This window comes from Gilliamella sp. B2889 (genome assembly GCF_026536885.1).
Taxonomy (GTDB): domain Bacteria; phylum Pseudomonadota; class Gammaproteobacteria; order Enterobacterales; family Orbaceae; genus Gilliamella; species Gilliamella apicola_E.
The window spans coordinates 230,687-288,357 of sequence record NZ_JAFNNF010000002.1 but is presented as its reverse complement, the minus strand read 5'-3'; the positions used below and the strand labels follow the sequence as shown (position 1 = coordinate 288,357).

Here is a 57,671-nt window from a genome sequence, read left to right as displayed (position 1 = left end):
ATAACGATCAACTTTTAATAACTCTTTGGTATATCGCGTCCCTGGCTGACAAATTCGAGCTAAATCATTTCGTGCTAAATCGACCAACATTAAATGTTCAGCTAACTCTTTTTTATCGGTGCGCATTTCCAACTCTAATCGACTATCCAAATCGTAATCAATCTCGCCATTAGTGTTTAAACCACGTGGGCGAGTACCAGCAATTGGATAAATTTCAACTTGATTATTGGCTTTATTATATTTGAGTGCACTTTCAGGTGAGGCACCAAATAAAACAAAATCCTCGTCTTGCATATAAAACATATAAGGGCTTGGATTATTATTTTTTAAGACTTGATATGCAGATAATGGTTGAGGACAAGGTAATGAAAAACGTCTAGATGGAACAGCTTGGAAGATTTCACCTTGTTGAATCGCATCTTGCATTTTCTTAACAATGGTATTGAAATCATCATCACTCTTATTACAAGCAACATCCATTTCAGCCAACGATTGCCTTTTAATTGTGCTCATTGGTTGATTGAGTTTATTTTGTAATTCATCTAATCGTTGATTTAAGCGTGTAACTTCATCAGGACAAGAAGTAAAGGCCGTTGCTTTTAATAATGAAACGCGATCTTTGTGATTAATTTCCAATAAAGTTTCAGCTAAATAAAAACGAAAATCTTGGCAACGTTGTTCAGTTGGTAATATTGGTAAATGTTCAAAATTTGTCACTAAATCATACGCAAATAATCCACCAACAAAAACGGCATCTGAACTCGCTTTTTCGGGAATATTAACGATATTTAATAATGTTCTTAATGCATCAAAAATCGATAATGACTTTAAGCGAGAATCTTCATCTTGCAAACCATCAATGGGTGGAAACTCTAACTTAAGATTATGTTCATCTATTTTTGTTTTAGTGACGTTATCAGGAAATGCTTGCTCTAACAAAGGTAATAATTTTTGCCCGTTGCTGGTTAAAGCTTGAAAAGTCACTTCGTTGTTTAGGGCCGAAATAGTTAAAGCGCTATCAATGATCATTACGCTTTTAATCCCCTGTTTATTATCAATTTCGGCAGATTCAAGCAACAATGTTGCCGGTTTATTATCACAAAGTTGATAAAATACCTGAGTCGGATCCTGATAATAACCAATGGTTTTGATTATTTGTGTTAATGTAGGCTTATTCATTGTTGACTCTCTTTATATAAAATTATTTTTTATCTTTTTTTTAAACTAAAAAACCCGCATTTAGCGGGTCTTGTGAAAAAAGGACATCATCACATCACCCGCAGAAAGTGATGCACCACCAACTCAAAACAGTAGTTTTTTTATAGTGAGTTATAGGATTTTGATGATTTATCATTATTATATCTGCTTAAAAAAGATGTTGTACTATTAAACTAGTTCATTAGTGTGTTGTCAAGCGAATATTTTATATTCAATAAATAAAATTAGCCTTTATAAAAAATAGGTTTATTTAGACTCATTTTTTAAATTAATGACATTGATGATTGAACGATTTTAACCTATATGATTTCAGACCAGCGAATAAAGCAGTGCTCAATAACTTATGATGAAATTAAAATCGAGGAGCTAGGTTGATCTTTTCAAGATAATTTTCCACGTTGCCGTATTTAACAAATGATCTATTAGGCTGTTTTGATTTCACATGGTTAAAAACTAATAGTTTGTCAAATATCCCAATACCAATTAGAATAATCAATACATTAATAAAATTTAGAGATTTTGATATATGCCAATATTTTATATTCTTATTGCGATAATAGTTTTATTAGCTATCGTAACCGTTTTTAAAGCTATTACCATTGTTCCACAAGGATACCAATATACCATCGAGCGTTTTGGTAAATACACTCATACGCTTGAGCCTGGCTTAAACATCATTATCCCATTTATGGATGGTGTGGGTCGCAAAATTAATATGATGGAACAAGTTCTTGATATCCCATCTCAAGAAGTTATTTCTAAAGATAATGCGAATGTACAAATTGATGCGGTTTGCTTTATTCAAGTACAAGAAGCTGCAAGAGCTGCTTACCAAGTTAATCAACTTGAGCGTGCGGTTATTAATCTGATGATGACAAACATTCGTACCGTACTTGGTAGTATGGAACTTGATGAAATGTTATCACAACGTGATCACATCAACTCAAAACTTCTTAGCATTGTTGATGATGCAACTAGCCCTTGGGGAATTAAAATTACCCGTATCGAAATTCGTGACGTTCGCCCACCAGCAGAACTTATTGCAGCCATGAACGCGCAAATGAAAGCTGAACGTAACAAACGTGCTGAGATCCTTGAAGCAGAAGGTATCCGCCAAGCGGCTATTTTACGCTCTGAAGGTGAAAAACAGTCAGAAATATTAAAAGCAGAAGGTGAAAAACAAGCTGCATTTTTACAAGCAGAAGCGCGTGAACGTGCTGCCGAAGCCGAAGCAAAAGCTACACAAATGGTTTCAGAAGCGATTGCTGCTGGTAACATTAATGCGATCAACTACTTCGTTGCTCAAAAATATACTGAAGCTTTACAACAAATTGGTGCTTCAGATAACAGTAAAGTAGTGATGATGCCACTAGATGCTTCTAGCTTGATGGGTAGCATTGGCGGTATTGCAGAATTAATTAAAAACTCTAAATAATTTGCTTTAGTGAAACAATTCTTCCTAATCTAATTAGGAAGATATTATATTTTAATAAATTAGGTAACAATCAATGACTGATTTTTTAACGGTTATTTATGATTATCCTCACTGGGTATTTATTGCTTTAGGTGGTATTTTACTGATCCTTGAGCTATTGGGAACTTCCGGATATGGGCTTTGGAGTGGAATTGCAGCCATTGTTGTTGGTTTAATAGCTTGGGTTGTCCCTTTATCTTGGCCGATTCTATGGATTTTATTTGCTATTTTTACTTTGGTATCGGCTTATCTTTGGTGGGTGTGGTTAAAAAAACATGGTAAAGATAAATCTGGTAAAAGTGAAATCAATCAACCCCAACAAGAATTAATCGGAATCAAAACCATCGTTACCGAGGCTATAATTAATGGTTCGGGTCGGGTAAAAATAAAAGATGGCACATGGTCAGCAAAATGTAACCAAGATCTAGAGATTGGACAACCTGTTGAAGTGATTGCTGTTGATGGATTAGTTCTGAAAGTAAAAGCACTCAATAGATAATTGTAATAATAAATGGATTAAATACGAGTCATTGACTCGTATTTTTTTACCTTAAAAACGTAAACAATATCAGTAAATAATCTTATATATTAGTCTTAAAGATTGAAAGATTGAAAGATTGAAAGATTGAATAAAAGAACTAAACCGTCGATTAAAACCGACGGTTTTTGTGTTTATTTATCAAGTAAAGTGAATGTTTGCTTTTGTTTGGTTGTCGAATCTGAGCCTACAAACACATTAAATTTACCTGGTTCTGCAACATATTGCATTTTGTCATTCCAGAATTTTAACATGTCATATTTGATAACAAATTTTACTTGACCTTTTTCGTGAGGTTTAAGTGCTATTTTCTCAAATCCAACTAACTCTTTGACAGGACGGCTAACTGAGGCAGTCACATCTTGCAAGTATAATTGGACAACTTGCGTCCCCTCTCTATCACCAGTATTTTCTACATTGGCTATCACTTCGATTTCACCATTTGGCGACATTTCAGTTTTTGATAGTGAAAAATCAATCGTAAAATTGGTATAACTCAAACCATAACCAAATGGAAATAACGGTTCGTTTGGACTATCAAAATAAGAAGTGGTGTATTTACCCATATTGACCGTGCCATGAGGTCGACCAGTATTTAATTGACCATAATAAACAGGAATTTGACCAACATTATCTGGGAAAGACATCGGTAATTTACCTGATGGGTTATAATCACCAAAGAGAACATCAGCTACAGCATTACCACCTTCAGTACCTAAAAACCAAGTTTCAAGCATCGCATCGGCTTGTTCATATTCTTCTTTCACGGTAAGTGGGCGCCCATTCATCAATGCAATAATTAGTGGTTTACCTGTTGCTTTTAATGCTGTAATTAAACGTTTTTGGCTTGCTTGTAAATTGAGGTCAGTTCGGCTTGATGATTCATGCGCCATCCCTTCGGCTTCGCCAACAAATAAAACAACAGCATCTGATCTTTTAGCTTGAGCAACCGCTTCGGCAATCATTTTATCAGCAGGTCTTTTATCAAATTTAGTGATCTCTTCATATAAATTTAAGAATTTATAAAGATTTGGATCATCTGAAATATTGGCACCCCATGCATAGCTAACTAATTTTGGATTAACCACAGCATTCTTAATCCCTTCCAAAGGGGTTACGGCTAAATTAGCTCGCCCAGCACCAGACCAACTACCCAAAATATCCCGTTTTGAATCTGCTAACGGTCCAATCACCGCAATTTTTTTATTTTTGCTCAACGGTAAAACATTGTTTTCATTTTTTAACAATACAATACTACGACGCGCAACATCCCTTGCTTCTGCACGATGTAAACGATCGTTGGCGAACATGGTTTCAATATCAAAATTAGGATCTAAATTTCGATGAGGATTTTTAAATAATCCCATATCATATTTCAGTTCTAATACATGACGACACGCTTGGTTAATCTGCTCTTGAGAGATTGCACCTTCATTAACTAGTTCTGGTATAAACTGTAAAAAATACTCATCATTCATACTGATATCAATACCAGCTAGGATCGCAATTCTAACTGCATCTTTAGCGTCTTTTGCCACACCGTGATTAATTAATTCACGAATAGCACCATGATCACTAACCACTACACCATCAAAATGCCATTGATCACGCAGTACCTCGGTTAATAACCAATGATTAGAGGTAGCAGGAATACCGTTTACACTAACAAGTGCAACCATAACCGCTCGGCTGCCTGCATCTACAGCCGCTTTATATGGTACAAGATATTCTTGGAACATTTTTCGTTCACTCATATCCGTACTATTATATTCACGACCAGCTTCAACCGCACCATATAGCGCAAAATGCTTAACGGTTGTCACTAATGATTTTTTATCCTCAAGAGACTGTTTTTGCATTTTTTCGACAAAAATACGTCCTGCTTCCGACGCTAAATAAGGATCTTCACCAAATCCTTCTGACACTCGGCCCCACCTTGGATCTCGCGTAATATCGACCATTGGCGCCCAAGTTACATTAAGCCCATCAGAAGTTGCTTCATCAGACGATACTTCAGCAACTTTACCTATCGCATCACGATCCCAAGTTGCAGCAATCCCTAAATTAATAGGAAATACCGTACGATGACCGTGAATAATGTCAAAACCAAAATAAACAGGGATTTTATTCGGCGATTTTAATGCTCTTTCTTGCATTTGTGATAGATCGGGCTCAACTACAGTATTAAAAATACCACCAATTTCACCCGCTTCAATTTGGTCAAGGACTTTGTCTAGTGTAAGATCGCCACCCACACTGATTAATCGCAGTTGCCCTACTTTTTCTTTAATCGTCATCTTTGACATCAAGTCATCAATAAACGCTTTCTTTTCTTCACTATTGGGATTTTGAGCAAATAAAGGGGATGAAAAAATAAAAAAAACGAAAAATAACACGAATTTTTTCATAATAATAAGTATTTTTAAATTTAAGAGGATAGACAAGCGGATAGCATAACGTATTTAACTAAAAAAATCTCGTTATTTAGAAATAACATCCCTAAAAATAAAGATAAAAGCATTTATTCTTAAAAATATAAGCTTCAAAAAGTGCGTTCCTCAACTTTTTTTAAGATTTATTAAGAAAATAGATAAAAAAATATTGCCGAAAAATGCTTTAAAAAGGAGTCATCAAGTCGGCAATAATCATGAATGAAGATCTATTAATCGCGGAAATTAGTAAATTGGAAAGGTTGCCCTAATTCACCATTTTTGACTAGTGCCATGGTTGCTTGTAAATCATCACGAGACTTACCTGTAACGCGAACCTGCTCACCTTGTACTTGAGCTTGCACTTTAAGTTTACTGTCTTTAATCAGCTTAACTATTTTTTTAGCTAACTCTTTATCGATACCTTGTTTTAGTTTGACAGTAATACTATAAAATTTTCCGCTATGTTCCAGCTCTTCCGGAATTTCTAGCGCTCCGCCATCAATACCACGTTTAGCCAACTTATCACGTAAAATATCCAATAGCTGTTGAACTTGGAAATCGGATTGGCTAGTTGCTTTGATGGTTTCATTTTTTTCATTGAGCTCAAAAGATGCTTCGACATTTTTGAAGTCCCAACGAGTGGTCAGTTCACGAGTCGCATTATCGACACCGTTTTTAACTTCTGGCATTTGAATTTCTGACACAATATCAAAAGAAGGCATAAATTTTCCTCTTCTAATCGTTATAAATATTACTTATTTTAAACAACTCTTTTAATTGCCGCCACAATATTTACGGCGGCATTATTATTAAGATTAATCGATAGTACGAAGTAATTCGTTGATACCAACTTTACCTAAAGTTTTAGCATCGACTTTTTTCACAATAACTGCACAATAAAGGCTATATTTGCCATCTTTAGTTGGTAAGTTACCTGATACCACAACCGAACCAGCTGGTACACGTCCGTAATGAACTTCACCAGTTGCTCGATCATAAATTTTAGTACTTTGACCAATAAATACGCCCATTGAGATCACACTGCCTTCTTCAACAATCACACCTTCAACGATTTCACTACGAGCACCAATGAAACAGTTATCTTCGATAATAGTTGGGTTTGCTTGTAATGGTTCTAACACACCACCAATACCAACACCACCAGATAAGTGAACATTTTTACCAATTTGTGCACATGAACCAACAGTTACCCAAGTATCAACCATAGTGCCTTCATCAACATAAGCACCGATATTTACGTAAGATGGCATTAATACGGTATTACGAGCAACATAAGCACCTTTACGCGCAATTGCTGATGGAACTACACGGAAGCCTTCTTGTTGGAAGCGAGCTTCATCATAATCAGCAAATTTTAATGGCACTTTGTCATAATAATTTGTTGCGCCACCATCAATAAGTTGATTTTCATTAATACGGAAAGAGAGCAATACCGCTTTTTTTAACCATTGATGAGTCACCCAATCGCCATTAATCTTTTCCGCGACACGCATTTTACCGCTGTCTAATAGAGCGATACATTGATTAATTGCATCACGTGTTACAGTATCAACATTTGAAGGTGTAATTTCAGCACGACGTTCAAATGCTGCCTCAATAATAGTTTGTAATTGTTGCATTTCTCGTTTCCTTTAACTTTAAGTCCGTTAGCAAATTTAATTGGGCAAACAGTATAATATAATATGCAGTTATTTTTAAGTGGTTTATCGTATCATTGAGATTTCTCAAAAAGGATAAATTATTTGGAATACCTTTCACAAAATCTGAACAATATTTAATACAGTTGTTTTCTTTGAATATAAAGTTGAATCCTCATTAAATCTTGTAACAAAAAATAATGCAAAACGATGGATTTTCTTTAGTAGAACTTTTATTTGTTATCTGTATTGGTGCTATTTTGGCTTCAATAGGTGTGCAACATTGGAAGGAATTACAGCTCCGTAACGAACTTACTAGTACCACAAAACAGCTAGCCTATTTTCTGGAGGAAGTCCAAGCCAAAGCTTATAACGCTAACGAAAATGTCCACATCTATTATTTTTTGACGCCTTGGTGTTTAAGCATCAGCAAAGGCGAAAAACCAGCGACTTGCCAAGAAGGCTCTAGCTATTTTATTAAACCCAACAATTCTGTTGAATTAAATGATTTAGCCGATAAAAAAACCATCTCTTTTTGGGGGCGAAAAAATATGGCTCAAACCGGTACATTCGAATTGCATAATGCCATTGGCACCACACAAATTATTATTTCATATCGAGGGCGGATTCGGTTTTGTAAGAAAAATAGTTATTTACCAGGGCTGCCGCGATGTTAAAGCAAAATGGATTTTCGTTATTTGAAATGATGTTAAGCATCACCTTTTCTAGCTTAATTTTCATTGGCATCACAGCTTTTTATAGTAAATTACAATCGATTATACTTCAGCAAAATCTTAATACCCATCTACAAAGGAATATTCATCAAGGTATTGTTAGTATTTCCAAAGATTTGAAACGTGCTGGGTTTATCGCCAATAAACCAGAAAAGATGAGTCAGCAACCAATTGAAATCAACCCAGCAAAAAATTGCTATATCTTCCGTTACGATAGCGAGATCCGCAATGATTGGGTTCATAATACGACTATTCCAACCAAATCAGATATCTTTGCGTATCGGCTTTATAATAATAATTTGGAATATAAAGTTGGAACAATCAATTGCGAAGGTGTCAATTGGGAGAAAATTTTCGATCCTCACGACATTAAAATCACTCAATTTTCAATCAAAAAACAAAATAATCATTTTGAGATAGATATTAGTGCTCAATTGAAGAAAAACAAAAAAATTAAATATCAAACAACAACCATTATCAAAAATGAAAATCCCTTTTAATCGTTCAGTAACTCATTATGATGGCTTTAGCACGCTTTTGATGGTGATCATATTAACCATTGTTGGACTTCTTTTGCTAACGGGGTTTCAAATTACCATTGATTCGATAAAAAGGAGCTATTTGATTGAAACCAAATATTATCGTCAGTTTAATCAAGCTAGTTCCAGTTTAAATTGGGCAACCAAACAAATTTGGCAACCGCCAACTGAAGAGTGGCAATGCTTATCTGATACTCAATATCAATTAAAAGCATGTATAAAAAAATCGCGATTAAAAGTGGATAACTACACCCTAGTACGTGGACAAGCTAATGATGATTATTTCCTTTATATGTTAATGCATTTTGAAGATAACCAACTTATTGTTGAAAAAGGTCATTGGTTAGATTATTGCCCTGAAAAGAAGATGATTGATTGTGAATAGTAAAAATATAAGTAATAAAAAAACAGCTGGCTTTAGTTTAATTGAAGTTATGTTGTCATGTTTAATGTTTGCCATCATCATGCTGGGTTTTATTCGTTATTTAACCTCAATTATTAATCAACACCACTATTTTCATCAACATTTCAAAGCACAGCAAATGGCGTTTGCTTTACTTGATAGTTACCCTCATACGGTAGATAAAATCATACCAAAAGAGTGGCAATATCAAGTTTACAGCCAACCTTATAGTGCACCTTGTAAAATGGTTTTTATTGATATCACCCCACCGAATCATAAAACGATTAAACAACAACGTTTGTTATGTGATTGATGTTCATTTCTAAAAATAAATTACGCTGTTTATTTTCAATTTTTTCATTCCATGCAACCGCAATATCCCATCCCGTTTGAGCTAATTCAAGCGTGACAAGTTTTACACCTTTAGGTAGAAAATGACAAACACTAGCAGGCACAAAAGCAATGCCATTTTTGGCAGCAATTAAAGCCAAAAGAGAGGGAAGATCATTTGTCGCCCCACCCTGTTTTGGTATAGCGTTTATAGCCTCAAGTAATAATTTTGTTTGCTCGGTCAAACAAGGCGCCAAGCAGGGGTTTATATGTAATAAGGGATGAGTTTCTAGTACATCTTTAAGATTGTTCCTACTGACTTTTAGATTATTTGGAACTGCTAGCACGATATACTCTTTAAATAACATAATTGAACTCAATGACTCTGGCACAGGCATACGGACAAAACCAATATCTAATTCCCCCTGCATTAGCAGAGTAATTTGCTCGTTTGAAGGAAGTTGTTTTGCTGAAACATGGCATTGCGGATTTCTTTCAGAAAAAGTTCGAATCCATTTAGGAACATATTGAAAACAAGATATGCCAAAACCGATTGAAAGAACTCCATTCATGTTTTTTTTAATATTATTAGCAAAGAGTAAAAATTTCTTATTCTGTTGTAATAGCTTTTTTACTTCAGGATATAGCGCCTTTCCAACTTCAGTTAATTTTGCGCCATTTCGACCACGAATAAACAGTCTTCGATCAATTGCTCGTTCAAATGCTTGAATTTGTTTAGTTAACGCGGGTTGTGTTATAAATAATTGCTCAGAAGCGACACGGTAATTCCCTACCTCAACAAGTGCGACGAAAGCTCGTAGCAACTTCATTTCAATGTCCATATCCATTCCTAATTGTTATCAAATCAGTCATTTTTTTCATTATACATAATTACTTTTACTATTTATATTAATTTCAATAAGTACAATTAGTTATGAATAAAATTAAGATATTTATTGTTAAATGGACGCTCTTCTATAAGTCCAAAGATTCAATGTAAATAGTTAAATTCTTGGCTAAGGTTAACGCACGGGGTAAAAAACTTATGAGTAAGGCAATAAAAAAAATTTCTGCGGTTTTATTTGATATGGATGGAGTTCTAATTGATTCAAATACCGTTATTGAAAAAGCGTGGATTGAGGCTGGCAAGTTATATGGAATAACCGTCAAGGATGACGATATTGTTAAACATATTCATGGCCAACCCGGGCCACATACGATTAAAGCACTGTTTGGGCATCTATCAACTGAAGCGCAAAAAAGTGTTCAAGACTATATCATGCACGCTGAAAATACTGCTGATTATGATCCAATACCAGGTGTTGCACAATTAATACATGCCTTGACGAAAGCTAAAATTATGTGGGGATTGTAACCAGTGGTTGGCGCGAAAAAATTGATCGAATAATGGCAATGCTGAATATTCAGGAATGTATTTCTGTGATAGTGGAACGAAACGATGTGGCTCGTGGAAAACCCTACCCCGATCCTTATCTTCTTGGCGCTAAACGCCTTATGCTACCACCCGCTGAAACGTTAGTATTTGAAGACTCAATAAGTGGCGTGACTTCAGCAGTTGAAGCTGGCGCCTATTGTGTTGGAATAGGCGATGCTGAGCTTATCAAACACAGAGCACAAACTGCGATCCCGGACTTTTCAAAAGTTAAAGTGATAAATGATAGCATTATTGTGTTGGATAACGACCATAAGCTCATTTTAAACAATGCACCAACCACAATCGATTAGATGAAGCTTTTTGTATGTAAAAGTTGTAAAACTTGCTGAGTTTTTTCTGCATGAACATTATGACCAGCACCTTCTACTATTTCAATTTGAGCATTTGGAAATTGGCTAAATATTGCTGGATAATCCTTATCAGTAATATAGTTTGAATTTCCACCTCGGATGAATAATGTAGGTACGTTACAAGGTGAAATTGTGTGCCAATCGCATATATTGTCATATTGATCAATAATGACTTGAGCATTAAACAACCAATGCTGATGTTTAAAAGATTTAAGTAAAAATGAAATGGTCGGGGCACTTAAATCATGCATAAGTTCAATAATCTGCTTTTTATCAGTTAATTGTTGATTAATACATTTTTCTAAAGCGTTAAGAACAGGTGCATTTGCCGTTTGAGTATATTTAACTGGCGCAATATCAATGACACAGATTTTAGAAACAGGAATAAGTTGGCTTAATTGCATGGCAACTTTTCCTCCCATTGAATGGCCAATTAATATAATATTTTGTAACTGCAAATCATGACATAACTCAGCAACATCTTCAGCCATCACTTCATAATTCATGACATTTGACCATGGTGATTGACCATGATTGCGCAAATCAACCTGAATAGTTTGGTAATGACTAGACAGATCTTTAGCTAACATATTTAAATTATCTAAGCTTCCAAATAAACCATGCATCAATAAAATTGGTTGATTATCACCCTGTATTTTATAGTTTAATTTCATTATGCCACTCTACAATTTATTGTAATTAAGACTGTTTCGTCATCACTAATAAACAATTCAATAACCCCAAAAGCATAACTATGATAGAATTTAGTTCAAATTTTTCAATTAATATTAAAAACTATGTTTCAAAATAACCCTTTACTAGCCCAACTAAAAAAAGAATTATATGAACAAAAACCTCGTGTTGAAGGTATCGTCCGAGCGCATGAAAAAGGTTTTGGCTTTCTAAATGTTGACAACAAAACTGACTACTTTATTGCTGTTTCGAAAATGAAAATGGTTTGTCATGGTGATAAAGTTTCTGGCACTATTTCCACCATTAACGATAAAACATCATTTGAACCTGAAGTATTAATTGAAAGTAGTTTACAAAAATTTATTGGCAAAATTGGTTTTTTAGATAATGCGATGGTCATTTATCCCGAAAATATACCTGTCAATTTTGCCATTCGCTGTAAAGTTAATCCTGAAGTAAAGCAAAAATTAAAAGAAGGTGATTGGGTTGTTGCCACCTTACAATCTCATCCATTAGAAAAAAATAAAAATCATTTTCTTGCTGAAATAACAAAATTTATTGCCAGTGCTGATTCAATTTATCAACTATGGCTTAAAACTTTAGCTCGTTATAATTTAGAAGACAAAGCTCCGCAAGCTGAATCTTTAACAATTTCAGAGACTGAAAAAGAAAATCGTCAAGATTTAACGGATATTCAATTTTTTACAATTGACAGTGAAAATACCGAAGATATGGACGATGCGATTACCATTTCACAAGATGATATGGGTAATTATAACCTGATGATCGCCATCGCTGATCCAACCGCATATATTGAGCAAGATAGTGAAATCGACAATATCGCAAAAAACCGAAACTTTACCACCTATCTGCCCGACTTTAATATTCCAATGTTACCAAAACAGTTAGCGGACGATCTTTGTTCATTAAAAGCTAATCAAAAACGTCCAGCTATGGTTTGTAAAATTAAAATTGATAAAAATGGCGAATTTACGAATGATGATATCAGTTTTTTACCCGCATGGATTGAATCGAAAGCTAAGCTTTCTTACCACAATGTGTCTGAATTTTTAGAAAATCGTGGTGATTTAAATATCGATGACGCGGCAATAAAAAACCAACTAAAATTATTATCAGAATTGGCAAAAACACGGATAAATTGGCGCCAACAAAATGCGTTAGTTTTCAAAGTGAACAATGATTATCGATTTATTCTTGATAAGAATCGTCAAGTAAAAACAATCATTAACGAATCACGTGGCATCGGCAATAATATTGTTGAAGAAGTGATGATTATCGCTAATTTAGCGCTCACCATGTATTTGAAAGAAAACGTAGGTACTGGCGTATTTAACACTCATTCAGGCTTTGATACCAAATACATTGAACAAATATTAAAAATATTAGCAGACAATGGCATTACAGATTTTGATAAAGAATCTCTTACTTCATTTGAAGGCTATGTTAAATTCCGCCGATTAAGTGATGATAATGACTTCTTATCAACACGATTAAGAAAGTTCCAAACACCTGCTGATTTCTCTATAAAACCAGAACCTCACTTTGGTTTAGGATTTGATGCTTATGCAACATGGACTTCACCAATTCGAAAATATGGTGATATGATAAACCATCGTATACTTAAAGCCTCGCTTAAAGCAGAAGCCTTAACAGCTCCATCCAACGAACAATTAGAGAGCATGGCTGATAGACGTAAAAAATTACGTTTAGCTGAGCGTGATATTGCCGAAAACCTTTATTGCCAATATTTATCTAACAAAATAGGACAAGAGTTCGCAGCGGAAATATTAGATATCAACCGTGGCGGTGCAAGAGTTCGTTTAAATGATATTGGCGCATTAGCATTTTTACCACTGTCAATGATTCATGCCGTGCGCGATGAAATATCAACTAGTCCGGATGAAGGGCTAATTAAAATTAAAGGCGAAACTGCATACAAAATTGCTGATTTGATCACTGTTAAAATTCATGAAATTAAAATGGAAAATCTATCGGTTATTGTAAAACTCAATGAATCTAACTCTTAAATTCCCTAGTCAATTTAATCAGTTACAAACTATGATTAATAACCCTGATAATTATCAGGGTTAAGCTAAAAAATATTAATAATATTTTTAACATTTATCCTCTTTTTTTTAATAATAATATCTGCTATCTTTCACCGCTCAAAAAAATAAAAAATAAAGCTAGTTTAAACTGCTATATGGAGAGGAAAAAAGATGTCAATTCACGGCCACGAAGTGTTACAAATGATGGATGGGAATGATTATACTGAATCATCTTTACTTGAAGCCATACACAAAAAATTCGGTACCGAGGCTAAATTTCATACCTGTTCCAACTCCGATATGAATGCAGAGCAACTTATTGCCTTTTTAAAAGCAAAAGGAAAATTTAAGCCGGCTTCAATTGATGATTCACAATTTACCGTCGATGTTCGAAAAATATGTCGACATTAATAAAAACTTACAAAAGAATAATAAATGCGTTTTTATAAATTTAATGTAATCATCTAGTGTTTTTAAAAGAATAAGAGTATATAATTTCGCGCTACGGCTCCACTAAAAAGTGTAAGTTGCTCATCCTGAAATTACAACTCAAGAATATATTCGTGGAATTTGATATATGAAAATAAGTAATATCCTTACATGCGCCATTGTCTCTATTCTTGCCGCAGGCTGTGTAAAAAACAATACGTCTTCAACCGATGGTAAAACTAAAGTTGATCAGTTAGCGATTTTAAAGCAACAATCTGAACAAAATAATTCGTTTGTTGTGGACGCAAAAAAACAATTACTTCAACTCGTTGGAGACAAACACTTTGACAGCTATATAACCAAACACGGTATTTTAAACTGTAAAGGTGACAGCAACCAATCTTCCTGTGTGCTAAATTTTTATCTCAAAGAATTCTACAAGCTAAAATATGACATTCAACTTAAAAGAGTCGTCGAGGAAAACCAAGCTGAACATAATCTTGAGTTGAAAAAAATCACACCAACTGATGTTAATGTTAAAAATTACTGTCAATGGTCAGCAGATTTTATTGAAGCAGTTTATACCAATGATATCAATAATATAACCCAAAGTTATCAAACTTTATTTAAGATGTCAGTGCAAGATTTGGCCGCTTTAAAAGCTAAAATTCTCAAAGATAACTACTCTCACTTTTTGATTGATGAAAACCCAAGTATTCTTCAAGAGATGAGAAGCGACTTTATGGAAAAATGCTTAAGTAGCCCTAAAGACAATATTATCAATTACAACAATATTTTTAGATAATACTCAAGTGAGTCTTTTTATGTACAATTTATTACCTATTAGTCGATTTAGTAAAACATTAACTTGCAAGATAGTTTGTATCGCATCCTTATCTTGTTTAAGTTTTTCTTCATGGGCTTTTACATTTAACGATGTTGTGACACAAGCAGAAAAACTATCAAAAAAAGCTTATGTCCAACCATCTAAAAATATTCCTAGTGAATTATCGTCACTACAATTTGCCGATTATCAAAAGATTTATTTTAAGCATGATAAAGCATATTGGAGCGATCGCAAAAGTCGTTTCAAACTCGAATTTTATCATGAAGGTATGTATTTTGATGTACCTGTCAAAATTAATGAGATTGTAAACAATCAAGTTAATGAAATTAAATTTAGCCCAGATTACTTCGATTTAAGTCCTATTAATTTAGATAAGTTAGATACTAAAAAACTAGGCTTTGCTGGATTTAAAGTGCACTATCCAATCAATAACCCAGCAAAAACCGACGATGAAATATTTACCGCACTAGGTGGTAGCTATTTCCGTGCTGTTGGTAAAAATCAGCATTATGGTCTTTCAGCTCGTGGACTTGCGATTGATACAGGCGAAATGTCTGGCGAAGAGTTTCCACGTTTTAAAGAGTATTGGATTGAACGCCCAGAACCAAATCAAAAACACTTAGTCATTTATGCCCTACTTGATTCTAAAAGTGTAACAGGGGCTTACAAAATTACCTTAATCCCAAGTGTTGATACTACTATTACTGTAGAAGCCAAAGTATTTTTCCGTGATTCAGTTAAAAAACTTGGTGTGGCACCATTGACTAGTATGTTCTTATTTGGCCCTAACCAACCATCACCACTATTAAACTATCGTCCAGCAATGCACGATTCTAATGGACTTTCAATCCAGGCCAAAAATGAGTGGATTTGGCGTCCATTAAATAATCCTAAACGCTTATCTTTTTCATCATATAGTTTAGAAAGCCCTAAAGCATTTGGTTTAATTCAACGTGACAAAGGTTTTGATGACTATCAAGATCTCGACGACCATTACGAACTTCGTCCAAGTGTATGGGTTGAAATATTGAATGATTGGCATAAAGGTCGAGTTGAATTGGTTGAAATCCCTACCGCAGATGAAACCAACGACAACATCGTTACTTACTGGGTACCCGAAAAACAATATAAAGCTGGTGATGTGTTAGATGTTAAATATCGATTACATTATTCACTCAACGAACAACAACGTTATCCAAAAAATGAAGCTAGAGCAGAAAGTACGCGCTTATCATTAGGTGATATAAAACAAGCAAACTTAATACGTAAACTTGATGGTTCTAATGCTTATGTTGTGGATTTTGTTGGTCCAAACTTATCAGAGCAAGACCCAGTTGACGTTATTTCAAGTATTAATAATGGTTCAATAGTTAGCTGTGATACACAATACAACTCTGTAACAAAAGGTTGGCGAGTACTAGTGCGATTCAACGTTGAAGATAACAAAAAACCAACTGACATTCGCCTTCAATTATCGTCGAAAAAATCACATACGATCGTGTCCGAAACTTGGAGCGGACAATTTCCGGCTCAATGATCTTAATAATAAGCACATAACATGAAAAAAGATTATTTCGAAAACCTATCTGACGCCGAATATTGGCGTCAGAAATCGGAAGACTTGCCAAACGATAAACTCGAATTTCTAAAATATCGACTCAATCAAGTTGGCAATACTGATCATTTTAATGATGAAAGAAAACAACAACCAACTTATCCAAAAGTTGAGCGTGTTTCGGTTCAACCACAAATTTGGAATGAACGTTATAGTCCTCAATCCAAACCTGGTCTGAATATCATCGCACTTATTCGTCGTTTAATTATGTTTGTGCTTATTGCCATACAAACTTATTACGGCACAACTTACTTATCAACTTTATTACCTTATCAAAGCTGGCAACAAATCAATTTTATGGCAAATTGGGATATCAACCCAGAACTTGCCATTTACAGCATCATTCCTTATATCATACAAGGTTTTATCATTGCCCTATTTGCTATCCTATTTTGTTGGATTTCAATAGGATTTTGGACTAGCATCATGGGGCTTATTTTGGCGGTGATCAAAAAAGATCGCTACACTATTGCCATCCCCAATGATCCTGCTAACCACATTGACGCCAAACATCGTACTGCATTAGTCATGCCAATTTGTAATGAAGATGTTTCACGGGTATTTGCAGGGCTAGAAGCAACTTATGAATCGCTAGTTGAGACAGGACATGCGCAGTGTTGTGATTTTTATATTCTAAGCGACACCAATGATCCCGATCTCTATGTCAATGAATTAAAAGCATGGGCTGAATTTAACGCTAAAAAAGCTGACAATGGTTGTAATATCTTTTATCGCCACCGTAAGCGTCGCGTAAAACGTAAAAGTGGTAACATCGATGACTTCTGCCGTCGTTGGGGGCACCAATATGAATACATGATGATTCTTGATGCCGACAGTATTATGACCGGTGATTGTATCTTAAAAATGATCGCAATGATGGAAATGAATCCAAAAGCAGGTATTTTACAGTCTCCGCCTAAATCGGTCAGAATGACAACCTTATATGGTCGTATTCAACAATTTGCCAATCAAATATACAGTGATATTTTTTGCTCAGGTACTCACTTCTGGCAATTAAGTGAAGCCCAATATTGGGGTCACAATGCTATGATTCGCCTAAAACCATTTATTGAGCACTGTATTTTATCGCCATTACAAAAACGTAAAGGCCCTATTCATATCTTATCGCACGATTTAGTTGAAGCGACGTTAATGCGTCGTGCAGGTTATGGCGTATGGATTGCGTATGATATGAATGGTAGTTATGAAGAGCTACCAGGAAACATGATAGAAGATCTCAAACGCGATAATCGTTGGTGTATGGGTAATTTGATTAATTTGCGATTAATCTTTAAAAGTGGAATTACTTTAACTCACCGTGTGATGTTTTTAACCAGTGGTATGGCTTACATCTCGTCACTATTGTGGTTAATCTTCTTGATCTTCTCTACACTCTTATTATTAGTGTTCAATATATCTGAACCACAATACTTCTTCCAACCTAACCAATTTTATCCAACGTGGCCAAAGTGGGATGAACAATTAGCTATTCAATTACTTTCAACCACAATGGTATTGCTATTTGCACCTAAACTGTTTAGTTATGGCATTATTATTGCTCGAACAGGTGCAAAAGATGTGGGTGGAATATTCAAATTATCATTATCGATTTTAATTGAAATGGTATGGTCGATGATCCTTGCACCAATCCGCATGATCTTCCACAGCAAGTTTGTGGTTAAAGCATGGCTGGGTAGCAAAATTCAATGGAAATCACCAGCAAGAAACGATGATGCCTTAACTTGGGGCGAATCATTCTACTTCTGTTGGCCATTATCGCTACTAGGCATAGTTTGGTTATGTGTGATTATTTGGTTAAATCCTCAATTTACTTATTGGTATATAGCGATATTAATTCCATTAACCATTTCACCATTAGTTGTTCGTATTTCTGGCTTATCAAGTATTGGTATGAAAGCCAAAAAAGCAGGGTTATTCTTAACACCGGAAGAAACCCATCCGTCCCGAGCAGTAAAACTAACTGGTGACTATTTAGTCCAAACCGAAGCTGCTTTTATTGAACATGGCTTTATTATGGCGCTTGTCGATCCAATTTATAATGCGTTAGCCTGTGCATTATCGACTTCTCGTCATTTACCTAACTCAAAAAATCAGCAGTTGCGAAAACAACTTATTGAGTATTATCAACAAGTGGATTTAGAAAAAATTAGTAAAGAACAACAATTAGCGATCTTAGAAGATCCAATTATTCTTTCTGCACTTCATCGCCATATCTGGCATCAACAAGAAAAATACGACAATTTGTTCACATTGTGGCAAAATGAATGCCAGCAATAAGAAATAGGGCTTAATGCCCTATTTCGTCTTTTAGAAATTAATCAATATGCATGGATATTTTTTATGACTTGGCAACCTACTGCATCTATTAATAATTTACTTAAGCGCGCTAAAATTGTATCTAAGGTAAGACAATTTTTTGCTGACCGCTGTATTTTGGAAGTGGAAACCCCGACCCTAAGTCAATATGCGGTAACCGATGTACATCTTAGTTCATTTCATACCTTATTTTTAAAACCTGGTGAAAACGATGAACAACAAGGGCGAAAAATGTCATTAATCACCAGCCCTGAATATCATATGAAACGGTTATTAGCTGCTGGCAGTGGACCGATTTATCAAATCTGTAAATGTTTTCGCAATCATGAAGAAGTAAGCCGTTATCATAACCCTGAATTTACAATGCTCGAATGGTATCGTATTCAATTTGATATGATGCAAATGATCAACGAAGTCGATGATCTACTGCAAAGCATCCTAGATTGTGAACCTGCGGAACGAATCTCTTACCAAAAGGCATTCCAACGTCATCTTAATATTGACCCACTAGAAGCTGATCACGCAACCTTAGTTGAAGCTATCAAACAACTAAATATTGAACTCAATACTGATGATTATGATCGCGACACCTTATTACAATGCTTATTTAGTTTTGGCGTTGAACCGCATATTGGACAAGAAAAACCTATCGCTGTTTATAACTTCCCTGCCTCACAGGCAGCTTTAGCAGCGATCAGTTCAGAAGATCATCGTGTAGCAAACCGTTTTGAATTTTATTACAAAGGGGTTGAACTAGCTAATGGATTTAAAGAACTCACCAATCCGCAAGAACAAAAGATGCGTTTTGAACAAAATAATATTGATCGAGCAAATCAAAACTTACCACCACAAAACATCGATATTGAATTAATCGCGGCTATGGAAGCGGGTTTACCCGATTGTGCTGGTGTTGCCGTTGGGCTTGACCGCTTAATTATGTTAGCACTTGATGCAATGAATTTAGATGATGTGATTTCATTCACGTTTGAAAGGGCTTAATCATGTTAGGAAGTTTAGGCTTAAGTGAATGGGCAGTTATAATTATTGCCATTATCGCCTTACTAATTGCCATGCTAAAAGCGCAATTTAAAGCGAATAACCTACATGCCATATATGATTTACAACTTAATCAAAGAAATAAAGAAAATCAGTCATTAATGGCAAATATCACTCAATTAGAACAAGAGTTGAGCCAATACCAACAACAAAATGTTGCTCAAAATATCAAAATTAGTGAATTAAAAACGCGCTTAGAAGAGATTATCAATGCCGCACATGAAAAACAGACAGTTTTAGAACAAAGCGAGCAACGATTAACCACGCAATTTGAAAACTTAGCCAATCGAATTTTTGAGCACAGTGGCAAAAAAATTGAGCAACAAAATAAACAAAGCTTAGAGTTTTTACTCTCACCTCTTAAACAACAATTAGAAGGCTTTAAAAAGCAAGTTCAAGATAGCTTTGGTCAAGAAGCCAAAGAACGCCATACCCTAACTCACGAAATTCGCAACTTGCAACAGCTCAACGAACTCATGACGAAAGAAGCCATTAATTTAACCAATGCGTTAAAAGGCAATAACAAAACCCAAGGTAATTGGGGTGAATTTATTCTTAGTCAAATATTGGATAATTCCGGATTGCGTCAAGGTTACGAATATCACACTCAAGTTAATCTAACTAATGAAGATAACCGACGTCTACAACCAGATGTAATTGTTCACTTACCCCAAGGCGGTGATGTGGTCATCGATTCCAAAGTCACCTTAGTTGCCTATGAACGTTATTTTAATAGTGATGACGAAGAGACAAAAACTAGAGCCATTGCTGATCATTTAATTGCTGTGCGTAATCACTTAAAACAACTTAGTCAAAAAGATTACCATAAACTAAATGGCATTCAATCATTAGACTACATTCTAATGTTCATTCCTGTCGAACCGGCATTTTTATCCGCCATCGATCAAGATCCGTCATTAATCAATGATGCATTAAAAAGTAACATCATGATTGTTAGCCCAACTACCCTATTGGTTGCCTTGCGAACTATTCATAATTTATGGCGTTTTGAATACCAAAATCGCAATGCCGAGCTTATTGCTGATAGAGCCAGCAAACTATATGACAAAGTACGTGGATTTATCGAAGATATGGAAAATCTAGGCAACTGTTTGGATAAAGCCCAACAAACCTATCAAAACTCAATGAACAAACTCTCGAAAGGGCGTGGTAACGTGATTGGTCAAATAGAACGATTTAGGGAATTAGGGATTGAAGTAAAAAAACCAATTAATCCGGATATAGCTCAACTATCAGTTGATGAACTTGAAAATGAAAAAGAACAGCTTAGTTAAATTGTTAACTAAAACATCTTAATTCACCATCATAAAAAATACGTGTATACTCATTTGGTATAAGAAGGAGTACGATATGTCAAACAATAATGAAGTCAGTTTCGAAGAAACCATCAAGCAACTTGAAGCAATTGTCACTCAACTTGAAAATGGCGATTTACCATTAGATGAAGCACTAAATGAATTCGAAAAAGGCATCAAACTAGCTCGTTCTGGTCAAAAACAACTTAATGAAGCTGAGCAACGCATCCAAATTTTATTATCTGAAAATAGTGATGCACAATTATCTGAATTTTCCATTGATAATAATGAATAGCCTAAAACCATTACAAGAACGTATTGATAACTATCTAACAACATATATTTCGCAGTTTGCACCATCTAATTTGCAACAAGCGATGAGTTATAGCCTGCTTGCTGGTGGCAAGCGAATACGCCCTATTCTGGTCTATTTAACCGGACAAATGTTTAATTGTCCGCTAACCAAACTCGATTCAGTTGCTGCTGCCATTGAATCGATGCATACCTACTCATTAATTCATGATGACTTACCCGCAATGGATGATGATAATCTAAGGCGAGGAAAACCAACCTGCCACATAAAATTTGGCCAAGCACAAGCCATCCTCGCTGGTGATGCACTACAATCACTAGCATTCAGCCTATTATCCGAAAACCAACAAATCAGCAACCAAAGTAAAATAAAAATGATTACTGAACTAGCAAGTGCAAGTGGCCTTGCTGGAATGTGTTTAGGTCAATCACTGGATTTACAAGCAGAACACCAAACAGTCACATTGGAACATTTACAAACTATCCATAACTATAAAACTGGCGCCTTAATTCAAGCGGCAGTAAGGCTCGGTGCTTATTCATGCGATGAGGTAGCTCAACCCTATTACCCAATGTTAGACAACTATGCTAAAGCAATTGGACTAGCATTCCAGATACAAGATGACATATTAGACGTCATTGGTGAACAAGAGCTGATGGGTAAACCACAAGGCTCTGATCTTAAGCTGGAAAAAAGCACTTATCCAGCATTGATGGGTTTACAAAATGCCATCGAAATGACACACAAGTTATATCAACAAGCTATCGATAGTCTGACGCAAATACCTTATAATAGCCAACCATTACAAGACCTTGCTGGTTTTATTATTAATCGAAATAGTTAACTAAATAACTAGATGATAAAAATGAATTTAGACAAATATCCTCTATTAAAGCAAATCAATTCACCTGCGGATCTTAGGCGATATCCGCTCGCACAATTGCCAGCAATTAGTCAGGAACTGCGACAATTTTTATTAGACAGTGTCAGCCAATCTAGTGGTCATTTAGCTTCAGGTCTTGGTGTGGTCGAATTAACAGTCGCGTTGCATTACGTCTATCAGACACCATTTGACAAAATTATATGGGACGTAGGTCATCAAGCTTATCCACATAAAATTCTAACGGGTCGACGCGATCAGATGCTAACTATTCGCCAAAAAGGGGGATTACACCCGTTTCCTCACCGAAATGAAAGTGAATATGATGTATTAACAACAGGACATTCATCAACCTCAATAAGTGCAGCGCTGGGTATTTCGATCGCAGAGCAAAAAAAACAGTCAGGTAAAAAAGTCGCCGCTATTATTGGTGATGGGGCCTTAACCGCTGGTATGGCATTTGAAGCGATGAACCATGCTGGGCACATAAAACCAGATATGCTAGTTATCGTTAATGACAATGATATGTCCATTTCAGAAAACACAGGTGCACTTAATCAACATTTGGCACAAATATTATCAAGCAAAGCCTACACCTCACTTCGTGAAAGTGGCAAAAAAGTGCTTTCCAATATTCCACCATTAAAAGAACTATTCAAAAAAACGGAGGAGCACCTAAAAGGCTTAGTCACTCCGGCTATTTTATTTGAGGAATTAGGTTTTAACTATATTGGTCCTGTTGATGGACATGATATTGAAACATTAGTTGCCACCTTACAAAAAGTCAGACAACTAAAAGGCCCACAATTACTGCATATTATCACCCAGAAAGGAAAAGGTTATGCTCCAGCCGAGCAAAACCCAACCTTATGGCACGGCGTTCCTAAATTTAATCCAAATGAAGGAATATTACCAAGCACAAATAAAATTACCCCAACTTATTCCAAAATCTTTGGTGACTGGCTATGTGAAATAGCAGAGCAAGACAAACGCCTAATGGCAATCACACCAGCCATGAGCGAAGGTTCTGGCATGACTGAATTTGCTAAACGATTTCCAGATCAGTTCTTTGATGTCGCCATTGCTGAACAACATGCAGTTACATTAGCTGCCGGCTTTGCTATTAGCGAATTAAAACCAGTGGTTGCTATCTACTCAACCTTTTTGCAACGAGCTTACGATCAAGTCATTCATGATATTGCCATCCAAAACTTACCGGTTTTATTTGCGATAGACCGAGCAGGCATTGTGGGGGCTGATGGTGAAACTCACCAAGGTGCGTTCGATCTAAGCTTTTTACGCTGTATTCCAAACTTAGTCATCATGACCCCAAGTGACGAAAACGAATGCCGACAAATGCTCTACACAGGCTATTTACATGATGGACCAGCATTAGTACGCTACCCTCGAGGCGAAGGCACTGGCGCACATTTAGAGCCACTAAAAACAATACCACTAGGGCAATCAAAATGCTGCCGGCAGGGCGAAGAGATCGCTTTACTCAATTTTGGCACACTATTACCTGAAGTTTTACAAGTAGCCGACCAAATAAATGCTACAGTGATAGATATGCGTTTTGTAAAACCACTTGATGAAAAAGTCCTTTTGCACATTAGCCAAAGCCATAATATACTGGTCACCATCGAAGAAAATAGCATCAAAGGTGGAGCAGGAAGCGCTGTTAATGAATTTTTGTTATCGAAAAAAATAAAATGTGATATTTTAAATATCGGATTGCCTGATATTTTTATCCCGCAAGGCTCACAGCAAGAAATGCGCGATGAAGTCGGATTAAACGCTAAACATATAATCGACAAAATTAATAAATTTATCAAACTATAGGTTAAATATGGAAAATCAAGCTGTCACCGTTCAGATTTTTGGGCGAACGTTAAAATTTAATTGTCCAGTCGATGAAGTTGACGCACTTACAAATGCCGCTAAAGATTTAGATGCGCGATTAACAAATTTACGAGAAAAATCCCCCCAAGTTGGAAGCGATCAACTTATCATGACTGCTGCATTAAATATCTCTTACGAACTAACGAAAGAAAAAGAAAAAAGCGATGAATTTGCAAATCGACTAAAAATGCTACAGCAATTACTTGATTCCGCATTAAATACTAGCAATTAGTTAGATGAAATGTAAATAAACCACAAAGACTATTGTATGATTTTCTAAATTTTGTATCATAGTAAACATCTCTGAGATGTTCGCGATATGGGTTAGTCCCCTGAGCCGATAATCTTTAATTTAGAATGGTGTGATTTTTAATTGGTGTGTATGCCTAATTAACTTAGGAAACCTAAAAATTAAAACATGCTATTCACCTTGAACCTCGGGTTCAAGGGTTACGCCCCTAACGGCATCTTGGAGTCTTTATTCCTTCTCTCTTTCAAATAAAAACTTATGGACATTCGGCAAACTATACGTCAAAAAAGACGTGAATTATCTCAGGCACAACGCGACAGCGCACAAGCCATAATCTACCAAAAAATAAAAGACCATCCAGCCGTCAGCCAAGCACAACATATTGCAATATTCTTATCATTTGATGGAGAAGTCGATACTAAACCGATTATTGAATATCTATGGCAACAAAATAAATCGGTCTATTTACCTGTCCCAATTGCTGAACATAAACTAATCTTCTTAAATTACACCCCAAATACACCACTAGTAAAAAATAGCTTTGGTATCTTAGAACCAGTGATCGATAAAACTAAAATCATAGATATTGAACAACTTGATATCATCTTTACGCCACTTGTGGCTTTTGATGACCGAGGATTTCGTATTGGTATGGGCGGTGGCTATTATGATCGCTTTCTTGAAAACTACCAACAACAGCAAATTTATCCTATTGGGCTAGCATTTGCCTGCCAAAAAGTTGATCATGTTGATAATCAGCATTGGGATGTTAAATTACCGGAAATCATTTATGCTTAATCTGGTTAAGGACCCATTTTTATATTCACTATCGCTCATTACTAGATTAAAAAATAATAAATTTGTTTTTCTACAATTAATAGCCAATTTAGTTATATAATAAATCGAGCAATATCTTTTTTTACACGCATCACCGTCTTTATCTTATTCCTTAGTAAATTAGTTTTTCAATAAAATCAATCACAACTCTTTAACTATAAAGTTACAATCTAATAAGGAGTATTGCAATGTCAGAAAAAAAAGAACTCACCACCAATAATGGTGCCCCTATTGCCGACAATCAAAACTCTCGCACTGCTGGCCCTCGTGGACCGGTATTGATTGACGACTATCAATTAATCGAAAAACTCGCTCAGTTTAACCGTGAAAATATCCCAGAAAGACGAGTCCATGCCAAAGGCTCTGGCGCACACGGAACATTTACCGTCACCAATGACATTACTCAATATAGCTATGCCAGCATTTTTGCCGAAGTTGGCAAACAAACTCCTGTTTTTGCTAGATTTTCAACTGTTGGCGGTGAACGTGGTTCATCTGACACGGCACGTGATCCACGTGGATTTTCAGTAAAATTTTACACAGATCAAGGTAACTGGGATATTGTCGGTAATAACACGCCAGTATTTTTTATTCGTGATGCAATCAAATTCCCGGACTTTATCCACACCCAAAAACGCGATCCTAAGACCAACTTAAAAGATCCGCAAATGATGTGGGACTTTTTCTCTTTATCGCCAGAATCACTTCATCAAGTAACAATTCTCTTTTCTGACCGAGGCATTCCAGACGGATTTCGACATATGCATGGTTTTGGTAGCCATACTTATAGTTTAATCAACAAAGATAATGTACGAACTTGGGTAAAATGGCATTTTAGAACGGAACAAGGCATTAAAAATATTCATCCTAAAAAAGCCGCAGAACTCGACGGAAGCAACCCTGATTCAGCGCAAGAAGATCTCTTTAATGCCATTGAACAAGGTAACTACCCTAAATGGCGACTTTATATACAAGTGATGAGTGAAGAACAAGCCAATAACCATCCAGAAAACCCATTTGATGTCACTAAAGTTTGGTCGCAAAAACAGTTTCCGCTTATTGAAGTCGGTGTTATGGAGCTTAACCGTAATCCGGAAAACTATTTTGCTGAAGTAGAACAATCCGCATTTGAACCAAGTAATATTGTACCTGGTATTGGCTTATCACCGGATAAAATGTTACAAGGGCGAATTTTTGCATATGCTGATGCGCACCGTTATCGTATCGGTACAAACTACCAACAATTACCAATCAATGCACCTAAATGTCCGGTACACAATTATCAACGTGATGGAGCTATGCGCTTTTATACGCCGGATAATGCACCAAACTATGAGCCAAATAGTGTTGATAGTGCACCTAAACAACAACCCCAGTATGCTGAGCCACCGATGCATGTCCCTGCCGGCACAATGGATAGACACGATCATCGTGTTGATGGTGATTACTATTCGCACCCACGTGCATTATTTAATTTAATGCGTCCAGATCAAAAACAACTGCTGATTGATAATATTGTCACTTCGATGAAAAACGTCGATCGTGATATTCAAATTAGACAGCTTAAACACTTCTATAAAGTCCATCCCGATTATGGTTCAGGTGTAGCAAAAGGGTTAGGTGTTGAAGTTGATCTAATCAAAAGCTAAAAAGCAAAATAATCGTGTCGACACCATTGTGTCGGCATTGACCTTTGACTTGATATAGATAAATGTTAATAGCTTTACTGTCTCTCATCACATGTTTCAAAGACCTTGTCAAACTTATCGGGCTGATTAGTCATTACTAAAGAAATTGAATTGTATAAATGCCAAATTAAGGTATTTTCATCCTTAACTTCATAACTTATGCTATCAGAGTAGCTACATTTTGATTCTAAATCGATAAATTATTTGCCGCCTTTAAAGTAGCTCGATTTTATCTCACATGAAATCATTTCTTGCCCGGTATAATCATCCAGTTTACCTTTTTGATAATTTATAAAACGATTACCGCAATAACAAGACTCATAAATCACATTTTTATTATTTAACTCGGTCAACATCTCCCACTTGCCATAATTTTCATGATCCAAATGAGGCTTAGCATTTACTACAAACATAAAAACAATAAAAATAAATAGCAGTCTTTTCATTGTTTAGCTCATTCAACTTGACTGATTAGAAATGGCTTATCATAATCTTTGATTGCTAAATTGAAAGAATTTTTTGTATTTAAAATGTTATTGAGAAGATAAACGAAGATATAAAACTAACCTATTTCACTATTGATCCATAACTGCATATTCCTACAATCAAATCTGATTTATTTGCTTATCACCCTAAATATAATGCCGATTAACGTTAATCGGCATTTATGATCTAATAAAATTACTATTTAACGATTTGTTTCAATTTTTCCAATAAACCCGAATAATCAACTTGATTAAAATGGGTAACATCCACTTCGAGCAATTGCCCCAAAGCAAACTCGTCGTACTTTCTAGTTTGACAGATTTGATAAAATTGTGATTTAGTGACTAAATCGTCGGCCAAACTACGATCTTCAAGTTTATCTCCATAGTGATAGTGCTGCATAATATGACTCAAATGCCGTTCCGGTGAGCGGTCTCGTTGATAACGACGTTGCCATAACACCTCAAAATCAGCAATTAAGCGAATTGTGATCACTTGATAATGATACTTTTGCGCCAACTCACTCAACCGGTGTTTCTGCTTATCACTAAAGGGATACTCAGAAATAATAACGTGTTTACCAGCATCCATATACAGTTGTAAAACACCATAATAAAAATGCCAAACTTTGTGCTCAAGCGCCTGCTTTTCAGCTTTCGAATTGAAACCGACAGAGTCAGCATATAAAACTTTAGCCTCATCGGGTGTTATCACAAAACTGTCTGTAAATTGTTGTTGCAGTTTATTAACCAGATAAGTCTTTCCTGTACAGGGGCAGCCAGCGAGTAAAATTAGATATTTACGCATATCAACTCGCCTCCTTTTAGTTTAGACATTTATTACTGTTAAGAAATAAACGCATTTTATGCTTCACTATTTCTTTCACTGCCTCATTAGCTGGAATAATATTATGACGTAATGATCGATTAATTTCAGTTTGGGCAAATTTATCTTTTGCAACTTGTGTCCAGTTAACTAATAACTCCGTGCCAACATTAAATTTACGAATACCGTTATTAATCAGTTCCGGATAGTCCTCCTCTTTGACCCCTGTTCCACCGTGAATGACCAAAGGAATATCAACCGTAGCATGAATTTCTTTCAATAACGGTATATTTACCTCTGTTTTTGACTTAAATTGTCCATGATTAGTACCTATAGCAATGGCTAAAGCATCAATTCCCGTTGCTTTTACAAATGCCAGTGCATCTTCCGGTTTGGTATAAACTTTATCGTTAACATCAACATGAATTCCCTCTTCGGTCCCCCCGATTGTTCCTAATTCTCCTTCAACTGATACACCATGAGCATGAGCATATTCAACCACTGCACGGGTTTTTAATATATTTTCTTTAAATGGTAGTGAAGAGCCATCAAACATAACCGAAGTGAATCCACTATCAATTGCTTGTTTTATATCATCAAAATTTTTAGCATGATCGAGGTGTAATACCGCATCCACTATCTCTTCATCTACAATAGCTTTTACTGCATTAACTAAAACTTTAAAGCCAATATACCTTGCAGTATCAACGCTTGTTTGGATGATAATTGGTGCGCCAACCTCTTTTGCAGCCTGTAACATCGCAGGTAACATTTCTAAATTATGCGTATTAAACGCACCAACAGTGAAATTTAATTTTTGGGCTAATAAAGTTACATCTTTAAGTGTGGTGTACATAATTATTTCCTTTAATCTCGTTGAATAGTCATCTGTTTAGCAATATTACGCATAGCATCCATTTTGTTCATCCAAATATCGATATCAGCCAATGAGCCATGCTGAGCAGCTTGAGCTCGCTTAGAGTTATACAAATTCATTAATGTTTTATAACCGTCGCCAATTGATTTCTTATGCTGTTGGCTCTTTTCTAAATACTCAATAGCCAAATCAATATGATTTAATTGATGATAAAGCAGGCCGATTTGTTCACATGATGAGGCTAACATCAGTAAGTCTTCAGTCTTTTCGATCTGCTGTAATAATTGGTTAATTTTTTGCTCAATCTGTTCCATTTGCTGTGCTGTCAGACTGCTTTTAACCTCTGAGTCGGGGGCTAAATTTGTTTTAGGCGCCTTTTTTTTAAAAAAGTTAAACATGTCAAACTCCTCAACTAAAAGTGCTTCAATATTGGGCTTAATATCCACGCATAAAGCAGTGCCACTGTGACAGTATCAACATCAGTTGCTGTTGCATTGATAAACCCCATTTGATTAAAAATGGTAACAAGTAAAGCTGGCAACAGCGTAATGAATATCCCATGAGCAATACCGCCGATAAGCGCCCCACGGCGACCACCAACTGCATTACCAAAGATACCTGCCGTTCCACCAGCAAAAAAGTTGGTTAACATTCCCGGTAAAATCATCGCCAATCCAAATGCCGGTAAAGTCAACATTGCAATCACTGTACCTATAGATGTGGTAATAAAACCTAAGATAACTGCATTAGGGCTATATGGGAAAAATACTGGACAATCAAGCGCCGGAATTGCATTCGGAACAACTTTCATTGCAATTCCTCTAAATGCCGGCACAATTTCACCGAGTAATAACCTCACACCGGCAAGTAATACATAGATTCCGACGACAAAAATTATCGCTTGGGTAAAGGCGTAAATGACGTAATTTTGACTGCCGGATAAGGTTGAAGCATACGCTTCACCGGCGAAAAGAGCGGTAATAATATAAAGTGGGATCATAACCACCATGACGGATAAATAAGTATCTTGCAAAAATTCAAATGACTTAGGCAACTTCATATCTTCAATTGAGCGCTTGTTTTCACCTCGCTCCCCTATCAGATAAGCTACACCAGCCTCGAATAAATAACCGATTGTACAAAAGTGTCCTAATGCAATGTCATTTGATCCTGTCACTTTACGAATAATGGGTTGGGCAATGGCCGGCATAAATACAGCAAAAAGTGCACCAATAAAACCGCCAACCAAAATTAGTGTTACCCCAGACAATCCGGCAAAACTACCAAATACCGTTGTCATTGTTGCCATCCATAAAATGGCCTGCCCTGTTAGAAAAATATATTTCCAACGGGTAAAACGAGCAATAAGGATGTTAAAAATAAAGATCATCAAAAATGTTAGTGCAATATCACGGCCTAATCCTAACTGATTCATTGCTTGCCCGTTAATCGCTTCAATAGAAGGAATAATGCCTTGCATATCAAATCCAGCGGTAAAAATATGACCGAAATAGGTTAAACTTCCCACAATAATACTTGACCCGGCATTGAGCACTTGAAAACCCAATAAGGTTTTCAGTGAGCCTGAAATAATTTGTCCAACAGATTTACGTTGTAAAATCAACCCAAACATAGCAATTAAGCTAATGGTTATCGAAGCTTGAGTTAAAATATTGTCGATAATAAAGTTAATCACATTCATGGTATTCTCCTTCTAATGGATTTAAAGCAATCCCTTTTGTTGCAATATTGGACTTAACTTCTCATCAATTTCCGCTTTAGATACTATATTTTTAAGATAGACCACTGCGGTTTGTTCACTGATATTGAATTTAGCAAACTGAGGGCGGAAATTTTCGGCTGTAATGATGATATCGGCTTTAGTTGAGGCTGCTGATGAAATATCGGTATGATCTAGTTTAGCGTCAATACCTTTAGCTTTTAAAACATCTTCGGTTGCCATTTGTGCAGCAAAACTACTGCCTAACCCTGCACCACAAACAAATATAATGGTTAAATTACTCATGTTCTATTCTCCTTCAGATTTAGGTATTTAATCCGATTTTGCTTAATTAAATAAAATTGACTTAAATTGCGCTACACTATGACAGTTGGTTAAACGCTCCAGTTTTTGTTCATCATTAATTAATTCAATCAAACTGCGCATAATGTTGAGATGAGAAAACGAATCGATAGCGGCTAAACAAAATATAATTTTCACTGGCCCCATTTCATCATTACCAAAATCTACTGGGCGACTCATCGTCACTACGCTCAAACCTAATTGATTTACTCCGTCTTCAGGTCGAGCATGCGCTAAAGCTAAATTTTTACCAATCACAATATAAGGACCATATTGTTCAACCGATGTGATCATGGCATCGACGTAAGAAGGTAAAATAAACTGTTTTTTTAATAATGGTTCAGCAGCAATTTGGATAGCCTTTCGCCAATCATGGCAGTCTTGATGTAATAAAATGTCATCATCAGTAAGAATATCTTTCAACATAGGCTGGATTTTCCTTTTATTGATTTTAAGATTATTGAGAGCTAAACACTTTTCAAGTTGGTTATAGATAGGCTCGGACACAATACCGCCACTTTCTTTAATTAAATTAACAAGTGAATAGAACAGATCCGTTGCATCCGTTAGGTAATTGATACGTTGATTAGCACGATGTTTAGTTAAAAAATCTTTAATGATAGGATGATTTTTTTCTTTTAATATGGGTTCTAAAACTAATACTGGATGAGAAAAATGTTGCAAAGGAAAGGTAGAAAATATTAAATCAAAATCAAGTTGCTCCAACAAATTCAAATCGTTACGCCCTAAGATTGCTAATACATCTATACTAAAAAACTCTTTAAGTGTCTGTGCCAGCAGATTAGAAGTTGCTATACCATGACAACACAACACCACTGCTTTAAAATAATAACTACGATCTTGGTTAATGGCACTGGCAAAGGTTGAAAAATGAATAGTCAAAAAAGCAATTTCATCATCGGAAATCTTATGGCTAAGTTTTGTTTCAAGTTCATGCATAAAAGTGGTAATCGCAGCATGAATTTCACCGTAATTTTGTTTAATACTATCGAGCAATGGATTAATAATATGAATATTATTACTCACTCTGGCAATCAGCCCGGCTAAGTGCTTACAAAGGTTTTCATATAACTGTTCTTGTTTAGTTGAAAACGGGATTAGCGTTTTTTCTTCTACATAATTAACTAATTTAATGGCTAATAACTGCGCATTAAGCCATTCGACATAATTATTGATATCCTTAGTGTTAAATGCCTCTAGCATGTAAATGATATATTGGCGTTCTTGCCAATTTACCTGCAACGCAAAGTACTGGCACACCAACTGAATAAAGTTCGCTATTTGTCCTTGTTCATTATTATTAAAGTCAGTCCTGACCATTGTCAGATGATGTTGATGCTGATTACGAACAAGCCAAATAGCGGTAAAAATCACAATTTGTTGGACATAAATTTCATCATGTATCTGACTGATAGTTTGATGCGCTAACTGCAATAAGTTATCAATCAGTGATTGAGGAATATAATTAAACAAATGTTGCTGTATTGAGCTTAATTCAGGTAAAGGCTTATCTAGTTCTAAATTGCCGGCAAATTGGTTAATAGCTTCATACATCATTAAGCGAATCGAGCGCTCTAATCCAACAAATTGCATCCCTTGCTTCGGTTGGCTAATTAATTCAATATCATATTTTTTTAATCGTACTTTGATTTTACGAATATCTTCATCTAATACACTTTTTGAAACGAAATAGACCGCTTCTTTATGGCTTAAAATAACAGGCGTTTTAGCAAAAGCAATCGACAATAACAAATCAAACTGTCGCTCATCTTTGCTTAAAACGGTAGAGGATGGCACACCCAATAACGCATCGTGAATCAGCTGTTTCTGCTCTTGATCAGCATTGATGATAAACCCTTTATTACGCACAGTAGTAATTAAAGTGAAATGTCTTTTAGATAAAAACTCATTAATTTCTTGTATTTCATTACGAATAGTTCGAGCACTAATTTGAAACTCTTCTGTAAGCATTTCAATGGTTAATGGATAGTCGATTGAAATGAATTTTTTACATAATTCAATGGTTCTACTTCGCATAAACTTCTCACCTATTTACTTCTTAATTTAAGTATAAGTGAGATGAATTTGCTTACCTAGTGGGTATTTTTGCAAAGATAAATTGCAAAATTGTTGGTAATAAATAGTGCTATTTAAGGAAGGAAGTAAATTAAGTTAACAAAATTGATTGAGTGAATCGATATTACAGCTTCAACTCAATCAATCGTTAAAGTTAGCGCTTTTTGCGACGGTCAATTGCAACCATTAAAGGACGATGACACTTATAAATCATATCCGGTGGCAGCATAATTAATTCCGCTAATGGCGCTGTCCAATCAGGAATTTGCGTATTTTCTGGGTGTTTAGGATCGATGGGATTATCAACATTATAAAGCTCAGTGTTAGCAAATAACGCTTCTTTTTTAGCGACATCAACATCATCACTATCGCCTAGCATTTTGCAATTATCTAATAACTCATTCGCAAATTGTTCCGGCCAATCTTCGGCAAAATGCTTAAATTTAGCTAAACCTGAAATATGTCTTAACATATCACGAAACAGCAATAAATAAACCATCTGAACGTTCCGTCCGGACAAATTAGCCAACTGCTCATCTGATAAAGTATTATTGATAACTGCAGGACCCCATTTAAAAAACAGCGTGTCTCTATACACCTTAATTACACGTTTAAGAGGACGGTATTTCAATTTAACTAAATTATCAATCTCACGCGATAATTGCATTGTCGGATATCCGACACGATTACGACCATTCAAATCTCGCTCAGACAGCGCCGGAGCATTTTTTTCTTTATTCCCTGATAAAAGCTTTTTCAAAAATCCTAACATACTATAACTCTAACTATTTATTTTTTGTCTAACAATCTCAAATAAGCAAACGCCTGTTGCAACAGACACATTAAGCGAAGAAACAATACCTGCCATCGGTATACTGACTAACTCATCACAATGCTCTTTGGTTAATCGACGCATCCCCTCACCTTCTGCCCCCATCACTAAGGCCAATGCTGTTGAATTTTTATAAAAGTCAGTTTGGTAAAGTGTGCTGGTTGCTTCACCGGCGGTACCAACAATCCAAACTTGATATTCATCTTGTAACATACGCATAGTGCGCGCCAGATTGGTGACTCTAACCACTGGCACGCTTTCAGCCGCGCCACATGCAACTTTCTGAGCGGTTGAATTAAGTGGTGCAGAACGATCTTTAGGTACAACAATAAAGCTCACACCAGCGGCATCAGCAGTACGAATACAAGCACCTAAATTATGTGGATCAGTCACACCATCTAAAATTAAAATAATTGGATTAGAATTTTGCTCCATTAATAATGGAATATCATTTTCCTGATAACCACGGCTTGGTTTAACCATCGCCAAAATACCTTGATGAACGCCACTTTTCGTTTTTTCATCTAAATACTGCCTATTGGTCACTTTTACTGCTAAACCCAACTGCTCCAACTCACGAACAAGGGCATTAAGGCGCTTATCTTCTCGGCCTTTAACGATAAAAACTTCAATAATTCTTTCTGGTGCACGCGCTAACAAAGCTTCAATCGCGTGGATACCGTAAACTGTTTCACTCATCTATTTTTTACTCTTTTTTCTCTGATTGCTTGAGGTCGATGCTGATTTAGACGTTTTTTTAGCAGCTGTTTTTGGCTTACTGCGTTTTTTACTCTTTGCGACAACCTTTGCGCTCGTTTTTTTACTATTAGCTTGGCTTTTATTTTTGCGCTTAACTGGCTGTTCAGCATCACTATCGACTTTCTTCGCCTTATCTTTGGCTGTCTTACCTTGGCGTTGTGGCTTATTATTACTGCCAACCAATGAAAAATCAATTTTACGCTCGTCAGGGTTAACATTTACGACTGTTACTTGAACTTTATCACCTAAACGATAAATAAAACGGGTATTTTCACCAATTAAACGATTACGTGATGCATCAAAAATATAATAATCATTCTCGAGTGATGAAACGTGCACTAAACCATCAATAAATAGATCATCTAATCGCACAAAAAAGCCGAAATTAACAACACTCGAAATAGTGCCATTGAATACCTCGCCGACATGATCTTGCATATAATCACATTTCAACCAATCAACGACATCACGAACCGCTTCGTCCGCTCGGCGCTCAGTCATTGAACAGTGTTCACCAAAATAGAGCATCTCGCTAGTCGTATAACGGTGTCCACCGGTTTTATCATGTTGTTTACTATGTTGCTGATCAGCAATAACCCATTTAATCGCACGATGCAATAACAGATCAGGATAACGACGAATTGGCGAAGTAAAGTGCGCATACTCCTCAAGTGCTAACCCAAAGTGCCCACGATTTTCAGGATCGTAAATTGCTTGCTTCATTGAGCGCAAAATGACCGTTTGCAACATCTCATGATCAGGTCTTGCTTCAACCTCAACCATCAACTTAGCGATATCTTTTGGACTGGTACCCTTGCCGAGAGACAAACCAAGTTCACTTAAAATACTGCGTAAATTATTTATGCGATCTTCATCCGGTTTATCATGCACACGAAATAGCGATGGAATCTCAGCATCAATCACCAATTTTGCTGCGGCAACATTGGCTAAAATCATACACTCCTCAATGATCTTATGCGCTTCATTTCGCTGAACTAACTCAATGCTCTCAATGCGTTTATCAGCATTGAAGATGAATTTAGGCTCTTCCGACTCAAACCCGATTGCTCCACGGGCAATTCGAGCACTATTAAGCACTTTATAAAGACCATAAAGATTTTCAAGGTGAGGAACCAACTCACGATAATGCTCACGCAAATCCTTATCACCTTCCAAAATCTTAGCTACCTTGGTATAAGTTAAACGCGCGTGTGAATTCATCACCGCTTCATAAAATTGATAACCGGTCAAACGCCCCTTATTCGACACGGTCATTTCGCACACTAAACACAAGCGATCAACTTGAGGATTGAGCGAACAAAGGCCATTGGATAAAACTTCCGGCAACATCGGAACCACGCGCGACGGAAAATAGACTGAAGTCCCACGCAAACAAGCTTCTTTATCAAGCGCCTTACCGGTTCTCACATAATAGCTCACATCAGCAATCGCCACCCACAAACGATAACCACCACCACGATTCTTTTGACAATAAACCGCATCATCAAAATCTCGTGCATCTTCACCATCAATGGTTACTAACGGCAAATCACGTAGATCCTTACGGCCTTTCTTAGCGCTTTCAGGCACTTGCTCACTAAACTTGTTAGCCGCGTTTTCAACCGCTTTTGGAAATTCATAAGGGATCTCATGATTACGTAATGAAATATCGATGGCTAAATTCGTGCCCATTATTTCGCCAAGCACTTCCTTAATCACTCCGACCGCTTTTTGGCGTCGTTCAGGTCTTTGCTGCAATTCAACCACAACAACTGAGCCCATTCTAACCGTACGATTTGGCTTGCCAGCGATTAAAATATCAAAATTCAAACGGCTATCATCCGGCACCACAAAACCAACACCTTGCTCAATAAAATAACGACCAACAATCAGATTAGTACGTGGCTCTAAAATCCGCACCACTCGCGCTTCAGTCTTACCACGGTATTGACTACCGATTGGCTGAGCCAAAATAACATCGCCTTGTAAAACCTTTTTCATCTGCTCGTGTGACAAAAAATAGTCTTCCGGCTTACCTTCAACCCGTAAAAAGCCATAACCATCACGATGTGCAATAACACTGCCCTTAACCATATCGAATTTTTCAGGTAAGGCATAACATTTACGACGCGTGTAAACCACCTGACCATCACGTTCCATCGCTCGCAATCGGCGATGTAAAGCCTCTTTTTGCTCGTCAGATTTGATTGATACGGCTTTAGCTATTTTTTCTAAACTTGCTGGTTTTGCTTCTTTGGTAAGATAATCCAAAATCAGTTCACGACTGGCGATCGGCGATTCATACTTTTTCGCCTCACGATCATAAAATGGATCTTTTATCATATAGAACGTCCTGTGATCGAATGTTGCGTTAAGGATAACATAGAGTTGTATAACTTAAAATGGAGATTGCTTTTTGGAACTTTAAAAAAAGGGTTACTTAATGTTTTAGGGGATGAAAAGTGGGGTATTCGGCTTTGTATCGTTACAAAAACCCCGCTCCTCAACTTTTTTTGAGATAAAAAACTCAAAAATAAACCCGCCGAGGCGGGTAATTGAAGCGTCGCTTAGCCGCAAAATCGCTTTTTATGGCTAAACGACGTTGACTCCTTGAGTCAGCTTACTTTTAATCACCTAATACTATTTTTTATCACTCCCACCCCCAGCCTAAGGATTAAGGACGAAGAAATAAAAACTAAGGATGGGAGCAAAGGCCGTAGCTGTAGTCGTTGTCGTAGGCCCAACCCACGATACCGTTGTATGTGTACACGATAAACTGGGTACTACCATTCGGGTCACTAGTCCAGAGCCAATAGTTGGTGAGGCCAATGGTTGTATAATCAAACATACGACCCCACTCAGTGAAAAAACCAGAACCTATATGACGCATATAATGATTATCCCGTGAGGAAGGGGTGGCGCCAGAGATAGCAGGAGATTCTGTACGAACCGCGTTGGTTAAATCCCTTACGCTAGGCATTCGATAACCAATACGATTACACCAAGATAATGTATTAGAATAAGTGTCCCGCTTAGAACCACGGTTCACGAACCACTGCTTCAAAGTAAAACCATATTTAACAACTGGAGTACCATTAGTATCACGACCGACCAACTCGAAGGTCTGAGGCAAAGTAGGTTTAGAAATAGGACTAGGACTGGATGAAGTATGCTGGGATAGAGTAGCATAAGGACCAGTTAAAGTAACGCGTACGCTTGTAGCAGTAGGATTAGACATTGTGACTGTGATACCACCCAGAGAAACAGGAGACCAAGACAATGGCTGACTACTACCACTAATATCTAAATCAAAGTACAATCCATTAAGACCTGTAGTAGGAAAGTTTTGACCGTAATAGAGAGGGTCTGTTTTTTGAGTGAGAAACCCCCTATCAGGGTCCCACATCGAAGCTGGGCCAGCAAAATCCCAAGATGGGTTATCAATATCATCACCAAGCTTACCATACATTAAATTAGGTCTGACGAAACAAACCACAGGCGAAGCCTTTGGATTGACGTAATAAGTCTCACTACGGGCACTGAAATCACTACGATTAGGAACGCCATAACGAGTTGATAATGTACCGTTAGTACTGGATAACTTAATCCTATAAGGTGCGTTACAAATTGTTAACACGGAATTACGTGATACCGTTTGACCGTTTTTATCGACGATAGATAAACTTAAAGAACCTGTAGCAGTAACGTCTGAATCACCATCATCATCCCCCCAATAATTATTAGGAGGACCGATAAGAGTACTTAAATCGACTGAATTAGTATCAGTAGGAACGAACATACGAATATCAGCAAAACTCTGCCCCTCAACCGGCAAGACGATTGGGGTTGTAGATGATAAATTGGTAGAAGGCGTGTAATTAGTTCCGTTAGATAGTGTAATCCCAAGCAGACCGTTAGCATCAACTGCACGAGTACGACCACCGTCGAAAGTCAGATAAGGTACACTACCCTGTATCGCATTCCTAGTTGTCTGTGATGTCAATGCATGACTGGAAAAAGAAAGGAAAATAGCCACGAAAAAAACAATCTGACGGGATAATTGGGAAAAAGATCGAAAACAGGATCTGAAAGAGGATCCGGAAAACGATCGGAAAAAGGATCGAGAAGAGGATCGCGGAAGCGACCGCGCGAAAATTCGCAGAATTTCACTTGATTGAGTAGAAAAATAAGCTTCAGTGAAAAATTTAAACTGGGTGCTGGACTTAGACGAATTTAAAACATAGGTTGACCAAGTTGCCTGTTGCCTGTTGCCTGTTGAAAATTATAGAACATATGCGACAATCCTGTCAAGTAATTTTTTGATTAATTTACAATTTTATTTCTGCTAAATTTTAGCCTAGTAGCTAAAACCGTGTAAAAAGTATAGTGATTGGAAAAACACGATGCAACACTTTTTTTCGCTCATTTACGTTAATTTTTGTAAATAAGATCTAAAAAGGATCTAAGTTACAACCGATTAATCATTGTTTTAATTAAATATATCGTAATTACAAATCTTTAAAATTAGAGCAATTGATCCTTAAAAATTTTATTTTTGGGCTCTGGATTAGAAATTTAGTGATTTGGATCATTTAATAATTTTTAGATGAGATTTAAAACCTCAAAAACCCCGTTCCTCAACTTTTTTTGATGAAAAAAGGATTTCTAAAAAGTGCCACAGTTTGAGCGCAATTATTTATTTGAGGCAATATTGCAAAGCAGAATTTTGACCCCCAAAAACCCCGCTCCTCAACTTTTTTTGCGATAAAAAACTCAAAAAAACCGCCCCAATTGAGGCGGATGGTTTAAGTTTCGACACCATAAGTTAATAGAAAAATATAAGCTATTTTACTATCTCTTCCTCAAAAAATAAGAATTAAGGGGTGAGATCTGAAACACAAACCCCGTTGTAGAAGGTTGCAGGATCTACCCAATGAATAAGTCCGTGGTCGGCGTGCGCGTAAAAGTAATACTTATAATCACCACCATGGGTGTACATGTCATTAGTCCAATAATACAAATTAAAGTTAGTATTCGCGTAATATAACAGAAAGCCCCACTCGGTAATAAGACCTGCCCCAATGTTACGTTGGTAATGATTACCCGGTGATGGAGGTGTAGCGGTAATCAATTGCTCATTTGATGGATAAACCGCATTGGTTAAATCCCTTACATTAGGAAGGTGATAACCTATATTTGTACACCAAGATAATTGGTTGTCGTGATTTCCGATAACGTTCCCACGATTGACAAACCACTGCTTTAATTCAAATCCATATTTAACGACAGCGTTACCACTACTGTCACGACCGACTATCTCGAATGTCTGGGGTAAAGATGGTTTAGCTACTTTTTCCGGATTACTAGAATTCCATTGTTCTAAGGTTGCAGCAGGGCCAGTTAATGTAACGCGGACACTAGTATTTGTTGAATTGGTCATCGTCGCAGTAATTCCACTATGAGAAACCGGATCCCACGTTAATGCCTGATCATTATTGCTAATATCTAAATCAAAGTACAAACCATTAGCGCCAGTAGTCGGGAAATTTAAACCATAAGATGATGGCGTCGCGGTTTGAGTTAGAAAGCCTTTACCATAATTCCAGACAGTTTCGGGACCTACATAGGGAGGTGCGGTATACGCTAGATTATTCGGTTTAGCAAAACAAATCGCAGGTGATTCTTTAGGCTTAAAATAATAGGTAACACTACCTGCTCCGAACTTAATGCTATTAGGAACGCCATAACGAGTGGTCAATGTCCCTTCAGTATTAGTTAATGTCGCTTTATAAGGCGCTTTACAATACATGGGTACGGTATTTCGTGATACAGTTTGATTGTTTTTATCAACAATAGACAAGCTTATACTGCCAGTAGCAGTGACTTCACTATCTCCATCATCATCGCCCCAATAATTATAAGGTGCAGCGACAATGGTGTTTAAATCAACGGAATTACTATCAACTGGCACCAACATGCTAATATCAGCAAAACTTTCATCAATAGTTGGTAATTCGATAGGATTGGTTGCACTAGAATTATTATTTGATGGCGAGTATTGTTGACCATTAGAAAGATGGATCCTGAGCAAACCTTCGGTATCCGTTACTCTTGTATTACCACCGTCGAACGTAAAATAAGGCACTTCACCGTGAATAAAATTGGTTGTTGTGGATGTTAACGCTGTACTAGTAAATGAAAACGCTAACAATATACTAGGTACTAAAGGTAATAGGATCTGTGGGGATGATATTGATCTATGTGAGGATCGCGCAAAATTTTGCGTAATTTTATAGATCTTGGTGAAAAAATAGACTTTAGTGAAAAATGAAAAATAAGAGCTTAACTTTGACGAATTTAACTTATAGGTTGGCCATGTTGCCTGTTGCCTGTTGCCTGTTGCCTGTTGAAAATTATAGTGCATATTACATAATCCTGTCAACTAAATTTATGATTTATTTACTATTTATGTTTTTACTTAAATTTGGAACGCTTATATAAAACGATGTAAAAGTATAGTGACTGAAAAAATACGATGCAACAATTTTTCACTTTAGATCGTTAATCTTTGTAAAGAAAAACATCTAAAAAAACAAAAATAACCGAGCAGATGCGGTTTAATTAAAAAACAGTTCATTTACAATTCTTTAAGTATCACATTTTTAAGATAAATCGTTTGGTGTTAGAAATTAGACGTTTTAGTAAATTTAAGATTTTCAGACAACATTTTAGGGTTAAAAAACCCCGCTCCTCAACTTTTTTTGAGGAATCGGGGTTTTAAAGATGTAAATAAAGTGATTTTAGGTTAAACCTTTTACAGTCCGTTTCCTTGTCTAAAAAATAACTTTTCCATGCCTTTCACGACATTTTTGGAGAGTTTTTCGGATAGTTTTTGTTTGCGTTGATAGTTAACAGCAATGATTTTATGCGTTTCTAGGTGCGATAAGATAAAATCATCACTGGTGCTAATTTCGTCAACCAGTCCCATTTCTTTGGCTTGAGTAGCAAACCAGTGTTCGCCTGTTGCAACCTGATCTATATCGATATTTGGTCGATATTCTTTTACAAAGTCTTTAAATAATAGATGCGTTTGTTCAAGTTCTTGTTTGAATTTTTGGCGACCTTCGTCCGTGTTTTCACCAAACATAGTTAGGGTTCGTTTGTATTCTCCTGCCGTTTGTAATTCAATATCGACATCATGTTTTTTTAGCAATCGGTTGAAGTTAGGAATTTGGGCAACAACACCAATTGAACCCACAATTGCAAATGGCGCTGCGACAATTTTGCTCGCAGTGCAGGCCATCATATAACCGCCACTGGCTGCAACTTTGTCAACCACAGCCGTAAATGGAATGTTACGTGTTCTAAAGCGTAATAGTTGGGAGGCAGCAAGACCATATCCATGCACTACTCCACCAGGGCTTTCAAGTTTTACGACCACTTGATCTTCAGGTTTGATGACAGCTAGGACTGCGGTGATTTCTTGACGCAGTTCTTCAACTTCATGTGCATCCATACTGCCGTTAAACGATAAGACAAATAATTTAGGCTTTGCATCTGATGATTTAGCATTATCATCTTTCTTTTTAGCCGCTTGTTTAGCTTGTTTCTTTTCAAGTTTTTTTTGTTTTTTGAGATCTTTTGTAAACTGTTTAGCTTCGATTTCATCCATGCTCGACGTTAGCATGTCATCTTTAACTTGTTCATATTCTTCGCTAATATCTTTGACAGATAAACGTCCAGCAATTGTTGATGATTTTCGGCGTTGACTTAAAATAAAAATTAATACCGCTAAAATAGCAATAACCACCGTTGCTGTTTCAGCCAAGAAGAGAGAATACTGCGAAAACCAGTTCATTTAATCATTATCCTTTAGTTGAAAATTTTCGCTATTATAACAAGATAATTAGAGATTGTGCCGAAAATCAATAAAGATTAAATTGTTGCTTTATTCGGCATTTTAAATTCTTTATACTGACAGCCTAATTTATTGTTATACGAGAATGAAAATGCCACTACGCCCAATAACTGAAATCGCTAAACAATGTCAGATCCCTGAACAATACGTGCTTCCTTACGGTAAATATGTTGCCAAAATTGATTTATCAATCCTTAATGCGAAGGAAAATCGCGCTAATGGTAAATTAGTTTTAGTTACCGCTATTACACCAACACCATTAGGTGAGGGTAAAACCGTCAATACCATTGGTCTAAGTGAAGGCCTTAATTATCTAGGTAAATCAGCTATCGCTTGTATTCGTCAACCAAGCTTAGGACCTGTTTTTGGCGTAAAAGGCGGTGCAGCCGGTGGTGGGCAAGCAGAAGTTTTGCCGATGGAGACGCTAAATCTTCATCTTACTGGTGATATTCATGCAATAACGGCAGCACATGATTTAGCATCTGCCGCGTTGGATTCTCGTCTTTATCATGAAGATCGTCTTGGCGATGAGTTTACCGCTCAAACCGGTTTACCTCGTTTAAATATTGATGTTAATCGCATTGTATGGAAACGGGTTATCGATCACAATGATCGCGCTCTGCGTAATATCACTGTCGGTGTTGGTGGCGGTGTGAATGGTGTTGAACGCCGTGACGGATTTGAGATTACAGCAGCGTCTGAGCTAATGGCAATTTTGGCTTTGGCTTCTGATTTACATGATATGCGTGCGCGTATTGGTCGTATTATTTTGGCCTATAATACGCAAGGCGAGCCAATCACAGCTGAACAGCTCGAAGTTGCAGGCGCGATGACAGTACTTCTTAAAAATGCGATTAATCCTAACTTGATGCAAACTGTTGAGAATACGCCTGTACTAATCCATGCTGGACCATTTGCTAATATTGCTCATGGTAATTCATCAGTTATCGCTGATCGCATTGCAATGAATTTAGCCGATTATGTGATAACCGAAGCAGGTTTTGGTTCTGACATGGGTATGGAGAAATTCTTTAATATTAAATACCGTCAAGCTGGTATTAACGCTTCTTGCGTGGTTTTAGTGGCAACGGTTCGTAGCTTAAAATCCAATAGTGGTAAATATAATATCAAACCAGGACAAGCTATCCCTAAAGAGATTTCAGAATCAAATGTGGAGTTACTTGAAATTGGTGCGGCCAATTTAGCTTGGCATATTAAGAATGCCAAGAGCTATGGTTTACAAGTGATTGTTGCGATCAATCGATTCCCACATGATAGTGAAGAAGAGTTGGCGTTTTTACAAAAATATGCCGTTGAACATGGTGCTTTTGCTTGCGAAGTAAGCGAAGTGTTCACTCAAGGTGGTAAAGGTGCTGAAAAACTTGCTAAACATGTTATTGAGGCATGTGATATGCCAAGTGAAATCAAATTACCTTATCCTGACAGTATGCCATTGATGGATAAAATCCAAACTATGGTTAAAAAGTACGGTGCCAATAAAGCGAACTTATCTGAAACTGCACTTAAAAACATTAAAGAGATTGAAGCGTTAAAACTTGATCACTTACCACTTTGTATTGCAAAAACGCCGATGTCGATTAGCGCTGATGCTAATTTAAAGAATGTACCAACTGACTTTGATGTTGATATCAGCCATTTAGCCATTTCAGCCGGTGCTGGTTTTATTCGAGTTTATGCTGGTAATGTGATGACAATGCCAGGGCTTGGCACTAACCCAGCTTATCGACACATTGATATTGACAAAGATGGTAATATTGTTGGTTTAAGTTAATTTAAATTTTATTATGCAATATAAAGCCTTTATTGATGAAGAAAATTGTATTGGTTGTGGCAAATGTATCCGTGTTTGCCCTACTGATGCTATTGTTGGTAGTAAACAGGTGTTACATACGGTATTACCGCAATTTTGCACTGCGTGTAGTAATTGTATTAATACCTGTCCAACTGACTGTATTACCTTAAGTACTCTTGGCGTTAAATTAAGTGAGCAAGAAGAGTTGCTGTTAACTGAGAAGAAACAACAACGCTTAAATCGTAATCAATTGGTTCCGCCGACTATTTTATTTCCTAAGTCGATGCCAGCAAGCAATGCAATGACTCAGAAAGATCGTAAACAATCGATTGCCGATGCTATTGCTCGCGTTAGAGCTAAAAAAAACCTCGCTAATTAGCGAGGTTTTGTAATTTGATTATCAAAATCATAATTCACATTATTCTTTATTACTTCTAAATGCACGCTTACGATCGTTTTCAGTTAGATGACGTTTACGTAGACGAACAGATAATGGTGTTACTTCAACTAATTCATCATCATCAATAAATTCTAACGCTTGTTCTAACGACATTTTTACTGGTGGTGATAAGGTAGTCGCTTCATCAGTACCTGATGCTCGCATGTTAGTTAATTTTTTACCCGTTAAGCAGTTAACGGTTAAATCATTTGAGCGAGTATGGATACCAATAATTTGCCCTTCATAAACTTCAGCACCATGACCAAGGAATAATTTACCACGATCTTGCAAGCTATAAAGCGCATAAGCCAAAGCTTTACCAGTACCGTTTGAAATCATTACCCCATTATTACGTTGGCCGATCTCACCCGGACGTACATCATCGTAATGGCTAAATGTTGAGTAAAGTAAACCAGTACCTGATGTCATGGTCATAAATTCAGTTCTAAATCCAATAAGACCACGGCTAGGAATCACATAATCTAGACGTACACGTCCTTTACCATCAGGTAACATATTGGTCAAATCACCTTTACGTAAACCTAAGGCTTCCATCACTGAACCTTGGTGTTGTTCTTCGATATCTAAAGTAACTTGTTCGAAAGGCTCTTGTTTTTTGCCATCGATTTCTCTGTAGATAACTTTAGGACGAGATACCCCAAGTTCATAACCTTCACGACGCATATTTTCAATAAGAACAGATAAGTGCAATTCACCACGACCAGAAACTTTGAATGCATCTGGATCTGGGGTTTCTTCAACACGAAGAGCCACGTTATGTACAAGTTCTTTATTTAAACGTTCAAGAATTTGACGAGAAGTTACATATTTACCTTCTTTACCTGCAAATGGTGAACTATTTACATTAAAGAACATGGTAACGGTTGGTTCATCAACACTTAGTGCTGGCAGAGCTTCAACACAGCTGTTATCACAAATTGTGTCAGAAATACCAAGTTCACCTAATCCAGTGATAGCAATGATATCTCCTGCTTCTGCAACTTCAGCTTCATAACGTTGTAAGCCTAGGTGACCTAATACTTGTCCGACTTTGCCAGTACGTTTGTTACCTTCGCTATCGACAATAGTAACTTGTTGATTTGGTTTAACGCGACCGCGTTTAATACGACCAATCCCAATAACACCAACATAATTGTTGTAATCAAGTTGAGAAATTTGCATTTGGAATGGACCATCTAAATCAACTTTAGGTGGTTCTACATGTTCAACAATTGCTTCAAATAGTGGTGTCATGTCTTGTGCCATATCTTCATGATCAAGACCTGCAATCCCCATTAAAGCTGATGCATAAACGATTGGGAAATCAAGTTGTTCATCAGTTGCACCAAGGTTAACGAATAAGTCGAATACTTGATCCACAACCCAATCTGGGCGCGCACCCGGACGGTCAACTTTATTAATAACCACAATTGGTTTTAAACCATGAGCGAATGCTTTTTGAGTCACAAAACGTGTTTGTGGCATTGGTCCGTCCATTGCGTCAACAAGCAGTAGTACAGAGTCAACCATTGACATTACACGTTCTACTTCACCACCAAAATCGGCATGGCCTGGAGTATCAACGATATTAATTCGGTAACCATTCCAATCGATAGCCGTATTTTTAGCTAAAATAGTAATACCACGCTCTTTTTCAAGCGCATTTGAGTCCATTATTCTTTCATTGTCATCACCACGCAAATTATCAAGCGTGCCTGATTGTTTTAATAGTTTATCAACCAAGGTTGTTTTACCATGGTCAACGTGAGCAATAATGGCTATATTTCTTAAATTTTCAATCACAATTAAAATCCCAGTTAGGAGACAGATTCTTTAGGCGCAATATTGTACACCTTTTTAGTAAAAAAGTTGATCTATATCACAAAGTTTCTTCAAAACAACTTTAAGACTTGATATTTAACGAAAATAGTGACTTATTTTATCAAGATAACTAAGACTAATTATCAATAAGTTCCACAAATTGCTCGGCAAATTCATCCACTTTTGTCCAATTTGTGTACTCTATTACTTCTTTTGTCACATCTGTATCACCCTTACCTAACCACATAATAAATCGAATCATATTACGATCAAACCAGTTATATTTAGGATAATAAAGCGCACCAGCAAATACAGCTTTGATAGTCGGTTGCCAGGCAATTTTGGCAAGGAATTTTTTAGTATATAGGTTAGTTTCAGGTGTATTTTTATTTGGTTTTCTAGCCACCACATTTACCCCAAAAAAACCAGTTTTTAACGCATTTAATTGCTGATAATTGGCATCAATAAACTTCTTCATGGTTTTACTGTAAAAACCATATCGAATTGAACAACCAATTAATACGGCTTTGTAGTTACCAAGATCAATCTTGGTATCGGGCAATAACTCAATCAAATCACAATCACATTTACCCTCAAGATGTGTTTTTATTCGTTGCATAATTTTAAGGGTTTGCTTTTCGTGAGTGGTGTAAAGCAATAAGACCTTGGTAATGCTATTCATAACAATGCTTCCTTTTATTAAAACACTTGGTAAATTTCAATAATTCTTTTTTTAGGATAAAAATTAACAATTACGGGATGATTTCGTGGAAAACTTTGATTATAGTATTAACCTTATTTAACCAGACCGGAACTGATTATGGCAATTTCACCTCCAAAACGTAGTGCAATTATTTTGGCGGCAGGAAAAGGCACACGGATGTATTCCAACCTACCTAAAGTTTTACATAAAATCGGCGGTAAGCCGATGTTACAACATGTTATTGATACAGTTCAACAACTTAATACTGATCGCATCAATATTGTTTATGGTCATGGCAAAAGCGAGTTAGAAAAATCGTTACAAGATCAACCTGTGCAACTTGTTTATCAAGCAGAGCAGTTGGGTACAGGACATGCTGTTCAACAAGCTATTCCCTTTATTGAAGATGATGAAGATATCTTGATTTTATATGGTGATACACCTCTTATCTCAATTGAAACCTTACAGAATCTAATTGCCAGTAAACCACAAGAAGGCATTGCCTTATTGACAGTGATTTTAGATGATCCTACTGGCTATGGGCGAATCGAACGCAAAGACGGTAAAGTGGTAGCGATCGTTGAACAAAAAGATGCCAATGTTGAACAACAAAAAATCAACGAAATTAATACCGGTATTATGCTGGTTACCGGCAAGTTACTTAAAAAGTGGCTATCTCGTTTAACCAATAATAATGCGCAAAAAGAGTATTATTTGACCGATATTATCGCCTTTGCCCACCAAGATGGTTACGACATTTTAACGTCTCACCCAGTTAAAAAATTCGAAGTTGAAGGCGTCAATAATCGCTTGCAACTTGCAACTTTAGAACGGCATTATCAACAGCATCAAGCTGAGCAACTTTTACTTGCCGGTGTCACGTTGCTTGACCCTGCACGTTTTGATTTACGTGGTAAATTGACTCATGGCAAGGATGTCACTATTGATACAAATGTGATTATTCAAGGTGATGTTACATTGGGAAACAATGTCATTATCGGTTCAGGTTGTATTTTAAAAAACTGCACCATCGCTGATGATAGCGTAATTAGCCCTTTCTCAGTAATTGAAGATTCAATCATTGCCAAACACTGTACTATCGGACCTTTTGCTCGAATAAGACCTGGTAGCCAACTGGATGATCATGCCCATGTTGGTAACTTTGTCGAATTGAAAAAAGCTCATCTTGGTCATGCCACCAAAGCAGGACATTTAAGTTATTTAGGTGATAGCGAAATAGGCTGTAACGTCAACATTGGCGCAGGCACAATTACTTGTAACTATGATGGTGCGAACAAATTTAAAACCGTGATCGAAGATGATGTATTTGTGGGTTCCGATACTCAACTAATTGCACCAGTCAAAATTGGCAAAGGTGCAACCATTGCTGCTGGAACAACGGTAACCAATGATGTCAATGACAATGAGCTTGTGGTTAGCCGGGTAAAACAGAAACAACTTGCAGGTTGGAAAAGACCAACTAAATTGAAAGAGGAATAAACAATGTGTGGTATTGTGGGCGCGATCGCCAAACGTGATGTGGCAGAAATATTATTAGAAGGTTTAAAACGATTAGAATATCGTGGTTATGATTCTGCTGGGCTTGCTATTATCTCTCCAACAGGTGAATTACAGCGAGTAAGACGTGTCGGAAAAGTAAAAGCGCTTAAAGATGCGGTAGATGAGCATCCAATCAAAGGTTCAACTGGAATTGCTCACACTCGTTGGGCGACGCACGGCGAACCGGTAGAACACAATGCACACCCTCATGTATCGGGTTTTATTGCCGTTGTGCACAATGGTATTATTGAAAATTTTGAGCCTTTGCGTGAAACACTCATCGCAAAAGGATATCAATTCCGTTCAGAAACCGATACCGAAGTTATTGCCCACTTAATTCACGATATTATCTCAACCGAAGATTGCTCACTTTTTGAAGCAGTACAAAAAGCAATCCCACAATTACGAGGTGCTTATGGCACCGTTGTAATGGATACGCGTAATCCCGATATTCTCGTCGCGGCACGTTCAGGTAGTCCACTAGTGATTGGTTGTGGCGTTGGTGAAAACTTTATTGCTTCAGATCAACTAGCTTTATTACCGGTTACTCGTCAATTTATCTTCTTAGAAGAGGGTGATATTGCACTAATCACCCACCGCACTGTGAATATTTTTGATAAAAACCATCAAGAAGTTAACCGTCCATGCATCGAATCTGATGCGAAATATGACGCAGGCAGTAAAGTTGGCTTTAATCATTACATGCAAAAAGAGATTTACGAACAACCTAATGCTATAAAAAATACCCTTGAAGGGCGAATGGCTCATGGCAAAGTGGATTTATCTGAACTTGGCGATGATGCGGAAAATATTCTTAAGCAAGTTGAACATGTGCAAATTGTTGCTTGTGGTACCGCCTATAATGCCGGAATGGTTGCTCGTTATTGGTTTGAGGCATTAGCTGGTATTCCTTGTGATGTGGAGATCGCTTCGGAATTTCGCTATCGAAAACCCGCTCGCCGTAAAAACAGTTTATTCATCACCCTATCACAATCAGGTGAAACGGCAGATACGCTTGCAGCATTACGCTTAGCAAAAGAGAATAATTACTTAAGCACTCTTGCCGTTTGTAATGTGGCTGCCTCTACCTTAGTTCGTGAAGCTGATTTGGTGTTACTAACCAAAGCTGGCGTTGAAATTGGCGTTGCTTCAACTAAAGCCTTTACCACGCAATTAACCGTATTATTGCTTTTAGTTGCCAAATTAGGCCGACTTAATGACATGGCTGAAATCACTGAACAAGCGATCGTCCATGCCTTACAAACTTTGCCAAATCGCATTGAGCAAGTGTTAATGGCCGAGCCAGAAATCAAAAAACTTGCTGGACACTTTGTCGATAAACATCACGCCCTATTTTTAGGCCGTGGCGATGAATATCCAATCGCAATGGAAGCGTCATTAAAACTTAAAGAGATCTCCTACATTCATGCAGAAGCGTATGCCGCAGGTGAATTAAAACATGGTCCTTTAGCGCTTATCGATGCAGATATGCCAGTTATTGTTATGGCTCCGACCAATGACCTACTCGAAAAACTTAAAGCTAATATCGAAGAAGTTCGTGCCCGTGGTGGACAACTTTATGTATTTGCAGAGCAAGATGCAGGCTTTGTGAGTGATGACACAATGCATATCATCAACTTACCTCATATTGAAGAACTTACAGCGCCAATCTACTACACGGTACCAACCCAATTGCTTGCTTACCATGTAGCTTTAATCAAAGGTACAGACGTCGATCAGCCTCGTAATTTGGCAAAATCTGTGACTGTGGAGTAAAGTTCGTTGTATTAATGTGAGAAGTTAGTGGATGGTTTTGAAATCATCATTAAGTTCTCGCATTAAATCAATTAGAAAAGATTAAAGTATGGATTAATTTAGCTAATTACCATCTTATTTGTATTAACAAGTTTTGTGCCAATATTAGTTTTACATAATTACCAATACTCTATTTCTCTCGTAAAATTCCCTATATTTTTTTTATTTAAAACACAAGAACCTTTGGTCCAATCTCCATGTTTGTTATGGTCAGTAAAATAACAATCCATATTAATTACATCTTTGGTTTCACTTAAATGCATTGATTGTTTGGTTTGAAGGAGTTGATTAGCATCATCATATATATATTCTATTACTTCATTACCCATTTCATCTGATGAAGAAAGTTTTGGTTCTATAAAGCTTTCACTAGTGATTAATTTGGCTAAATTTTGGTTTGTATAATCAATTTTTTGTATTATAGAAACACCATTAACTTTTTCTTTAGAATCGATTAATCTTTTATTTTCGTCATAATTATAAATAGTGTTAATAGTAAAATAATCATTTTTAGATAGCGACTCTTTTTTAATATCATTATTTTCATTAAAAGTAATCTCATATTTAGAAGTATTTGTAAATTCATAATCAGAACTTAAATTAAAAAAAGAGTTACTATGTAATCTAATTTTTTTATCGTAATCAATGTACCACGAACCTTTAATTTTTTTACCAATAAAAAAAATCAAACCATTCTTTTGAGACTCTATAATTGCATTTTCTCCAGCAACTCTAGTAAATATGATGTTAAAAGGTATCGTAGAGGAAATTTTTTGTCGTTTTATCGTAATGGAATGAGGTGACAATTCAGGAGTAGAGTATATTAAGTAATTATTATATATTTTAGTATTTACATCTGCATATGAACAACAACTGATAACACTAAGTACGGCTAATAAACATTTTCTCATCGTCATAATAGAATCTCTTTATTTACCTTTTCAAGATAATTACGATGATATTAAAAAATCATTTAAAGTACCAGCGATTTAGTTTAGTTCAGTTAATTTAGTTGCCTAAACAAAATTATGTAAAATTTCTACGATTTAATCATTTTCTGACAAAAAATTACCTTACCAAAACTCAAAACCACCAAATAAATTTAGAAAAATTTAGCTTAAAAGCGTTCTATCACTGCATTAATGTGATCTAGATCACAAAACCTAAAAATACCCCACTTTTAACAGTGTGATATATGTCACATTTTTTGATTATTTTGGATGAATCCAGTAACTAAATGCTTCTACAATAACAGCATAATGATTATATCAATCAATAAGGAAAGATTTGTATGAGTACATCAAACATTAAACTTAAAGTCCAAAATTTTGGGCGATTTCTGAGTAATATGGTGATGCCCAATATCGGTGCATTTATTGCTTGGGGCTTTATTACTGCAATTTTTTTATATAATGCTAACGATCCATCTGCTGGAGGATGGTTCCCAAATGAAGGCGTATCAACTGCTTTTATTGGACCAATGATCACTTATCTACTTCCATTATTAATTGGTTATACTGGTGGTAAATTGGTTTACGGTGATCGTGGTGGCGTAGTTGGTGCGGTCACCACAATTGGGGTAATTGTTGGCGTATCGATTCCAATGTTTTTAGGCGCAATGATATCTGGACCTTTAGGTGGATGGTGCATTAAACAGTTCGATAAATTCATTGATGGTAAAATCAAAAGTGGCTTTGAAATGTTAGTTAATAACTTTTCAGCTGGCATTATTGGTATGATTCTTGCGCTTATCGCTTATTTTGGAATCGGTCCGGCTGTTGCTTCGTTAACTAATGTACTTATTGTTGCAGTACAATTCATGGTTGATCATGGTTTATTACCACTTACTTCAATTCTGGTTGAACCAGCAAAAATACTCTTCCTTAACAACGCTATCAATCATGGTGTATTTACTTCACTAGGTGTAACACAAGTAGCAGAAACAGGTAAGTCAATCTTCTTCTTGATTGAAGCGAACCCTGGTCCAGGTTTAGGTTTATTACTTGCTTATATGTTCTTTGGTAAAGGTGCGGCAAAAGGATCAGCAAGTGGTGCTGCAATTATTCACTTCTTTGGTGGTATCCATGAAATTTACTTTCCTTATGTTTTAATGAATCCTCGACTAATCATTGCTGTAATTTTAGGTGGCATGACAGGTGTATTTACTTTAACTTTATTTAATGCAGGTTTAACAGCACCAGCATCACCAGGATCTATTTTTGCGGTAATGAGTATGGCAAAAGGTTCATATTTAGGTGTAACGTTATCTGTGCTTGCAGCAACTACAGTATCATTTATTGTGTCGGCTATTTTATTAAAAACAACAAAAGATAATGGCAAAAGTTTAGACGAAGCCATGTCTGATGTCACTGCAATGAAAAGCGAAGCCAAAGGAGTAAGCGAAAATAGTAAACTTGATCTTGCTAAAGTGAAAAAAATTATCGTTGCTTGTGATGCAGGTATGGGCTCAAGTGCTATGGGTGCGGGTGTTTTACGTAAAAAAGCAGAAGTTGCTCATTTAGATATCAGTGTTACCAATTTAGCAATTAATAACTTGCCAACTGATGCTGATATCATCATCACACATAAAGATTTAACCGCACGAGCAAAACAATATGCACCAAACGCTTATCATATTTCATTAACTAACTTTTTAGATAGTGATTTATATACTCAGTTAGTGAATGATTTAGTCAAAGCAAAAGGCGGTCAACAAGTTGTACAACCAACACCTACCCACCAACCGCTGTTTAAGTTGAATGCAAAAAATGTCTTTTTAGGTTTAACGGCGCAAACTAAGGAAGAAGCCATCCGTTTTGCTGGCCAAAAACTAGTCGAAAATGGTTACGTAAAAACAGCTTATATTGATGCCATGTTAGAGCGTGAACGATTAACATCCACCTATTTAGGCGAATCGATTGCTGTACCTCACGGCACAATTGAATCTAAAGATGATGTGATTAATACAGGTATCGTATTTTGCCAATATCCAGCAGGTGTACAGTTTGGCGAAGAAGAGCAAGATAAAGCAAAAATCGTAATTGGAATTGCTGCTCGTAACAATGAACATCTTGATGTTATCGCCAAGTTAACCAATGCACTTGATGACGAAAAGATTATTGCAAAACTGACTACCACTAATGATATTGAAGAAGTCCTAGCAATATTAAGCTAACTTAACCACTTCCTACAGAAGTAGGAAGTGTCCTAATATACTAAAAGATTCAAAATTAAGGGTTATTATTATGCAAGCATTACATTTTGGCGCCGGCAATATTGGTCGTGGTTTTATTGGTAAATTATTATCTGATGCCGGTGTCCACGTCACTTTTGCAGATGTTAATCAACAAGTTATTGATGAACTTGCTAGCCGTCATCAATATCCAGTCAATGTGGTTGGTGAGCAGTCGGTTACCGAAACGGTGAAGAATGTTGATGCCATCAACAGTACTTCACCTAAAGTCGCTGATTACATCGCGAAAGTTGATCTAGTTACCACTGCGGTCGGTCCTCAAATTTTAGCGCGCATTGCGCAAAGTGTGGCACAAGGCATTATTGCTCGACATGCTCAAGGTAATAACGCTCCACTCAATATTATTGCTTGTGAAAACATGGTACGTGGCACAAGCCAGTTCAAACAGGAAATCGTAAAGTATCTACCAGAAAATCTTCACCAATGGGTTAATGAGCATATTGGTTTTGTTGATTCTGCGGTTGACCGCATTGTGCCACCTGCAACTTCTAAAACAGGTGATATTTTAGAGGTGACGGTTGAAACATTCTCTGAATGGATTGTCGATAAAACTCAATTTATTGGCACAATCCCTCAAATCAAAGGTATGGAGCCCGTTGATAACTTAATGGCCTTTGTGGAGCGTAAACTATTTACCTTAAATACCGGACATGCTATTACAGCCTATCTCGGTTTTTATAACAATATTGCGACCATTCGGGATGCGATTTTAAACGATAAAATTCGTAAAATTGTACGTGGGGCCATGGAAGAAAGTGGACAAGTACTGATCAAACGCTATGATTTTGATCCAGCCAAACATCAAGCCTATATTGAAAAAATCCTAACTCGATTTGAGAATCCTTATCTGCATGATGATACCGCACGAGTAGGACGTCAACCAATACGCAAACTAGGTCCTGGCGATCGTTTGATCAAACCATTACTTGGCACATTTGAATATAAACTTAGCAATCAAAATCTGCTTATCGGTATTGCAGCTGCGCTTAACTATCGTAATGATGACGACGAACAAGCAATCGAACTGGCAAATCAAATTGCTAACAAGGGTTTAAAACAAGCATTTTGCGATATTTCTGGTATTGAAAGTGATAATCCAGTTGTTAGCCAAATCGAACAACTTTATACTGCTATGCAAAATCATCAATTTTAAGTGACAATGCAAACATTAGCAGAAGACACCATACTTGAAAAACTCAATCAGCAAGCTGATATACACAGCTTGCTAAAGGTTGCGATCAATTTGATTAATGACAGTGTCAATCAATTGATTCTAAAGGTTTTTCGTAAAGAGCCTCATGCTATCAAGTTTGTTATTCCATCATTGGTGGGCAAGAATGGCCCACTTAATGATACCTCTGTCTGTTTGAAATTACTTTATGCACTAGGCATCATCACGCGTGAAGATTATGAAGATATTGAATTGTTAATGGCAATTTTAGATGAGCTAGAACAAGACGATAAAAATTACACCTATCTGGATGACGAAATCCTAGGTCCAATCAGCTTACTGCACGACATGATCCTTCCCCCTAACTCTCCATTAAATAACCCGCAAGAGAACGGTATTGTCGATACCTTAAAATCATCCATGTACCAAAACCGTTATCAACAAATGATTCGCTCAGCGTTGATCATCGCCATTACAGATTTAACCTTACGTATCGTAAATAAACAGAAAATTGATTATTTCCCTGAGTAATATTAATTTATAAAGATGAATTTTAAGTATTAATATAAAAAGGATGTTAAGTGAATAGTCAAAAATTGGGCGATTTTGAAGCTCAAAAACCCCGCTCCTCAACTTTTTTTGATTGCTTTTTGGTTAGATTGGCTGTTGTTTAGGGCAATCATTTCCCACTCTGGTAATTAGTCGGTATAATGCCTGCAATTTTATTGTTAAGTGGATTATGCATGAAAACGCTATTTGCCAGCACATCACGCGGGCTTGAAGAGTTATTAAAAAAAGAGTTAGAAAATATTGGGGCGAATCATTGTCGGGTGGCGCAGGGTGGTGTCTATTTTGATGCTAATGAGTCAACTATGTACCAATCGTTATTGTGGTCTCGTTTAGCCTCTCGTATTTTATTGCCAATTGCCGAGTTTGACATCTATAGTGATTTAGATCTTTATTCATGTGTGATGAACATCAAATGGACCGATATCTTCGCGGTAGATAACTCATTTGTTATCAACTTTGTTGGTGTTAATGACTTTATTCGTAACAGCCAATATGGTGCGCTAAAGATCAAAGATGCCATTGTTGATCACTTTATGCGACAAACCAATCAGCGCCCAAATGTTGCAAAGCAAAATCCTGATGTTCGTTTACATGCTTATCTTAGCAAAAATCGAGTTACACTATCATTAGATCTTAGCGGTGAAAGCTTACACCAACGTGGTTATCGCCAACAAACAGGGCAAGCACCGTTAAAAGAGAGTCTAGCGGCGACTATTATTCTCCGTTCTGGCTGGCGGTTTGATGAGCCACTTATCGATCCAATGTGTGGTTCAGGAACGTTATTGATTGAAGCTGCGATGATGGCGTCTAATATCCCGCCAGGACTGCTACGCAAACAATGGGGATTTTTTGCTTGGAAAGAATTTAACCCAACACTTTGGAATGACTTACTGTTTAGCGCTAAGCATAATGTAAAAAAAACTAACACGATTTTTATCGGTTATGATAATAACCCTACAGTACTGGAGCGAGCCAAACAAAATGCGATCCAAGCAGGAGTTGGTGATTTAATTACGTTTGCATTGCAGGATGTGACACAATTAACCAATCCTCTTGATCACCATATACATGGCATGATCATCAGCAATCCGCCTTACGGTGAACGGTTAGAAAGCGAACCAGCACTTGTAGCTTTACACTCAGCTCTTGGTCGCCAAATTAAACAACAATTTGGTGGGTGGAGATTATCGTTATTTAGTGGCGCGCCACAACTTTTAGATTGTTTACAAATGCGTGCTGACAAACAATTTAAAGCCAAAAATGGCCCTTTAGATTGTCTACAAAA

At 36.6% G+C, this 57,671-nt stretch carries 49 protein-coding genes, 1 other RNA gene and 1 pseudogene (2 of these 51 running past the window's edge); 29 read left to right on the top strand and 22 right to left on the bottom strand.

The window, feature by feature from the left end; genetic code table 11:
- Positions 1-1,179, bottom strand: the 5' portion of a protein-coding gene (locus J3U09_RS04255; RefSeq protein WP_267331736.1) for an anthranilate synthase component 1. It extends 384 nt beyond the left edge of the window; the window shows 1,179 of its 1,563 coding nt (coding positions 1-1,179); it begins with the start codon at positions 1,177-1,179; its stop codon lies off the left edge, out of view.
- 565 nt (positions 1,180-1,744) lie between these two features.
- Here J3U09_RS04255 and J3U09_RS04250 point away from each other — a divergent pair.
- Entirely contained in the window at positions 1,745-2,653 is a 909-nt protein-coding gene (locus J3U09_RS04250) for an SPFH domain-containing protein (RefSeq protein WP_065563371.1), read from the top strand.
- 73 nt (positions 2,654-2,726) lie between these two features.
- On the top strand, positions 2,727-3,191 hold the full coding sequence (locus J3U09_RS04245; protein WP_267331737.1) for an NfeD family protein: 465 nt from the start codon (positions 2,727-2,729) through the stop codon (positions 3,189-3,191).
- A gap of 173 nt (positions 3,192-3,364) precedes the next feature.
- Here J3U09_RS04245 and bglX read toward each other — a convergent pair whose 3' ends face one another.
- The 3 genes from bglX to dapD all read right to left on the bottom strand — a co-directional run bounded on the left by bglX (position 3,365) and on the right by dapD (position 7,302).
- Complete coding sequence (gene bglX, locus J3U09_RS04240) at positions 3,365-5,626, bottom strand: beta-glucosidase BglX (protein ID WP_267357239.1); 2,262 nt, start codon at positions 5,624-5,626, stop codon at positions 3,365-3,367.
- A 266-nt stretch (positions 5,627-5,892) separates the two neighbouring features.
- Positions 5,893-6,384 (bottom strand): YajQ family cyclic di-GMP-binding protein, encoded by a 492-nt coding sequence (locus tag J3U09_RS04235; RefSeq protein WP_065563368.1) that lies wholly within the window; start codon positions 6,382-6,384, stop codon positions 5,893-5,895.
- 93 nt (positions 6,385-6,477) lie between these two features.
- Positions 6,478-7,302, bottom strand: coding sequence for a 2,3,4,5-tetrahydropyridine-2,6-dicarboxylate N-succinyltransferase (dapD, locus tag J3U09_RS04230; RefSeq protein ID WP_065563367.1), 825 nt, complete (start codon positions 7,300-7,302; stop codon positions 6,478-6,480).
- A 218-nt stretch (positions 7,303-7,520) separates the two neighbouring features.
- On the opposite strand from dapD, the gene J3U09_RS04225 reads away from it, so the two are divergent.
- From J3U09_RS04225 to J3U09_RS04210, 4 genes are read left to right on the top strand one after another with little or no spacing between them, the layout of a single operon-like run.
- A complete protein-coding gene (locus tag J3U09_RS04225) occupies positions 7,521-7,997 on the top strand; it encodes a prepilin-type N-terminal cleavage/methylation domain-containing protein (RefSeq protein WP_267357236.1) in 477 nt (158 codons plus the stop codon).
- A complete protein-coding gene (locus tag J3U09_RS04220) occupies positions 7,991-8,554 on the top strand; it encodes a prepilin peptidase-dependent protein (RefSeq protein ID WP_267357235.1) in 564 nt (187 codons plus the stop codon). The genes J3U09_RS04225 and J3U09_RS04220 overlap by 7 nt, the downstream gene beginning before the upstream one ends.
- Positions 8,538-8,978 (top strand): DUF2509 family protein, encoded by a 441-nt coding sequence (locus tag J3U09_RS04215; protein WP_267357234.1) that lies wholly within the window; start codon positions 8,538-8,540, stop codon positions 8,976-8,978. Before J3U09_RS04220 ends, J3U09_RS04215 begins: the two co-directional genes overlap by 17 nt.
- Entirely contained in the window at positions 8,971-9,309 is a 339-nt protein-coding gene (locus J3U09_RS04210; RefSeq protein WP_176713942.1) for a type IV pilus modification PilV family protein, read from the top strand. Before J3U09_RS04215 ends, J3U09_RS04210 begins: the two co-directional genes overlap by 8 nt.
- Here the strand turns inward: J3U09_RS04210 and J3U09_RS04205 are convergent.
- Positions 9,281-10,168: a LysR family transcriptional regulator gene (locus J3U09_RS04205; protein ID WP_267357233.1), complete on the bottom strand. Its 888-nt coding sequence runs from the start codon at positions 10,166-10,168 to the stop codon at positions 9,281-9,283. The genes J3U09_RS04210 and J3U09_RS04205 overlap by 29 nt on opposite strands.
- Positions 10,169-10,371: 203 nt before the next feature.
- Here J3U09_RS04205 and J3U09_RS10985 point away from each other — a divergent pair.
- Positions 10,372-10,881, top strand: a pseudogene (locus J3U09_RS10985) (HAD family hydrolase); the annotation flags it as partial.
- Between the two features lie 187 nt (positions 10,882-11,068).
- Here the strand turns inward: J3U09_RS10985 and J3U09_RS04190 are convergent.
- Positions 11,069-11,806 (bottom strand): alpha/beta fold hydrolase, encoded by a 738-nt coding sequence (locus J3U09_RS04190; RefSeq protein WP_220225758.1) that lies wholly within the window; start codon positions 11,804-11,806, stop codon positions 11,069-11,071.
- 123 nt (positions 11,807-11,929) lie between these two features.
- Between J3U09_RS04190 and J3U09_RS04185 the strand changes: the two genes are divergently transcribed.
- The 14 genes from J3U09_RS04185 to J3U09_RS04120 all read left to right on the top strand — a co-directional run bounded on the left by J3U09_RS04185 (position 11,930) and on the right by J3U09_RS04120 (position 27,325).
- Entirely contained in the window at positions 11,930-13,873 is a 1,944-nt protein-coding gene (locus J3U09_RS04185) for an exoribonuclease II (RefSeq protein WP_267357227.1), read from the top strand.
- Between the two features lie 192 nt (positions 13,874-14,065).
- A complete protein-coding gene (locus J3U09_RS04180) occupies positions 14,066-14,305 on the top strand; it encodes a YecH family metal-binding protein (RefSeq protein WP_065563359.1) in 240 nt (79 codons plus the stop codon).
- Positions 14,306-14,471: 166 nt separating this feature from the next.
- Positions 14,472-15,128 (top strand): hypothetical protein, encoded by a 657-nt coding sequence (locus tag J3U09_RS04175; protein WP_267357225.1) that lies wholly within the window; start codon positions 14,472-14,474, stop codon positions 15,126-15,128.
- A 19-nt stretch (positions 15,129-15,147) separates the two neighbouring features.
- Positions 15,148-16,707 (top strand): glucan biosynthesis protein G, encoded by a 1,560-nt coding sequence (locus J3U09_RS04170; protein WP_065563357.1) that lies wholly within the window; start codon positions 15,148-15,150, stop codon positions 16,705-16,707.
- 21 nt (positions 16,708-16,728) lie between these two features.
- The gene (gene mdoH, locus J3U09_RS04165; RefSeq protein ID WP_267357224.1) at positions 16,729-19,083 is read left to right on the top strand and encodes a glucans biosynthesis glucosyltransferase MdoH; all 2,355 of its coding nucleotides are present in this window, start codon (positions 16,729-16,731) and stop codon (positions 19,081-19,083) included.
- Between the two features lie 63 nt (positions 19,084-19,146).
- Positions 19,147-20,121, top strand: a complete 975-nt coding sequence (epmA, locus tag J3U09_RS04160; protein WP_267357222.1) for an elongation factor P--(R)-beta-lysine ligase — start codon at positions 19,147-19,149, stop codon at positions 20,119-20,121.
- Between the two features lie 2 nt (positions 20,122-20,123).
- Entirely contained in the window at positions 20,124-21,473 is a 1,350-nt protein-coding gene (rmuC, locus tag J3U09_RS04155) for a DNA recombination protein RmuC (protein ID WP_267357220.1), read from the top strand.
- Positions 21,474-21,549: 76 nt separating this feature from the next.
- Positions 21,550-21,789, top strand: a complete 240-nt coding sequence (xseB, locus tag J3U09_RS04150; protein WP_065563353.1) for an exodeoxyribonuclease VII small subunit — start codon at positions 21,550-21,552, stop codon at positions 21,787-21,789.
- Entirely contained in the window at positions 21,779-22,651 is an 873-nt protein-coding gene (ispA, locus tag J3U09_RS04145; protein WP_416380039.1) for a (2E,6E)-farnesyl diphosphate synthase, read from the top strand. Before xseB ends, ispA begins: the two co-directional genes overlap by 11 nt.
- A 15-nt stretch (positions 22,652-22,666) precedes the next feature.
- Entirely contained in the window at positions 22,667-24,529 is a 1,863-nt protein-coding gene (dxs, locus tag J3U09_RS04140) for a 1-deoxy-D-xylulose-5-phosphate synthase (RefSeq protein WP_416380038.1), read from the top strand.
- A gap of 7 nt (positions 24,530-24,536) precedes the next feature.
- Positions 24,537-24,821 carry a cell division protein ZapA gene (gene zapA, locus J3U09_RS04135; RefSeq protein WP_267342956.1) on the top strand — a complete coding sequence of 95 codons (285 nt, stop codon included), beginning with the start codon at positions 24,537-24,539 and terminating at the stop codon, positions 24,819-24,821.
- A 65-nt stretch (positions 24,822-24,886) separates the two neighbouring features.
- Positions 24,887-25,069: non-coding RNA, 6S RNA (ssrS, locus tag J3U09_RS04130), on the top strand.
- Positions 25,070-25,097: 28 nt separating this feature from the next.
- Positions 25,098-25,637, top strand: a complete 540-nt coding sequence (locus J3U09_RS04125; protein WP_267342957.1) for a 5-formyltetrahydrofolate cyclo-ligase — start codon at positions 25,098-25,100, stop codon at positions 25,635-25,637.
- Positions 25,638-25,864: 227 nt separating this feature from the next.
- Entirely contained in the window at positions 25,865-27,325 is a 1,461-nt protein-coding gene (locus tag J3U09_RS04120) for a catalase (protein WP_267357216.1), read from the top strand.
- Positions 27,326-27,564: 239 nt separating this feature from the next.
- Here J3U09_RS04120 and J3U09_RS04115 read toward each other — a convergent pair whose 3' ends face one another.
- The 13 genes from J3U09_RS04115 to sohB form a co-directional block, all read right to left on the bottom strand.
- On the bottom strand, positions 27,565-27,810 hold the full coding sequence (locus tag J3U09_RS04115; RefSeq protein WP_065563348.1) for a hypothetical protein: 246 nt from the start codon (positions 27,808-27,810) through the stop codon (positions 27,565-27,567).
- A 238-nt stretch (positions 27,811-28,048) separates the two neighbouring features.
- Positions 28,049-28,657, bottom strand: coding sequence for an AAA family ATPase (locus J3U09_RS04110; protein WP_065563347.1), 609 nt, complete (start codon positions 28,655-28,657; stop codon positions 28,049-28,051).
- A 16-nt stretch (positions 28,658-28,673) separates the two neighbouring features.
- Positions 28,674-29,531, bottom strand: coding sequence for a class II fructose-bisphosphate aldolase (locus J3U09_RS04105; RefSeq protein ID WP_267331750.1), 858 nt, complete (start codon positions 29,529-29,531; stop codon positions 28,674-28,676).
- Between the two features lie 11 nt (positions 29,532-29,542).
- A complete protein-coding gene (locus J3U09_RS04100) occupies positions 29,543-29,950 on the bottom strand; it encodes a hypothetical protein (protein ID WP_267357215.1) in 408 nt (135 codons plus the stop codon).
- Positions 29,951-29,964: 14 nt separating this feature from the next.
- A complete protein-coding gene (locus J3U09_RS04095; RefSeq protein WP_267357214.1) occupies positions 29,965-31,254 on the bottom strand; it encodes a PTS sugar transporter subunit IIC in 1,290 nt (429 codons plus the stop codon).
- A 21-nt stretch (positions 31,255-31,275) separates the two neighbouring features.
- Positions 31,276-31,578: a PTS sugar transporter subunit IIB gene (locus J3U09_RS04090; protein WP_065563343.1), complete on the bottom strand. Its 303-nt coding sequence runs from the start codon at positions 31,576-31,578 to the stop codon at positions 31,276-31,278.
- A gap of 42 nt (positions 31,579-31,620) precedes the next feature.
- A complete protein-coding gene (locus J3U09_RS04085; RefSeq protein WP_267357213.1) occupies positions 31,621-33,693 on the bottom strand; it encodes a BglG family transcription antiterminator in 2,073 nt (690 codons plus the stop codon).
- A gap of 193 nt (positions 33,694-33,886) precedes the next feature.
- The gene (locus J3U09_RS04080) at positions 33,887-34,492 is read right to left on the bottom strand and encodes a hypothetical protein (protein ID WP_267357212.1); all 606 of its coding nucleotides are present in this window, start codon (positions 34,490-34,492) and stop codon (positions 33,887-33,889) included.
- 21 nt (positions 34,493-34,513) lie between these two features.
- Positions 34,514-35,263, bottom strand: coding sequence for a 23S rRNA (guanosine(2251)-2'-O)-methyltransferase RlmB (gene rlmB, locus J3U09_RS04075; protein WP_267357210.1), 750 nt, complete (start codon positions 35,261-35,263; stop codon positions 34,514-34,516).
- Positions 35,264-37,666, bottom strand: coding sequence for a ribonuclease R (gene rnr / locus J3U09_RS04070; protein ID WP_220225746.1), 2,403 nt, complete (start codon positions 37,664-37,666; stop codon positions 35,264-35,266).
- A 352-nt stretch (positions 37,667-38,018) separates the two neighbouring features.
- Entirely contained in the window at positions 38,019-39,359 is a 1,341-nt protein-coding gene (locus J3U09_RS04065) for a hypothetical protein (protein WP_267357208.1), read from the bottom strand.
- A gap of 840 nt (positions 39,360-40,199) precedes the next feature.
- Complete coding sequence (locus J3U09_RS04060) at positions 40,200-41,747, bottom strand: hypothetical protein (RefSeq protein WP_267357206.1); 1,548 nt, start codon at positions 41,745-41,747, stop codon at positions 40,200-40,202.
- Between the two features lie 390 nt (positions 41,748-42,137).
- The gene (gene sohB / locus J3U09_RS04055; protein WP_065734628.1) at positions 42,138-43,181 is read right to left on the bottom strand and encodes a protease SohB; all 1,044 of its coding nucleotides are present in this window, start codon (positions 43,179-43,181) and stop codon (positions 42,138-42,140) included.
- A gap of 151 nt (positions 43,182-43,332) precedes the next feature.
- Here sohB and J3U09_RS04050 point away from each other — a divergent pair, with 151 nt between their 5' ends.
- Together J3U09_RS04050 and J3U09_RS04045 are read left to right on the top strand one after the other, a co-directional pair.
- Positions 43,333-45,033 carry a formate--tetrahydrofolate ligase gene (locus J3U09_RS04050; protein ID WP_267357204.1) on the top strand — a complete coding sequence of 567 codons (1,701 nt, stop codon included), beginning with the start codon at positions 43,333-43,335 and terminating at the stop codon, positions 45,031-45,033.
- A gap of 13 nt (positions 45,034-45,046) precedes the next feature.
- A complete protein-coding gene (locus J3U09_RS04045; RefSeq protein WP_267342500.1) occupies positions 45,047-45,433 on the top strand; it encodes an RnfABCDGE type electron transport complex subunit B in 387 nt (128 codons plus the stop codon).
- 39 nt (positions 45,434-45,472) lie between these two features.
- Here the strand turns inward: J3U09_RS04045 and typA are convergent, their stop codons facing one another.
- Positions 45,473-47,296 (bottom strand): ribosome-dependent GTPase TypA, encoded by a 1,824-nt coding sequence (gene typA / locus J3U09_RS04040; RefSeq protein WP_065563548.1) that lies wholly within the window; start codon positions 47,294-47,296, stop codon positions 45,473-45,475.
- A 154-nt stretch (positions 47,297-47,450) separates the two neighbouring features.
- Entirely contained in the window at positions 47,451-47,987 is a 537-nt protein-coding gene (hemG, locus tag J3U09_RS04035; protein WP_081299578.1) for a menaquinone-dependent protoporphyrinogen IX dehydrogenase, read from the bottom strand.
- A gap of 153 nt (positions 47,988-48,140) precedes the next feature.
- On the opposite strand from hemG, the gene glmU reads away from it, so the two are divergent.
- Positions 48,141-49,517, top strand: a complete 1,377-nt coding sequence (gene glmU, locus J3U09_RS04030; protein WP_370632598.1) for a bifunctional UDP-N-acetylglucosamine diphosphorylase/glucosamine-1-phosphate N-acetyltransferase GlmU — start codon at positions 48,141-48,143, stop codon at positions 49,515-49,517.
- Between the two features lie 3 nt (positions 49,518-49,520).
- The gene (gene glmS / locus J3U09_RS04025; protein WP_267357201.1) at positions 49,521-51,353 is read left to right on the top strand and encodes a glutamine--fructose-6-phosphate transaminase (isomerizing); all 1,833 of its coding nucleotides are present in this window, start codon (positions 49,521-49,523) and stop codon (positions 51,351-51,353) included.
- Positions 51,354-51,511: 158 nt separating this feature from the next.
- Here the strand turns inward: glmS and J3U09_RS04020 are convergent, their stop codons facing one another.
- Complete coding sequence (locus tag J3U09_RS04020) at positions 51,512-52,309, bottom strand: hypothetical protein (protein ID WP_267357200.1); 798 nt, start codon at positions 52,307-52,309, stop codon at positions 51,512-51,514.
- 374 nt (positions 52,310-52,683) lie between these two features.
- On the opposite strand from J3U09_RS04020, the gene J3U09_RS04015 reads away from it, so the two are divergent.
- The 4 genes from J3U09_RS04015 to rlmKL form a co-directional block, all read left to right on the top strand.
- Entirely contained in the window at positions 52,684-54,567 is a 1,884-nt protein-coding gene (locus tag J3U09_RS04015; protein ID WP_267357199.1) for a PTS mannitol transporter subunit IICBA, read from the top strand.
- Between the two features lie 70 nt (positions 54,568-54,637).
- Positions 54,638-55,798 carry a mannitol-1-phosphate 5-dehydrogenase gene (locus J3U09_RS04010; RefSeq protein ID WP_065734634.1) on the top strand — a complete coding sequence of 387 codons (1,161 nt, stop codon included), beginning with the start codon at positions 54,638-54,640 and terminating at the stop codon, positions 55,796-55,798.
- Between the two features lie 6 nt (positions 55,799-55,804).
- Complete coding sequence (locus tag J3U09_RS04005; RefSeq protein WP_065563556.1) at positions 55,805-56,347, top strand: MltR family transcriptional regulator; 543 nt, start codon at positions 55,805-55,807, stop codon at positions 56,345-56,347.
- A gap of 212 nt (positions 56,348-56,559) precedes the next feature.
- A protein-coding gene (gene rlmKL / locus J3U09_RS04000) for a bifunctional 23S rRNA (guanine(2069)-N(7))-methyltransferase RlmK/23S rRNA (guanine(2445)-N(2))-methyltransferase RlmL (RefSeq protein WP_267357198.1) crosses the window boundary here: on the top strand, positions 56,560-57,671 show its 5' portion. The gene runs 1,009 nt beyond the window's last position; 1,112 of the gene's 2,121 nt are visible here — the first part of the coding sequence; it begins with the start codon at positions 56,560-56,562; its stop codon lies beyond the right edge, outside the window.

What these genes read in the sequence shown, in the direction of transcription:
- J3U09_RS04250 (WP_065563371.1), top strand. Translation starts at nt 1,745, where the DNA reads ATGCCAATATTTTATATTCTTATTGCGATAATAGTTTTATTAGCTATC.
- J3U09_RS04245 (WP_267331737.1), top strand. Translation starts at nt 2,727, where the DNA reads ATGACTGATTTTTTAACGGTTATTTATGATTATCCTCACTGGGTATTT.
- J3U09_RS04235 (WP_065563368.1), bottom strand. Translation starts at nt 6,384, where the DNA reads ATGCCTTCTTTTGATATTGTGTCAGAAATTCAAATGCCAGAAGTTAAA.
- dapD (WP_065563367.1), bottom strand. Translation starts at nt 7,302, where the DNA reads ATGCAACAATTACAAACTATTATTGAGGCAGCATTTGAACGTCGTGCT.
- J3U09_RS04225 (WP_267357236.1), top strand. Translation starts at nt 7,521, where the DNA reads ATGCAAAACGATGGATTTTCTTTAGTAGAACTTTTATTTGTTATCTGT.
- J3U09_RS04220 (WP_267357235.1), top strand. Translation starts at nt 7,991, where the DNA reads ATGTTAAAGCAAAATGGATTTTCGTTATTTGAAATGATGTTAAGCATC.
- J3U09_RS04215 (WP_267357234.1), top strand. Translation starts at nt 8,538, where the DNA reads ATGAAAATCCCTTTTAATCGTTCAGTAACTCATTATGATGGCTTTAGC.
- J3U09_RS04205 (WP_267357233.1), bottom strand. Translation starts at nt 10,168, where the DNA reads ATGGACATTGAAATGAAGTTGCTACGAGCTTTCGTCGCACTTGTTGAG.
- J3U09_RS04190 (WP_220225758.1), bottom strand. Translation starts at nt 11,806, where the DNA reads ATGAAATTAAACTATAAAATACAGGGTGATAATCAACCAATTTTATTG.
- J3U09_RS04185 (WP_267357227.1), top strand. Translation starts at nt 11,930, where the DNA reads ATGTTTCAAAATAACCCTTTACTAGCCCAACTAAAAAAAGAATTATAT.
- J3U09_RS04180 (WP_065563359.1), top strand. Translation starts at nt 14,066, where the DNA reads ATGTCAATTCACGGCCACGAAGTGTTACAAATGATGGATGGGAATGAT.
- J3U09_RS04175 (WP_267357225.1), top strand. Translation starts at nt 14,472, where the DNA reads ATGAAAATAAGTAATATCCTTACATGCGCCATTGTCTCTATTCTTGCC.
- J3U09_RS04170 (WP_065563357.1), top strand. Translation starts at nt 15,148, where the DNA reads ATGTACAATTTATTACCTATTAGTCGATTTAGTAAAACATTAACTTGC.
- mdoH (WP_267357224.1), top strand. Translation starts at nt 16,729, where the DNA reads ATGAAAAAAGATTATTTCGAAAACCTATCTGACGCCGAATATTGGCGT.
- epmA (WP_267357222.1), top strand. Translation starts at nt 19,147, where the DNA reads ATGACTTGGCAACCTACTGCATCTATTAATAATTTACTTAAGCGCGCT.
- rmuC (WP_267357220.1), top strand. Translation starts at nt 20,124, where the DNA reads ATGTTAGGAAGTTTAGGCTTAAGTGAATGGGCAGTTATAATTATTGCC.
- xseB (WP_065563353.1), top strand. Translation starts at nt 21,550, where the DNA reads ATGTCAAACAATAATGAAGTCAGTTTCGAAGAAACCATCAAGCAACTT.
- zapA (WP_267342956.1), top strand. Translation starts at nt 24,537, where the DNA reads ATGGAAAATCAAGCTGTCACCGTTCAGATTTTTGGGCGAACGTTAAAA.
- J3U09_RS04125 (WP_267342957.1), top strand. Translation starts at nt 25,098, where the DNA reads ATGGACATTCGGCAAACTATACGTCAAAAAAGACGTGAATTATCTCAG.
- J3U09_RS04120 (WP_267357216.1), top strand. Translation starts at nt 25,865, where the DNA reads ATGTCAGAAAAAAAAGAACTCACCACCAATAATGGTGCCCCTATTGCC.
- J3U09_RS04115 (WP_065563348.1), bottom strand. Translation starts at nt 27,810, where the DNA reads ATGAAAAGACTGCTATTTATTTTTATTGTTTTTATGTTTGTAGTAAAT.
- J3U09_RS04110 (WP_065563347.1), bottom strand. Translation starts at nt 28,657, where the DNA reads ATGCGTAAATATCTAATTTTACTCGCTGGCTGCCCCTGTACAGGAAAG.
- J3U09_RS04105 (WP_267331750.1), bottom strand. Translation starts at nt 29,531, where the DNA reads ATGTACACCACACTTAAAGATGTAACTTTATTAGCCCAAAAATTAAAT.
- J3U09_RS04100 (WP_267357215.1), bottom strand. Translation starts at nt 29,950, where the DNA reads ATGTTTAACTTTTTTAAAAAAAAGGCGCCTAAAACAAATTTAGCCCCC.
- J3U09_RS04095 (WP_267357214.1), bottom strand. Translation starts at nt 31,254, where the DNA reads ATGAATGTGATTAACTTTATTATCGACAATATTTTAACTCAAGCTTCG.
- J3U09_RS04090 (WP_065563343.1), bottom strand. Translation starts at nt 31,578, where the DNA reads ATGAGTAATTTAACCATTATATTTGTTTGTGGTGCAGGGTTAGGCAGT.
- J3U09_RS04085 (WP_267357213.1), bottom strand. Translation starts at nt 33,693, where the DNA reads ATGCGAAGTAGAACCATTGAATTATGTAAAAAATTCATTTCAATCGAC.
- rlmB (WP_267357210.1), bottom strand. Translation starts at nt 35,263, where the DNA reads ATGAGTGAAACAGTTTACGGTATCCACGCGATTGAAGCTTTGTTAGCG.
- rnr (WP_220225746.1), bottom strand. Translation starts at nt 37,666, where the DNA reads ATGATAAAAGATCCATTTTATGATCGTGAGGCGAAAAAGTATGAATCG.
- J3U09_RS04060 (WP_267357206.1), bottom strand. Translation starts at nt 41,747, where the DNA reads ATGCACTATAATTTTCAACAGGCAACAGGCAACAGGCAACAGGCAACA.
- sohB (WP_065734628.1), bottom strand. Translation starts at nt 43,181, where the DNA reads ATGAACTGGTTTTCGCAGTATTCTCTCTTCTTGGCTGAAACAGCAACG.
- J3U09_RS04050 (WP_267357204.1), top strand. Translation starts at nt 43,333, where the DNA reads ATGCCACTACGCCCAATAACTGAAATCGCTAAACAATGTCAGATCCCT.
- J3U09_RS04045 (WP_267342500.1), top strand. Translation starts at nt 45,047, where the DNA reads ATGCAATATAAAGCCTTTATTGATGAAGAAAATTGTATTGGTTGTGGC.
- glmS (WP_267357201.1), top strand. Translation starts at nt 49,521, where the DNA reads ATGTGTGGTATTGTGGGCGCGATCGCCAAACGTGATGTGGCAGAAATA.
- J3U09_RS04020 (WP_267357200.1), bottom strand. Translation starts at nt 52,309, where the DNA reads ATGACGATGAGAAAATGTTTATTAGCCGTACTTAGTGTTATCAGTTGT.
- J3U09_RS04015 (WP_267357199.1), top strand. Translation starts at nt 52,684, where the DNA reads ATGAGTACATCAAACATTAAACTTAAAGTCCAAAATTTTGGGCGATTT.
- J3U09_RS04010 (WP_065734634.1), top strand. Translation starts at nt 54,638, where the DNA reads ATGCAAGCATTACATTTTGGCGCCGGCAATATTGGTCGTGGTTTTATT.
- J3U09_RS04005 (WP_065563556.1), top strand. Translation starts at nt 55,805, where the DNA reads ATGCAAACATTAGCAGAAGACACCATACTTGAAAAACTCAATCAGCAA.